The organism is Streptomyces sp. NPDC094448 (assembly GCF_044763775.1).
GTDB lineage: Bacteria > Actinomycetota > Actinomycetes > Streptomycetales > Streptomycetaceae > Streptomyces.
Map to the genome: position 1 here is coordinate 343,763 of NZ_JBIWGU010000003.1, position 46,129 is coordinate 389,891.

At 73.0% G+C, this 46,129-nt stretch carries 28 protein-coding genes (1 of these 28 only partly in view); 5 read left to right on the forward strand and 23 right to left on the reverse strand.

Annotated elements, in window-relative coordinates; all coding sequences use genetic code 11:
• From ACIQ9E_RS07665 to ACIQ9E_RS07675, 3 genes are all read right to left on the reverse strand, one after another.
• Positions 1–201: the start of a methyltransferase gene (locus ACIQ9E_RS07665; protein WP_403703513.1), read on the reverse strand. The gene continues 534 nt to the left of window position 1, outside the view; the window shows 201 of its 735 coding nt (coding positions 1–201); the start codon lies at positions 199–201; its stop codon lies off the left edge, out of view.
• Positions 198–1,430: a lycopene cyclase family protein gene (locus ACIQ9E_RS07670; protein WP_403703516.1), complete on the reverse strand. Its 1,233-nt coding sequence runs from the start codon at positions 1,428–1,430 to the stop codon at positions 198–200. The genes ACIQ9E_RS07665 and ACIQ9E_RS07670 overlap by 4 nt, the downstream gene beginning before the upstream one ends.
• A gap of 421 nt (positions 1,431–1,851) precedes the next feature.
• Entirely contained in the window at positions 1,852–2,847 is a 996-nt protein-coding gene (locus ACIQ9E_RS07675) for a MerR family transcriptional regulator (RefSeq protein ID WP_403703519.1), read from the reverse strand.
• A gap of 157 nt (positions 2,848–3,004) precedes the next feature.
• On the opposite strand from ACIQ9E_RS07675, the gene ACIQ9E_RS07680 reads away from it, so the two are divergent.
• A complete protein-coding gene (locus ACIQ9E_RS07680) occupies positions 3,005–3,610 on the forward strand; it encodes a sigma-70 family RNA polymerase sigma factor (RefSeq protein WP_403703522.1) in 606 nt (201 codons plus the stop codon).
• Between the two features lie 120 nt (positions 3,611–3,730).
• On the opposite strand, the gene ACIQ9E_RS07685 is transcribed toward ACIQ9E_RS07680, so the two are convergent.
• Both ACIQ9E_RS07685 and ACIQ9E_RS07690 read right to left on the reverse strand, forming a co-directional pair.
• Entirely contained in the window at positions 3,731–5,488 is a 1,758-nt protein-coding gene (locus ACIQ9E_RS07685) for a dihydroxyacetone kinase subunit DhaK (RefSeq protein WP_403703524.1), read from the reverse strand.
• 373 nt (positions 5,489–5,861) lie between these two features.
• Complete coding sequence (locus ACIQ9E_RS07690) at positions 5,862–6,554, reverse strand: HAD family hydrolase (RefSeq protein WP_403703526.1); 693 nt, start codon at positions 6,552–6,554, stop codon at positions 5,862–5,864.
• 438 nt (positions 6,555–6,992) lie between these two features.
• On the opposite strand from ACIQ9E_RS07690, the gene ACIQ9E_RS07695 reads away from it, so the two are divergent.
• Entirely contained in the window at positions 6,993–7,211 is a 219-nt protein-coding gene (locus tag ACIQ9E_RS07695) for a DUF5133 domain-containing protein (protein ID WP_403703529.1), read from the forward strand.
• Between the two features lie 22 nt (positions 7,212–7,233).
• Here the strand turns inward: ACIQ9E_RS07695 and ACIQ9E_RS07700 are convergent, their stop codons facing one another.
• The 12 genes from ACIQ9E_RS07700 to eccD form a co-directional block, all read right to left on the reverse strand.
• Positions 7,234–7,800, reverse strand: coding sequence for a hypothetical protein (locus ACIQ9E_RS07700; protein WP_403704052.1), 567 nt, complete (start codon positions 7,798–7,800; stop codon positions 7,234–7,236).
• A gap of 92 nt (positions 7,801–7,892) precedes the next feature.
• The gene (locus ACIQ9E_RS07705) at positions 7,893–9,431 is read right to left on the reverse strand and encodes a hypothetical protein (RefSeq protein ID WP_403703532.1); all 1,539 of its coding nucleotides are present in this window, start codon (positions 9,429–9,431) and stop codon (positions 7,893–7,895) included.
• A 75-nt stretch (positions 9,432–9,506) separates the two neighbouring features.
• Complete coding sequence (locus tag ACIQ9E_RS07710) at positions 9,507–12,095, reverse strand: hypothetical protein (protein ID WP_403703535.1); 2,589 nt, start codon at positions 12,093–12,095, stop codon at positions 9,507–9,509.
• A complete protein-coding gene (locus tag ACIQ9E_RS07715) occupies positions 12,095–21,508 on the reverse strand; it encodes a hypothetical protein (protein ID WP_403703538.1) in 9,414 nt (3,137 codons plus the stop codon). Before ACIQ9E_RS07715 ends, ACIQ9E_RS07710 begins: the two co-directional genes overlap by 1 nt.
• A 3-nt stretch (positions 21,509–21,511) precedes the next feature.
• Complete coding sequence (locus ACIQ9E_RS07720) at positions 21,512–21,829, reverse strand: hypothetical protein (protein ID WP_403703540.1); 318 nt, start codon at positions 21,827–21,829, stop codon at positions 21,512–21,514.
• The gene (locus ACIQ9E_RS07725) at positions 21,826–22,341 is read right to left on the reverse strand and encodes a YbaB/EbfC family nucleoid-associated protein (RefSeq protein WP_403703543.1); all 516 of its coding nucleotides are present in this window, start codon (positions 22,339–22,341) and stop codon (positions 21,826–21,828) included. Before ACIQ9E_RS07725 ends, ACIQ9E_RS07720 begins: the two co-directional genes overlap by 4 nt.
• An 82-nt stretch (positions 22,342–22,423) precedes the next feature.
• Positions 22,424–25,444, reverse strand: a complete 3,021-nt coding sequence (locus ACIQ9E_RS07730) for an AAWKG family protein (protein ID WP_403703546.1) — start codon at positions 25,442–25,444, stop codon at positions 22,424–22,426.
• Positions 25,445–25,475: 31 nt separating this feature from the next.
• Positions 25,476–25,979 carry a type VII secretion system-associated protein gene (locus ACIQ9E_RS07735; RefSeq protein WP_403703548.1) on the reverse strand — a complete coding sequence of 168 codons (504 nt, stop codon included), beginning with the start codon at positions 25,977–25,979 and terminating at the stop codon, positions 25,476–25,478.
• Between the two features lie 66 nt (positions 25,980–26,045).
• The gene (locus ACIQ9E_RS07740) at positions 26,046–26,369 is read right to left on the reverse strand and encodes a WXG100 family type VII secretion target (RefSeq protein ID WP_403703551.1); all 324 of its coding nucleotides are present in this window, start codon (positions 26,367–26,369) and stop codon (positions 26,046–26,048) included.
• A gap of 84 nt (positions 26,370–26,453) precedes the next feature.
• The gene (locus tag ACIQ9E_RS07745; RefSeq protein ID WP_403703554.1) at positions 26,454–26,831 is read right to left on the reverse strand and encodes a hypothetical protein; all 378 of its coding nucleotides are present in this window, start codon (positions 26,829–26,831) and stop codon (positions 26,454–26,456) included.
• Between the two features lie 200 nt (positions 26,832–27,031).
• Complete coding sequence (gene eccB / locus ACIQ9E_RS07750) at positions 27,032–28,498, reverse strand: type VII secretion protein EccB (protein ID WP_403703557.1); 1,467 nt, start codon at positions 28,496–28,498, stop codon at positions 27,032–27,034.
• 73 nt (positions 28,499–28,571) lie between these two features.
• Positions 28,572–29,978, reverse strand: a complete 1,407-nt coding sequence (gene eccD / locus ACIQ9E_RS07755; RefSeq protein ID WP_403703560.1) for a type VII secretion integral membrane protein EccD — start codon at positions 29,976–29,978, stop codon at positions 28,572–28,574.
• A 186-nt stretch (positions 29,979–30,164) separates the two neighbouring features.
• Here eccD and eccCa point away from each other — a divergent pair, with 186 nt between their 5' ends.
• Complete coding sequence (gene eccCa / locus ACIQ9E_RS07760; RefSeq protein WP_403703563.1) at positions 30,165–34,145, forward strand: type VII secretion protein EccCa; 3,981 nt, start codon at positions 30,165–30,167, stop codon at positions 34,143–34,145.
• Between the two features lie 244 nt (positions 34,146–34,389).
• On the opposite strand, the gene ACIQ9E_RS07765 is transcribed toward eccCa, so the two are convergent.
• Together ACIQ9E_RS07765 and ACIQ9E_RS07770 are read right to left on the reverse strand one after the other, a co-directional pair.
• Positions 34,390–35,604: a S8 family serine peptidase gene (locus tag ACIQ9E_RS07765; RefSeq protein WP_403703565.1), complete on the reverse strand. Its 1,215-nt coding sequence runs from the start codon at positions 35,602–35,604 to the stop codon at positions 34,390–34,392.
• A gap of 71 nt (positions 35,605–35,675) precedes the next feature.
• The gene (locus tag ACIQ9E_RS07770; RefSeq protein ID WP_403703568.1) at positions 35,676–38,990 is read right to left on the reverse strand and encodes a right-handed parallel beta-helix repeat-containing protein; all 3,315 of its coding nucleotides are present in this window, start codon (positions 38,988–38,990) and stop codon (positions 35,676–35,678) included.
• Between the two features lie 286 nt (positions 38,991–39,276).
• On the opposite strand from ACIQ9E_RS07770, the gene ACIQ9E_RS07775 reads away from it, so the two are divergent.
• Positions 39,277–40,200, forward strand: coding sequence for an oxygenase MpaB family protein (locus ACIQ9E_RS07775; RefSeq protein WP_403703571.1), 924 nt, complete (start codon positions 39,277–39,279; stop codon positions 40,198–40,200).
• Between the two features lie 159 nt (positions 40,201–40,359).
• On the opposite strand, the gene ACIQ9E_RS07780 is transcribed toward ACIQ9E_RS07775, so the two are convergent.
• The 4 genes from ACIQ9E_RS07780 to ACIQ9E_RS07795 form a co-directional block, all read right to left on the reverse strand.
• A complete protein-coding gene (locus tag ACIQ9E_RS07780; protein WP_403703574.1) occupies positions 40,360–41,616 on the reverse strand; it encodes an MAB_1171c family putative transporter in 1,257 nt (418 codons plus the stop codon).
• Between the two features lie 7 nt (positions 41,617–41,623).
• Entirely contained in the window at positions 41,624–42,253 is a 630-nt protein-coding gene (locus ACIQ9E_RS07785) for a toxin-antitoxin system, toxin component (RefSeq protein WP_403703577.1), read from the reverse strand.
• A 189-nt stretch (positions 42,254–42,442) separates the two neighbouring features.
• The gene (locus ACIQ9E_RS07790; RefSeq protein ID WP_403703579.1) at positions 42,443–43,900 is read right to left on the reverse strand and encodes an FAD-dependent oxidoreductase; all 1,458 of its coding nucleotides are present in this window, start codon (positions 43,898–43,900) and stop codon (positions 42,443–42,445) included.
• Positions 43,897–45,120 (reverse strand): MAB_1171c family putative transporter, encoded by a 1,224-nt coding sequence (locus tag ACIQ9E_RS07795; RefSeq protein WP_403703582.1) that lies wholly within the window; start codon positions 45,118–45,120, stop codon positions 43,897–43,899. Before ACIQ9E_RS07795 ends, ACIQ9E_RS07790 begins: the two co-directional genes overlap by 4 nt.
• A 456-nt stretch (positions 45,121–45,576) precedes the next feature.
• On the opposite strand from ACIQ9E_RS07795, the gene ACIQ9E_RS07800 reads away from it, so the two are divergent.
• Positions 45,577–46,005 (forward strand): cold-shock protein, encoded by a 429-nt coding sequence (locus ACIQ9E_RS07800; protein ID WP_403703585.1) that lies wholly within the window; start codon positions 45,577–45,579, stop codon positions 46,003–46,005.
• The last annotated feature ends 124 nt before the right edge of the window (positions 46,006–46,129 follow it).

The following is a 46,129-nucleotide window of genomic DNA, read 5'->3' on the forward strand; positions in this document are numbered from 1 at the left end:
TACCAGGGCTTCGGTGGAGGCGCCGGTGCCGCAGCCGAGGTCCAGCAGATGGAGACCGGCGCCGTCCCGGGGCAGCCGGAGGCGGCGCGCCGAACGCAGGAGGTCGGTGCGGTAGCCGGGGTTGAGGGCCGTGAGCCGGTCGTAGGTGTGCGCGGCGTGGTCGAAGGCGCGTGCCAGGTCGTGGTCGCGCAGGAGTGTCATCGGTGGCCTTCTCCGGTGTGCGGGGCGAAGGGTGAACGGCGGGGCAGGAAGGGCAGTTCGAGGGCGGTGCGGAGCATGGCGCGGACGGGGGTCCGCAGGCCGATGCACCACTCCTCCCGGGGCGAGGTGCCGCCGTCGAGGAAGCGCAGCAGACGCTCCGGCGGGACGCGGCGGAACAGGGTGGTGAAGAAGTCGGGGCCGTTGATCCGTCCGGTGTCCAGGGCTCGCAGCAGGACGGCGTCCATAGCGAGGGCGCGCCGCCCGTGCGGCGGGGGTACGGTCGCGCGGCCCGCGCGGAGGGAGGCGGCGACGGCCCGGCTCTGCCGCTGTACGGCGGCGAAGGTGTATCCGGTCGCCGGACGGGTCGCCCCGCCCGCGGTGCCGATCCGGAAGACGGAAGGTCCCGCCCGGTGGTCGAAGCGCGCGTCGGTCATGGGGATGGCGCCCTGCTCGGCCGATTCCACGGTGTACGCGCCGAGCGCCAGGACATCGCGGCCGTAGTGGGTCAGTGCCGCGTCGTAGCCCGCGGCGGTCAGCGGAGTGCGGGAGAACTCGGTGTATTCGACGAGGGCCCGGTCCGGTGCCAGGGGCAGTACGTAGCCGAAGGCGAGCCCGTGGCGCGGCTGGGGGACGCGGAAGTCCATCAGATCGGCGACCGCGGGGTCGAAACGTTCCGTGGCGGTGCGGACGAACCAGCCGCGGAAGTGCTGGACGAGCCGGGTCCTGGCGGGTGGCACGGGGTGTCTCGGGCGGGAGTCGAAGACGTACCGGGCACGGAGCGAGAGGGTGCGGCCGTCGGGCGTCGTGCAGCGTACCTCCGCGCCGTCGGACGTCCGGCGCACCGTGTCGGCGGTCGCGCGGACGACGCGTACGCCGGGGGAACGGGCGAGCCGGGAGTGCACGAGCCGTTCGAAGTCCGGGGAGCGGAGCATGCGGTACGTCAGCGGGGCGGGGTCCACGGTGATCGCGCGGCCGTCGGTGCCGTGCACACGGAGCCGGGACCAGGAGGCGGTGACCGCTTCGTCGAGATCGTCGAAGTCGCCGGGGCGCCGGGCCCAGTAGCACCAGGTCCGTTCGGGAGGCCGCAGCGGGCCTTCGGGGGCGTCGACGAGGGTGACGGACGGGGGGCCGGATGCGGCCAGCCGGTGGGCGAGGGCGAGTCCGGCGGCGCCCCCGCCGACGATGACCACGTCGTCCGGGGGTCCGGGGGTGCGGGGTTCCCGGCTCACCGGGTGCGCCGCCGGGCGGCGGGGCTCACAGCCGGAGCCGTACGGGGCGGACCGGGAGCCGTGCGCGGTGGTTGGGCCGCCGTGCCCGGCGGACCGGCGACGGAGGCCGCTGGGAGGGCGCAGGGTCCGCTCCCTGCGGGTGTCGATGGGGCCGGGCCGTTCTGATTCACCGTCAGCTCCTTGTGGCGGGGCGGCTCATCGGCCGTTCCTCTTCACCGTCTCTTCCGCGCGGCGGCGGCCCGTGGATGCGCTACCGGATGATTTCCGTCCGGTTCGCCGGCCGTGGGCCGGGCCCCGGCGGTACGGGGAGGGACCCGGCCCGCGGGCGGCGGAACCGTGGGGACACGGCATTCACCAGAGCACGTTCGTGCGGGCGATGCCAGGCACCACCACGTGTGCGTACCCGGGAGGCGGTGTCATCTCACCTGGACACGGCCGACCGGACCACCGCCACGGCCTCCGCAAGGCCCGGCGGGTGCGGCAGGTCCGGCATGGTCAGTCCGGCCCAGCCGGGGCCCAGTGTCAGCACCACCGGTCTGCGGCGGGCGCCCCTGACACCCCACTCGATCGCGGAGACGTGCTGTGCCAGTGGCCGGCTTGCGGTGGTACGCGACTGTGCCCAGAGCCCCACGACGGCCGGACCGGTCCTCCGTACGGCGGACACGAGGGAGTCGACGGGGAGCCCGCCGCCGAACATACGTACCGGAAGACCCTGTTCGGCCAGGGCCGCGGCCAGTACTTCGAGCGGGAGGGTGTGATTCTCGGCCGGTGCGCAGGCGAGCACCGTGGTGGCACCGGCGCGATCGGACACGGCCGGTGGCGTATGGCGCCGCAGCGCGCCGGACACATGCCAGGACAGGAAGTGTTCCACCGCCACGTACCGCTGTCCGTACCGCTCCCATCTGCGGCCGACGGCCTGCAGCGTCGGCACGATCACCTCGGTCCAGGCCGTGACCAGGCCGTGTTCCTCGATCGCGGTGTTCAGCAGCCGGTCGAGGGCTGCGGCGTCGAGGCGCAGGGCCGCCCGGGCGACTCCCTTGCACTGCCTGCGTAAGGATCCGGGCCGGGGGCCCGCTCCGGCGGCCGGGCGGTCGGGGGTCGCCGGGCGGGGGATCCGGGCGGCGCCTTCACCGGCCGGGAGCGGGCGCGGTTCCGGTCCGCCGAGGGCGAGGCGGGCGGCTTCGGCGGGCGGGAGCCCGGTCGCGGTCAGGGCGCACATGCGTTCCAGCAGCGCCAGATCCCCGGGGGTCCAGCGGCGGTGCCGGCCGCCGGTGCGGACGGCGGGGCCGAGTCCGTAGCGGCGGTCCCAGGAGCGGATCGTCGTCGGCGCGACTCCGAGGCGCCGCGCCACCTCGCCGGTCGTCAGCCCCCCACCGGTCCGTCCGGCGGCTCCGTCGCCGCCCTCGGTCACGTCCACGCTTCAGCTTACGACGCACAAACGACGCGTGTTGTGTGCGTCGGATCTCCTTGACCAGACTCCACCGGACGAAACGGCCGAGGCACGGGCGCGGTCCCGGTGCGAGGTCCGCGGCGGCTTCCGGCGCGGCAGGCGCAGACGGCAGGAGGAGAACGCCATGTCCCCCGAGACCCGATACGCGGACGCCCGGCCCCCGGCCGTGCGGGAGTTCTGCTGCGAGGACGAACTCGCCCGTGGTCTGCTCGCCGCCGACGAGTACGCCTTCGCCGCCGTCTACCGGCGTTGGGGTTCCCTCGTCCATGCCATGGCCACCCGTTCCCTCGGTGATCCGCATGAGGCCGAGGACGTGACCCAGCAGGTGTTCCTCGGTGCCTGGCGGGGACGGGAGGGCTACCGGTCGGAGCGGGGTCCGCTCGGCGGCTGGCTGGTCGGCATCACCCGCCGCAAGATCATCGACGCGCTGACGGCCCGGACGAGGCGACTGGACCTCATCGACACGGCGGCCCACCACGCCGACGGGCGGCACCGGGAAGGCACGCCGGACGACGTACTCGACCGGATGTTCGTGACGGGCGAGCTGTCCCGGCTGCCACGCGGGCAGCGCGAGGTGCTGTGCCTGGCCTTCTTCGAGGACCTGACCCAGGCTCAGATCGCGGAGCGGACCGGGCTGCCGCTGGGCACCGTGAAGAGCCACGCGCGACGCGGTCTGCTCCGGCTCCGGGAGGGAATCGAGCACGGCCGTGCCGACGAGGCCGCCGCCTGAGGCCCGCCGTCCGGGGTCCGTCCGGGGGGTCTGTCCGGGGGGGGGTCTGTCCGGGGGTGCTCGGTGCCCCTGGGCTCGGCGTCCGTGGCCCGGGTGACCGGGGCCCTGGGGACCGGGGGTTCAGGCCGGTGTCTCGTCCCGCGGTGCGGCGAAGGAATCGGCTCCCCGGGTGATGGCGTGGAGTCCGGGGAGGTCGCCGGCGAGATGGGGTTCGTGGACCCGGGCCAGGGCGGTGAGGACGAGGGCGACGGCGACCGCACCGGGGTCCGGTACGCCTGCGGAGTGCCCGCCCGTATAGCTGGCCCGGCCGCGGCGGGCGGTGAGGACGGCGGTGCCGTGGGCCCCGCCGATCGCGGCCAGCGCGGCGGTGGTCACCGCCCGCCCCGAATCGGCGGGCGCGGTGGCGGCCAGCGCCTCGGCCGCGGGGGCGAGGGCATCGACCAGGGTGCAGTCGCCGGGGCAGGCGCCGCCGATGGCGGTGATGCGGTTCAGCGCCCGGCGCAGGGCTCCGGCGAGTGCCGGCACATCGGCGGCGGAGCGGTCGGCCCCGGGGGCGAGGGCGGTGAAGAGCACGCCGAAGAGGGGGCCGCTGGAGCCGCCCACCCGGTCGCGGAAGGTTTCGGCGAGGGCGTTGGTGCCGGTGAGGCCCTGCTGGTCGGCGAGGCGGACGGCCGCGGCCACACCGCCGCAGAAGTTGTCGCCGAAGTCGCCGTCGCCGGTGGCCTGGTCGAGTTGTGTGAGGTCGGGGTGGGCGCGGAGGCAGATGCGGTGGAGTTCGTCGAGGAAGGCCCGGCTGCCCTCGGCCGGGGCGGCCGCACGTCGGGGCGGCGCGTCGACGGCGGTGGCCGCCGCGGGCGGGATCAGTGTGGTGGCTGCCGCCGCGGCGGCCCCGGGCAGCCGCAGCGGGGTGTCCGTCGGGTGGTCCCACAGGCTCGCCCAGTCCGGTTCCAGGGCGGTGAGCGTGATGCTGAATCCGGCCATGTCGAGGGCCGCGACATAGGTCCCGGCGGCCAGTGCGTGGACATGGACGCCCCGGGCGGTCAGATCCCGGTGGACCAGCGCGCTGATGGCGCGCAGCTCCAGCTCGCTGGTGCCGCCGAGGCCGGATATCACGGCTGTCACGCCCTGGGCGGTGCTCGGTACGGCGTCGAGCAGCCGGCCGAGCATCCGGGTGACGACGGAGCCGACCGGGCCGGGCCGTACGGTGTGCGCGGCCCGTTCTCCGTGGATGCCGATGCCGTAGTCGAGTTCGTCCGGGCGGAGCCGGAACGCGGGCGTCCGGCCGGCGGGCGAGGTATGGGCCCGGGCGCAGACGGCGAGGCTGCGGGAGGCCCCGGCGACCCGGCCGCCGAGTTCGGCGAGTGCGTCGAGGTCGGCGCCGCGGTCGGCCAGCGCGCCCAGGAGCTTCTCCACCACGACGGCGGCTCCGGTGCCCCGCCGCCCCGTGGGCACCGCGTCGGTGGCGAGGTCGTCGTCGACGACGACCTCGGCCACGGGGATACCGGCGGACCTGAGCTGGTCGGCGGCGAGCCCGAAGTTGATCCGGTCACCGGTGTAGTTCTTGACGATGTGCAGTACGCCGTCCCGGGGGCGGAGCGCGGCGGCGGCCCGGGAGGCGGCGGCGATCTGTGCGCTGCCGGGCGAGGTGAACACCGCCCCGGGGACGACGGCGTCCAGCCCGCCGCGGCCCAGCAGACCCGTGTGCAGGGGTTCGTGGCCCGCCCCGCCCCCGGCGACGAGGGCCACCCGTCGCCGGCGCGCGGGGCGGATGGCGAGCAGATAGAGCGGATCGGTGCAGAGGCCGATCCCGGGGTGGGTGAGCGCAAGCCCTCGGCACGCCGTCAGAACGGCCTCGTCGTCGGGGAGGAAGTAGCTCATCGTGCCTCCAAACGGATGAGGGCGACGACGGTGCGCCGCCTTCTGTCCACGCATGGGGAGAACCTCCGTTCGGCCGGGCGCGCCCGCTGCCGGTACTGCCGTCCGGCCGCCCGTCCGCGCACCGCGGGAGCACCGGGCGCCCGGGGCGGAAACCGGCGACGATGAGCACGATACCGACAGTCCGCGAAATGCGCAGACCCGTATTCATCCAACGATCAACAGAATCCGCCCGGAGTGATCACGATTGCTTCCGGCATTGCCTTCCGAACGGCGACGGGGAGCGGGGACGCGGCCGGAACGGACCGGCGGTCCGGGGCCGCAAAGCGCCGCCGAAGGCCCGCTGCCGGGACCCCCGTTGTTTCCTCGGCCGCGGTCAGCCGTTCAGCTTCTCCGACCCCCAGCCTCCCGCCCAGGCGATGAGTTCCGGATCTTCGAGCGAGGAGACCCAGCCGTCCGCCAGTTGCCGGCTCTCGGCGGAAGGCCGCTCACCGATGCCGATGACGGGAATTCCCGCACTGACAGCCGAACGAATACCGCAGAGGGAGTCCTCGAAGGCGAGGCATTCACCGGGATCGACGCCGCAGCGCGCTGCGGCCTCCGCGTAGACGTCGGGTTCCGGTTTGGGTCTGACGGCGCCGCCGGGGACGACGACATGGCGGAAGTGCCGCAGCAGACCGGCGCCCGCCAGGCAGCTCTCGACGACATCCTGGGGGCAGTTGCTGGCGACCGCCAGAGGCAGGCCCCCGGCCACGGAGGCGACGAGCGCGGGCGCTCCGGGGCAGGTGACGGGTGTGGCCGAGGCGAGGGCCCGGAAGGCCCGCAGCAGGTCGTCGGTCAGCTCGGCCGCCATCCGGGGCCGGCCCGCCATGGTCGCCATGAGCCGTCCGCACTCGGCGTAGTGGACCCCTTGGGCCAGGTCGGCGAACTTCTCGTCCGGGACCATTCCATGGTCGTCCAGCACTTGCTGCCGGGCGTCGATCCAGTGCTTTTCGCTGTCCAGCAGCGTTCCGTCGCAGTCGAACACAACGGCCCGGGGGGACCATTGCGGGCTTCTGTTTTTCAGCATACAGGCACCCTTCAAAGGGGTTCTGAATCGGATTGGACTCCCGGAACGATGGTGATCTTCAAAATCCACTTGGATTCACTCGCGCACATCGAGGGCGAGGCGTTCCGGGGCCAAGAAATGAACAAGCGGCAAGCTATTTCCCGCTACAACCACAAGTCAATAAAGGTCAAAAAAATGACACAAGAAGAAAATGGACGACACGCCCACCATGTCATGCAAGTACGATCATCGCCCCGGCTCAGGAATGAGCATTCTCCGACCGTTCGGTTCTCCTATGACCGCACCGAAGAGAAAACAATCGGTCGGCGCGTTCGCTTTTTCCACCGAAGAGTGTTCCGAAACGATTCCGGTCCGGCCCGGGTGCGGAGGCGCGGCCCGCGGGGCAGCATCGGAGGGGTGCCGGGGGGCGATCAGAGCGACCGGACCCGAGGAGGGCCCATGGTGCTGGAACCCGATCCGAACGTCGTACGGGAGTTGATCCACCGGTACGAGGCGCTCACGGCACCCGACGGGCCTCGGGAGGACCCTTCGACCCCGGTCCGGATCGAAGGGATCGTCTACACGCTCCGTGTCCTCACCGGCACCGGGGACGAATCGAAGGCCCTGAGTGCCGCGCGCGGCCTGGTCTCCGGCCCCGGCGGCGGCCGGCGCCCCTGAGCACCGGCCGCCGTCCGGGGGCTCAGCCGTGGAGGGTGACTCCGGGCAGCGGGCGGCCGGTCGCGTCGAACAAGGCGGCTCCGCAGTCGCAGCGCTCACCGGCCAGGGCCCGGTCCGCTTCGGCCGTCGGCAGTTCCCAGACCGCCATCCGGCCGCAACTCGGGCAGTCGAGGCTGATCAGGACCGTCTCGGAAGGCGAACCCCAGGGCCGCACCGGGAGGCCGTGATGTGTCAGCCCAGCCGGTTCACGGCCATCGGTCAGCGCGACCAGCAGTTCGTAGGTGTCGGTCCCGGTGTCCCACACCAGGAGCGTGCAGCCGAGCCGGGCGAGCACACCGGAGAGATGGTCGAGCTGCCGGACGGGGAAATCACCACGCCCCGGGGCCGGATCGGCCTCGGCCGCACGGTAGACGGCGGCGGTGTCGACATCCGCCGGGTCCGCTCCGAAGCTCCGTACCCGGCCGGCCACGAACGACGCCAGCTCGCCCGGGGATTCCTCACCGGTCCAGTCCATGCTGAACACGACGCTGTCGGCGTCGGCCCCTCGGGCGCGCTCGCCGGGGGTCAGAACCACCTCTTCCAGCTCCATCACGACGATCACACTATCAACGGCCCCGGCGGCGGACCGGGCCGCCGGCGCCGGGGGTGCGGCCGTTGGGCCGTACCCCCGGGCCCGTCACATCAGGACGCGGTGCAGCTGACCCGTACCGGAGCCGCCGCGGCATGGCGGTTGCCCGAATCGCTGCCCCGGTTGCCGAGCACGACGGAGATCTTTCCGCCGGAGATCCGATAGCTGCCCGCGTTCACCCATCCCCCCAGATGGGAGGTCTGGTTGAGGGAGAAGGTGCCCAGCACATTGGAGGACTTCTGGGTGAACGCCCGGTACACGGTGTAGTAGGCGGGGCTACCGCCGACATAGGTGATGTTCCTGACGTTGGGGATGTACACCTGGACCGCGCAGACGCCCTTCGTCACCTTGCCGGTCGTGAACTTCCACTGCGCCCAGCTGTCGTCGGTGCTCCGGTCCGACATCGGGACGCTGAAGTAGAAGCCGCTGCAACCGTAGCCCGTGGTGCTGCCGCGGCTGCCGCGCCAGCGGTCCTTGCCCTTGCTGTCGTATCTGCCGCCCGCGGCGAAGCCCGGTGTGTCGCAGCCCGGTCCGATGAGGTGCGAGTAAGTGACAGCGGCCGGGGCGGGCGGCTTGGCGGCCGGGCCGGACTTCGACGGTGTGTTCGTCGCCGGGGCCTTCGTGCCCGGGACGGCCGGGGGCTTCTTCGCCGGGGTGGTGGCCGGGGCCTTGGGGTTCACGGCCGCCGCCGGAGCGGCCGGGGCCTTCTTCCCGCCGGTTCCGGTGGCGGGCCCCACTGCTGTGCCGGTTCCCGCGCTTCCGGCGGCCCCGGGGAGAGGGGCGCCCGCCTCCTGGGGTCCCGGCACCGGGGCGAGGGCCGGGGAACCGCCCCCCGCGGCCCCGGACGTACCACCGGCGGCCGGGGTCACGCCGCGCCGCGCCGGACTGCCCTTGACGGAGCCGGGCGCGTCGAGCCTCTCCTCACCGGGGACCAGCCCCGGGTCCGAGCCGTCGGGGTTCATCAGGCTGCCGCGCGGTCCTTCGGCGACCGCGGGCTTCCGCTTCTCGTCGGATTCGGAGGTTTCGGAGATCAGGAACGGAACGGCGATCAGCACCAGCCCGCCGAGCGCGGCGGCGGCTATCAGCGGTTTGTTGGGCCGTCCCGGCGGAGTGCCGTCGGCGCCCGTTCCCGTACCGGAACCCGAACCGGAACCCGGTCCGGCGGCCCGGGTCGCCGTCGCGAGCCGGGCCCGTACCGCCGAAACGGCTCCGGTGCGGGACCCGGCCGCGGCCCGGGTCCCGGGCTCCGCGCCCGCCGCGGCGGCCGGAGCGGGCGCGGAGGCGGCGGCCGTTGTGCCGGAGGCCGCGGGGGCGCCGCTCACCGTCGGGACACCGGCCGCGGGTTCTCCGGCCGCAGGGGCAGCAGCCGAGCGCGCCGCGGACGAACCCGGCTCCCCGGCAGCAGGCGGTGCGGCCGCCGGGGCAGGGGCATCCGGGGTCGCGGCGACAGCGGCGGCGGCAGCGGCCGTGGCCGTGGCCGTGGGGAACAGACCCGCGGCCGGTTCCTGCGCCAGGGGCGCCACGGCCGCCGCGCGCCGTACCGAGGTGTCCGGCGTGTTTCCGCCGTCCGGGGTGGTCTCTCTGGGTGCCATGCCTGGGCTGCCTTTCTGGGGACGGGTACGGGGAAGGGTGCGGCGGAGAAACCGGGGTGCGCGGCCCCGGTTCGCTCAGGACGCCGGTGGGTCGTAGAGGTGGAACGGGCCGGTGCACCGTCCGGGCCAGGGCGGCTCCCCGGTGGCGGGCCGGCAGGCGGCGGCGTCCAGCTTCTCCAGGGCTCCGGCGGACGGCTCCCGGAACGGCCCGCCCCCGCCGGGTGTCTCCGCCAGCAGGACCCGGGCCGGTGATCCGTCGCCGTGCTCCCGGCGGGCCAGGACCGTGAAGGATGTCCCGGCGGCGAACAGGGCCCCGGCGCCGTCTCCGTCGCGGGTGAGGACGGAGGTACGCCGGGCGGTGACGGGCCGGATGGCGTAGCGGACCAGCGGATCGGGCGGCAGCGCGGCACCGCGCGCCTCCGCGTGGACGACGTCCAGCGGGGCGTCGCAGGTCAGTACGGCCCCCGGAACCACGTCGTCCGGGATGCCGGGCCGGGCTACGGCACGGATCAGGGTGCCGCGCAGCGCGGGCAGTCGGCGCAGTCCGGAGGCCAGGCAGACCGCGTAGGGGCGGAGCAGGTCCGGATCGGCGGCCAGTGCGCGGGCGCCGAACGGGTCGTCGGGGTCCGAGGAGAGGTAGAGCCGTACGGCGATGAGATCGGCGTCGGCGCCCTCCTCCCCCGAACTGCGCAGTGCGGGCAGTCTGATCAGGGCTTGGGCGACGGGGCCGCTGTGTTCCTCCCAGATGTCCGCGGCGAGTTCCCGGAAGGCGCGCCGGTCCCGTTCGCCGCTGAGTCCGGTGGGCGCGGGGCGGTGGGGGGCGGGAGCCGTGGCGGTGGTACGGGGTGCCTCCGCGGGCACCGGTCCGGCGGAGGCCGCGGCCGGGCGCGCACCGGAAGGCTGCACCCGGCCGCTCGTCGTGACACCGGCGGCCGGCCCGGCGGAGGCGGTGGGGGCGGTCGGTGGAACCGCCGGGCCGCCCGCCGGGGAACCGGAGGACCGGGCCGTGGGCTCCGCCGCGCTCACGGCCGGCGCGGTGTCAGGGACCGTACCGAGCAGCGGGACCGCGACGGCGGTCTCGGCCCGGACGGTGGCAGTCGCGGGGAGCGGGGCGGGCGAGGGGGCCGGGGTGTGACCGGTGGTGGCCACCGGGGCGGCCCTGACGGTGGGCGGCGGGCCGGGCGGAGTCCCCGTCTCGCGATGCGCCGCGGGCTCCGTCCCGGCCCGAACCGTCCCGGTCGGGGCCGGGGCCGGGGCCGCCCATGCCAGCCCCGCCCTGACGGCGAATCTCCGCAAGTGGGCGACGAGTTCCGGCGCGGCGTCGGCGGGCCCTGCGATCTCGGCGTGCGCGCGGGACGGTGCGTCGAGGTCGGCGAGGAGCGCGGCGAGTCCCTTCAGATGGGCGTCGCGCTCCCGTCCCGTCAGACAGGCGGAGTCGACGGTGACCCGCAGGGCACGCGCGTCGGTGGCGCGCCGGCCGACTTCCGGGGGCGGTTCGGAGCCGGTGCCCAGCCAGAGTCCGGAGCGTACGGCGACGGCCCGGGCCCCGGACGCCAGCAGGAGCGCCGGTTCGCCGCCGGCTCCGGCGGCGGCCCCCGGCAGCGACCAGCCGGTCGGCTCGGGCGCGGGGCGCGATCCGTCGTCCCGCGCGGGGAAGCACCTCAGGGCGGTCAGCGGCGGGGCCCAGGTGAACTCGCCCTCGGTGGAGAGCAACCGTACGGACTCCGCCGCCTCCGCCGCCGTACCGCCGCCGCTCAACGGCAGGCCGAGGGTGACCTCCAGCGCCGTACCGAGCAGATCGCAGACGTCCTCGGCCAGGGTGACCGCCTCGCGCCCGTCGGCGGGGACGAGCCGTACGGAGGAGCGGGCGTCGGCGGGCAGCCCGGCGAGCAGGGTCGCGAGATCGTCGGCCGGGACCGGCTGGGCGCGCGGTACGCCGACCAGGACGCTCACCTTCTCGGGATGGGCGGCGGCCGTGTAGGCGGGGTCGCCGGGGCGGGGCGCGGCGGCTTCCGCGGGGCTCAGCAGCAGTCCGGCGGGCACCGGCCGCGCCACGCACTCCCCCACCCGTCCGGTGGGGACCCGGGCCAGGGCGCGCTGCCAGCGGGGGGCGGGCAGCCGGATGCCGAGGGCTTCGGGCGCGGTGTCCGGTACGAAGCGCCACCAGCCGCCGCCGGGGGTGGCGGGTTCGGAGACGTACAGCAGCCCGCCGGGGGTGAGGACGGCAGCGGCGTCGGGGGCCTCCAGGGTGAGGCGCCAGGCGTCGGCGAGCCGTTGGGCGAGCGGTCCGGCCGCCCCGGCCGGGGCCGCGGAGCCGGACAGTACGAGCCGTACGGCGAGGGGCTCTTCACCGCTCAGCCGCCCGAGCAGCGCGCCGAGTTCTTCTCCGAGATTTCCGGCGGCTTCCGGCGGTACGTCCACGACGACGACGGGCCGGCGGGCGTCGGCGGGCAGTTCGCGCAGAAGGTCGCGGACGGCGGATCCGGCGACGGCGGAGGACCGCAGCAGATAGCGGTGGGAGAGGTCCTCCAGGACGGTGCGGGGGCCTTCGGCGGGGGCGGCCCCGGCCGGGGCCTCGCCGCGTCGGCCGAACCGCCGCAGCAGCCCCGGTATTCCGCCCCTTCCCTCTGGTGCGGTCCGCTCCCCTTGCCTCGGCCGGGTCATCACTTGCCTCCCTTGCCCGAGCCCGAGCCCTTCGAGCCGGTGAGGATGTCGAACGTCTGCTGGTCGAGTCCGCGACCGCCGCCTCCGGTACCCGGGCGGGGGTCCTCGGGCGTGCTGTCGGGTGCGGGCATCCGGGACGGGGCGGTGGGCCGCGCCGCCGATGTGGTGTGCACGGGGATGTTCGCCGTATCGCTGATCCGCTCGATGACGGCGAGATGGTCCGCGAGCACCCTCGACAGGGACGCGGTGTCCGCGACGGCCATCAGCCCGTCGTCGTGGACCGCGGTGAGGTCCTGCCGGGAGCGGAAGAGATGGGGGTCGCCTTCCTTTCTGCCCGGTGTGTCCAGGTACTCGTCGGGGAGGCCCAGATAGTGGAGGAGTTCATGGGTCAGCACCGCGTCGTGGTCGTTGACGTCCCAGTGGAGCTGGTCGGCGCGGCCCGGTACGGGTGTCCTGGTCAGGGTGATCGCGTCGCGGCGGTCGGGCTTGTCGAGGAACCCGGCCGTCACCATGAGCTGGTCCCCGGAGCCGGGGAGCCGGTAGCCGCGGTTGATGTGGGTGTCGAGCAGGTTCTGGACCCGCTGCTGCAGATCGGTGAGGTCGGTGGTGCTCACGTCCCGGCCGCGCTGGAACGGCAGGGTGACGAAGAAGTGCCGTGCGGTCCGTCCGCCGGGGAGCTGTTCCCGGCTGACGCGGTAGCGGATCCGGGTCTCGGATCCCCGGAGGCGGCCTGCGGGCCGGTCGTCCTGGCGCAGCTTGGGGTCGAAGCGTTCCGTGCTGACGGCTGCCGTGTCGTCGCGGCCCCGGACGGGCAGCTCCTCCCTGCCGACCCGGTTCTTCACGAAGTCCCCTTCGGCCCGGGGCGGCTTCGCGGGCCCGGTGGCGTCCGGGTCCCTCGGCGGGGGCGATGCGGCGGTGGAATCGCTGCCCTCGGGGCGGTTGCGGGTCGGCGGGAGCGGTGGCGGTGGCGGTGGCGGGCTGCTGGAGACGGTGGTGACGGACGGCGTGGGCCGGTGGAGCGGCTGCGCGGCCAGGGAGTCGGGGCGCGGGCCGCCGGCCCCGGTGCCACCGGGCCGTTCGGTATCGGCGGATTCGGGGTCGAAAAGCCGGTAGCGGATGCCGTCGTCGTCGCGTACGGCGAGTTCGACGGTCAGCTGCGATTCCCGGGCGATACGGGCGGCCCGGTCGATGGTCTGCCGTTCCGCGGCCAGCCACTCGGGGTCGTTCCGGTCGCCGTGGGGCAGGGTCATCCAGAGCTGGGGCAGGCGCCGGTCGGCGTCGAGGACGTTCTCCTGCTCCTCCCGGGCCCGGTTGAGGTGCTCGACGATCGTGGCGTCGGGCCGGGTGTCGTGGCCGTCGGGGCCGGGATCCGCGTCGGTGCCGTCCGCCCTGCGCGGCGGGGCGGAGAGGTCCCAGACCCCGTCGCCGCGGTCGGCGTCGGGCAGTACGCCGAGGCCCAGCAGGTCCAGTTCGGAGACGCGGAGGACGACGGTGCCGGTGACATGGCGGGTGCCGTCGGGTCCGGTCACGGTGGTGACGCTGTCGGCTTCGATCTCATGGGTGTGCAGCCCGGAGGTGGCCGTTCGCTGTCCGGCGGAGCCCACCTTGGTCCAGCGGCGGCCGGCCGCCGTGTCCCCGCCGCCCTGCCCCTGCGGCACCGACTGGTAGTGGAAGGGGGTGGTGCTCGCGCCGAGGGTGTGGTTCCCCTCGGCGTCGACGGTGTGGTTGACCCCGAGCGTGACGTTGGTGGTACGTGAGGTCGACGATCCTGCCGTGATGCCGAAGCCCGCCTGGCGTACCCGGTCGATGGTGACTCCGTGCGAGTCGCCGAGGAGCCTCGGGCGGAGGATCTCGGTGCTGAGGGTGGTCCGGGGGTTGCCGTCGGCGGTGTGGACGGGCGGCCCGCCGAGACCGGAGGCCTGCCGCAGTCCGTCGACGGTGATCTGTCCGGCGTGCAGCAGCTCCGTGATCCGTACGGCCGCGGTTTCCTGACTCGTACCGCTGATGAGGCCTTCCGCGTCGACCAGGGAGGGCGCGACGGCGTGGATCGCGTCGAGCAGCGGCAGGGACTGCGGTGCTCCGTAGACGGCCTCGGTGCCACTGGGCCGTACGGGGGTGGCCTCGGCGGTGGTCAGACCGGTCCTCGGGTCCTGCTCGTGGACGCCGGCCGGCAGTCGTTCGATCACCGGTCCGCCGGGGGCCGGGGCGTTGTCGTGGGCGAACCGGAGGGTGACGCCCGCGTGCACCTCGGGGACGGCGCCGCGGCGTGCACCGTCGACGGAGATCTCCGCGTTGAAGGTCCACGCCAGTCTGAACTCGGCCCCGCCGTCGGTGCGCTGCCAGATCCGGTCCTCGGCGGTGGTCGTGGTCGCGACGGTGTCGGTACGGGTGGTGGAGTGCGCGGTCCCGGGGCTGACGCCTGTCTTGTGGCTGCCGGTGGCGGCCGTCGGCACGGAGGCGCTGCCCGATCCGGAAGCGCCCCACTTCGTGGTCGTGGACCGGGCTTCGGTGATGTTGTTGGGCGCGTGCTGGCTGAAGGTCTCCAGTCCCGCGCCCGCCGCGGCGGCGCGGCCCCGCGCGTGCTCCAGGGCCGCCGGGTCCCAGCCGGTGCGGCCGGAGAGACGGACGGTGACGTCCTTGGTCGTCAGGCCGTCGGGGTAGGGGAAGGTGAAGGCGAGCGGCCGGTCGGCGCCCCGGCCGACGAGTGCGGCCATGGCCGCGGGCGAGGTGAAGTCGGCGATGCGCTGGCGCAGTCCGGGGACGTAGTGGGAGTTGCCGGGGGTGAGTGCGCCGGGTGCCTCGGTGCTGATCAGTTCCGTGAGCCGGGTACGGAGGAAGCCCCGGGGGTCCGGGGCGGTGACGGGTGCCGCCGCCGCGGGCCGGGTCGCGGGCGCGGCGGCGCCGGGCGGTTGCGGGGCGGGGAGCGGGGCGGTCAGGGGGGTGACTTCGAGGACCGTGGCCAGTCCCGCGATGCCGTGGGTACGGAAGCGGTCCGGCAGGGGAATGTCCTGGGGCCGGTCGTCGTGCCGGTCGATTCCGGCGAGTCCGGTGAGCTGGCCGCTGTGGCGGAGCTGTTCCGGGGTGGCGAGGAACTGCATCCCGCCCGGTACCGTATCGCTGCCCCTCAGCGTGACGGGAGCGGCGTGTACGGGTCCGCCCCGGTGTCCGCGGACCACCGTGACCTCGTACTCGATATCGGCGGCCATCCGGTGGTAGGTGCCGCTCTCGGAGGGGACACGGGTGTTGCTCGTCGACACGGCGGCCGTCACGGCGTGGCCGGCACCCCGGCCGTGGATGACCTTGGCACCGCCGCCGCCGGTGACGGAACGGCCGGCGGCCGGGGTTCCGGCTGCCGCTGCCTCCGCAGCCGGGCGATCGGGGCCGGACTTCAGACCGAGTCCGCCGCCGCCTTCCAGGGACGTCGTGGTGCTGGTCTGGTGGGAGGCGCTGTCGACGAACCCCAGATCGACCTCTCCGTACTGGGAGACGGTGTCGAGCCGGCGCAGGTTCGTCATCCGGGCCCTGATCTCGACGACGAGATCGGTCCCGACCGTGGCGCCCGGGACGAACAGATCGTCGATGACGTACACGCCCTTGACCATCTGGTGGGCGCGGGCGGTCAGGGCGCCGGGGGTGAGCTGGGCGTGGAGGGCCTCGGAGAGCAGGATCTCCTGGGCGGCACGGTCGTCACCGGTGGCCACCTGCCGTACCGTCGTCGCGGCGTCGACGAGTGAGGACATCAGCGAACCGGATCCGCCGTGGGCGGCCGGCTGTGTGTGCGTCGGCAGGACGCCGCCGTCGGGGAGGTCGCCGGGCTCCGTGTCCCGGTCGCCCGGGTCGTCTTCCGCGGTCGACCGCCGGATGAGGCTGTTCACCAGGTCGTTCAGCACGGTACTGCCGCGCATGATGTCGACCATGGCGTTGTCGGGCAGGAGCCCGCCCGGGTCGGTGACGGTGACGTTGCCCGCGGTGGGGGCGGGGGTGGTAGCCGATACGGTGCGCTTCTCGGGCAGGGCGACGTCGAGATGGGCGCCGGGGTCGTTGGGGGTTCCGGAGCCGTCCTGGGCGGCGGGGGTGAACATGCCGGAGTGGTAGCCGTGCAGGGTTTCGCGCCCCGCCGAGATCGTCAGATGCAGTTCGGCGGGCACCCGGAACACCTCGGTGGACTGTCTGCTCGTCCCCAGGAGCTGGGAGTAGGCGAGCCCGGAGCCCGTGGTGAGGGTATGGGCGTTCTGCCAGGTCCTCTTGATCTCGGCATTGCCGGAGAGCCGGACCGCGGAATCGCCGACGGCGCGCCCGGCGTCGAGACTGCCGCCCAGCGACCAGGACGTGGTCCGGGTGCGGGAGCTGCTTCCGGGGATGGTGATACCGCTGATGTTGGGGATGACGACGCCGGAGGCCTTCTTGAGGTGCCGGATCGGGGGTGCGTCGGTGCCGTCGGCCGGGGGCGCGGGTCTGCGCAGGTCGAGCGTGACGGCGATGCGCTCATTGGTGCCGCCGAATGCCGGCTTGTTGAAGTGGAGGGTGTAGCCGCCGTCGACCAACTCGTCGGCACCGGCCTGGAGGCCATGGGCGGAGGTGAACAGGTCCAGATCGCGCAGGTTCTCCAGCCGTGCCTTGACCAGGGCCTCGCCGCCGGGCCAGGTCACGGGCTCGGTCCGGGGCAGATATCCGTTCTCGGTGAGCCAGCGCCGGGTCTCCGCGAGGACGGCGCGGGCACCCGCTCCGCCGACCGCGATGGGGGTCGCCGAGACGCCGAGGGACTGGAGTCCGGCCACCTCGGTGGGCGGCGCCACGGTCTCCTCGGCCGTGGGGGCGGTGACGGTGTCGGGGTGCAGGGCGCGGATCCACACGTCGGTCGCCGTCATCTCGCGGTCGGCGCGCCGGGGGGTGCCGTCGGCGCCGATGAACGTGACCTGGTACGTGACCTGGGCCGGGGTGAGCACATGTCCGCCGTTGGCCCGCAGATTGCGCAGCAGGTTGTGGGTGGAGCCCGCCCCGAAGGACTGGTCCTTCTGGAGTGAGCCGCTGCCCTTGACCGCGCCGGTGACGGCGAAGTTGAAGTCCCTCAGCGCGGACGGTTCACCGGGCTGCTGGGTGTTCAGGGTGGCCCCGAACGCACCGTCGGCGCCCACCGTCCGGCCCACCTTGGCCTGGGAGTCGACCTTGGTCTGCCGGTCGAGGGCGCGTTCGAAGTTGTAGGTGTCGGTGATATGGATGTCCCGCAGACCGGGATCGCCGGTGGGTGTGATGCTCGCCGTCACCTTGAACATGCCCACGGCGTTGCCGTCCTGGTCGACCAGGAGGGGCGAGACGGTGCCCTGGGACGAGCGTTCTCCGTCGGACCCGGTGTATTGGAGGGGCAGCGCGCCGAGCTGCTGCGGGCCGCCGAAGAAGCGGCGGAACGCGTCCCGGGAGCCCGGTGAGAGCTGGTTGAACTCCCGTCCGAACTGCGCCTCGGCATGACGCAGCAGGCTGCCGGGGTCCGTCATGGAATCCATGGTCCAGAGCGGCAGCTTCTCCAGATGCGCCCGGAGGCCGGGCTCGTCGCGGCTGATGACATGGGTCGGCCCGGTGGGGTCTCCGGGAACGGTGAGGTGCTTGGGGAACCAGGCCGTGACGATTCCGGAGCCCACCGGGTCCGACCAGAGGCTCCCGTTCCGCGGCTGGAGGGGGACATCGTCGCCGGTGCCGTCGGCGGCCCCGTCGTCGGGGTCGGGGGTGCCGTCGTTCGGTGTCCGGATGCTCCAGGCGGCCTGGTAGTCGAAGGGGACGGCCGGCTCGCCGCTGCGCATCATGGTGGTGGCGACGACCGCTTGGGCGACGGTCGTGGACAGGGTGTGGCGGCCCAGGCCGATCGTGGGCGTCACGGAGAGGCTGAAGGCGGTGACACGGTTCCAGATATCGCCGAGGACCGGGACGGCCAGCGTATTGAGCTTGTTGGCCAGCGATCCGGCCCAGGCGGGCAGGGAGACGGTGCGCACCGCGCTCGTACCGCCTTGCGACGTCCTGTCGTAGCCCGAGGACAGCCGGTCCTCGTTGTTGCGCGGCGGGAAGCGGCCCGACGAGCCGTACATCTCCGATGCCCCGGGCTCCGAGAGGTGCAGGCGGACATCGAGCGGATACTCGGTGCCGTTGTGGACGACGGTGATGCGGTGGCCGTCGGGGCTCAGCAGCATCACCCGGTTGTCGTGCAGGGCCTGGGGGCTGATGAGGGTGTCGAGCTGCCGCTCGACATCGGCGCGCCGGGGGTCGTCCCGGCCGATGCCCTGGGCCTCCAGGGTGTTGAGCAGCCTCTGACGCAGTGCGTTCACAACTCCGGAGCCGGCGGTGGAGAGCTGCACCCCGCCGGGGACACCGCGGTGGTCCGTTCCGAGGTCGCGGACCGCGGGGGCGAGGTCCTCGGCCCTGTCGTCCTGCCGGAACAGCCGGCCGAACGCGTAGCCGCCACCGCCGAACGCCGCCGTGCCGTCGTTCTCCTGCCGGAACAACCGGCCCAGGCCGAAATCACCGTGCTCGAAGGGTGCCGGGTCGCCGTCGTCCTCCCGGAACAGCCGGTCCAGCCCGAAGTCGCCACGGCCGAACGCCGCCGCGCTGTCGTTCTCCTCCCGGAACAGCCGGCCGAGCCCGAAGTCACCACGGCCGAACGCCGCCGCGCTGTCGTTCTCCTCCCGGAACAGCCGGCCGAGCCCGAAGTCGCCACGGCCGAACGCCGCCGCGCTGTCGTTCTCCTCCCGGAACAGCCGGCCGAGCCCGAAGTCGCCACGGCCGAACGCCGCCGCGCTGTCGTTCTCCTCCCGGAACAGCCGGCCGAGCCCGAAGTCGCCTCCGCCGAAGGCCGGCTCGTCGTCGCCCTCCCCCACGGAGACGTCGTCGGCCTGCTGTCCGTCCGGGCCGAGCTGCTGCGGTTCCGAGTGGGCGTCGGTGTACACGGAGAACTCCGAGGCCGTGTGGAAGGAGTTCCCGTCGTCCGAGCCGATGTCCGTTGTCGTGGCGAACGGTGGCATGCTCGGACCGGGGGTGTTCTCCGGGTTCCCCGGCACGTTCTGAGGGGTGTCGTCCACCAGCGGCGGCGCCGAGCTGACGTTCAGATGGTCCCGTTCGTCATCGTCGTCGTCCGACAACATGTTCTCGTCCAGCCGCGTCTCCACCGGCACGGTTGCCGGTGCGGTGGCGGAGGACGGCTCGGGAACGGACTCGTTCCCGTTCCCTCCGGGCTTCTCCGTGGGGTCCTTCGACGGCACCGTACTCTCGGTGACCGGCTGGTTCGTCTCCTTCAGCGGGTCGTCGAACTGCTGGTCGGTGCTGCCCGCCCGAGTGGAATCGTCCATTGCCCCGGCCCGGTCCGACCCGGTCGCACTGCTCTCGGTGGAAATCCCCTCCGGTCGCTTCGCGCCCGAACCGGCATCGCCCGCGCCGGACCGCTGGGAAGCCTGATTCGACTGGTTGCCCTGGTTGCCCTGGTTGCTCTGGTGGGACGGGCTGTTGTGCTGCCCGGCCGGGGACTGGGAGGCCGCGGGGGCGGCGCTGCCGGCCACGCCCGCTCCAGCGCCGGTCGCGGTCGGGACGGGGGACGCCAGGGGCGGGCCGCTCTGCGGCTCGTCGTCCCCTTCCCGATTCCCCAGGTCGTCGGCGTCGTCGCCGTACAGAGACTCGTCGTCGGCGTCCACCGGCAGATAGCCGAGGTCGTCGTCCTCATGGGCGAAGAACTCGTCGAGGGCGAGGTCCGGCATTTCGTCGGTGAGACCGCCGGGGTTCGCCCCGGTGTCCCCGGCGGCGGCGAGCGACGCGGTGGCCCCGCTGCCGGTGGCCGCACCGTCACCTTCGGTGAGCCGGCTCGGCGGTGCCATGCCCAGGTTGCCGCGCAGCCCCATGGCCACGTTCTCGCCGCCGGTCTCCATCATGGCGCCCAGCCGGCCTTCGGCCATGCCGGAGGCGAAGGTCAGTCCGGACGTCTTGAAGGTGTGCTCGTCGGAGAAGATCAGGTTGTACATGCCCTCGGACACCGCGGCATGGGCGCCTTCGAAGAGGCCCCGGCCCGTGCCTTCGGCGATCTCCCGGAGGATGCTGCGTCCGAGGGAGTCGGCCGCGCCCTGGCTCAGCACCTTCGTCAGATCCGGGCCCAGTTCCTTCGCGATCGGCCCGAGCGCCTTCTCCAGCGCGTCCGGCAGCTCCCTCGTCCCGGTCTTCTCCAGCAGGGTCCGGGCCCAGTCGCGGCCCGCGTCGGCGGCCCCGTCGCCGTACTGGCGGCGGAAGGCCTCCCCCACGTCCTTGACGAAGTCGGCGGCGGCCTTGCCCGCGTTCGGGCCGTAGGTCCCCGGCAGGTTCTTCCGGAACGCGTCGCTGATGTCCCGGCCGAACGAAACCGGCGCCTTCGGATCCGGTTTGCCCGCATCCGGCGTTTCAGGAGACCTGGCTCCCGGTTCCGGCGCGGGCTCCGCCGGGTCCGGCTTCGGCCGGGGAGCGGGCTCCGGAGTTCCCGACTCGGTCTTCGGCTTGGCCGGTGGTCCGTCCTGGGGCGGCACCGGGGGCCCGTCCTTGGGCGGAACCACGGGGGCGTCCTTCGGCGGCGGGACCGGCGCCTCCATGTCCGGCTTGGTGTCCGGCTTGGTATCCGGCTTCTTCGGCAGCGGCCCGATGTCCACGTCCGGCTTCTTCGGCGGCGGCAGGACTCCGTCGATCCTGTTGCCGAGATTCCGCCCCGAGTCGAGCCCGAACATCTTCGCGAGCAGCTTCCCGAACCGGTTGCCCAGCGCGTTGAACGGACCGGCCAGCAGACCCTGCACCATCCCCGACAGCGCCGCGTTCTTCGTGAGATCCGTATCCCACTCGTCCCGCGTCCCCTGGTTCAGCTGAATCCACTGGATCATGGAATCCATCGCCACGCCCATACCGACGTTGATGACCTGATGCGTCAGCAGCATCACCACCAGACGGCCGAGCTTCGTCTTCAGGATCGCCCGTACGATCGCCTGCTTCTGCAGATACGCGCCGATCGACGCGCCGAAGAAGAACGCCGTCGCCGCCGCCACCGCAGCCTCGATCAGCAACGCCACCAACTGCGCGATGATCATGTACTTGGTGTACTGGAGCTGGGTCGCCGACTTCCGCGTGAAATCGGCGACCAACTTGGCCTGGTCACCGACGGCGTTGAAGTAGTCCAGGCCCTCCTGGCCCCCCAGGAAGGCCTTCATCGCCTCCTGGTACATCTTCGCGGCATCGCCGTCGAAATTCTGCTTCGTGTAGCCCAACGCATCGGCCACCATGGCCTGAAACGTCGTATTCAGCTTCCCCCGCAGATCCTCATGCACCTCGGCCAGGGCAAACAGCTTGTCCTCGTCACCGTCCGGCGGTATCTCACCCGTCAGAATGGCGAACAGCCAGGCGCACTCGGGGGGAAACTGAATCGACACGGGTCAGCCTCTCCTCGACCCGTTGATGTGGTCGATGATGCCCTCCTGGGAACCGCTCATCCGCTTTTTGTGCGCGCCCAGGGTCTTTCCGCTGTTCTTCGCGGCCTCGCCCAGGGCCTCGACGCCTTCCACCAGGGGAGCGAGTCCCTGGTAGTACTTCTTCGCGAAGGCCTCCCCGAACTCCCCGGTGCCCCAGCAGCCGCGGTAGGTGCTGATCTTGTCGATGTACTCCTCGCCCATGATCTTGAGCTTCTCGCCCACGCCTTCCAGGGACTCGCCGGCCTTCCCGACCTTCTCGGGGTCCATGTCGACGCCGCTCATCGCCCTGCTCCTTCCCGGGGGCCACCGGCGGTGCCCGTGGCGCCGCCGTCCTCGGTCTCGTCGTCGATCAGCTCGTCGAACAGGGCTCCCGCGGAGCGGGCGCCGGCCGGGGTCGCCGACACCTCGATGCCCTCCTCCCGCAGCGGAGCGAGGAGTTCGTCCCAGGACATGGGGGCGAAGCCGCCGTCGGCCCCGGCGGACAGACCGGGCACGGGACCGAAGGGCCGGTAGAGGTCGAGCAGTTGGGACGCGGCCTCCGTCCGGGCCTGGGTGATGGTCGCCATCAGGGTTCCGGCCAGCTCGGCGGGGGCCATGTTCCGGTAGCGCGAGGTGGGGAAGCGCAGGTTCTTCAGCTCGCCCTGGCCCCCCACGGTCGCCTCCACCGAGCGGTCCTTCGACGTCACGGTCACGGAGATCCGCGCCGCCTCGGCCGAAGCCTTCTCCAGTTGGGTACGGGTCTCCTCGAATTCGGCGAGGGCCTCGGCCAGTTGTTCTTCCAGGGGGTTGCTCATGCGGTATCCATCCGTGTGGCTCGTCGCTGCTCGGCGCGAGTCGTACTTTTGGGCCGGCTCGTACCGGTCCACGGCGACGGTGTCACCGGCCGATCACGCCGGCGACACCGCCCTCGTCGGTGCCCCAGACCTCTTCGTCCTCGCTGACCCAGGTCGCGCGCTCGCGCTCCTCGCCCTGGTTCCCCTGGCCGCCGCCCATACCGCCCATTCCCCCCATGGGGGGCGGCATCATCGGCATCATCCCGGAGCTGGTGGCGGGACGGCGGACCGCGGTCTCCTCCGCCACCGGGTTCGGCCGGACCCGGTTGGTGGTCGTCTCGTTGACCGCCACCGACCGTCCACTGCCACTGCCCGTCGAACCGGTTCCGGTCCCGGTCCCGGGGCCGCTGCCCGGGGGCAGGAAACTGTTGCCGATGCTGTTGGTGCTCAGGGTGGGTGGCGGGGAGCCGCCCGCACCCTGGCTGCCGCCGGTACCGCCGTTGTAGAGGTTCGGTACCCACGACGACTTCTTCCGCTCGCGGTCCAGGTAGTCGAAGCCGCCGTCACCGAACCGGCCGCCGCCGTTGGACCCGAGCCCCGACGAGCCCTTGCCGCCGGTCACGCTGACCGTGCGCCCGTCGGCGTCCGTGGTGACCGTGCGCCCGTCCGGGTAGGTGACCTTCCGGCGGCCGTCCTTGTACTCCTGGTCGACCGTGCCGTCCGGATACCGCGTGGTGGTGGAGCCGTCGACGTTGTGCTGGGTGATCGCGCCGGCCTTGCCGCCCAGCGGGTTGAGGTGCTCGGTGGTCTTCTTCCCGTCAGGGTCGGTCGTGGTGTAGGTGCCGTCGGGGCCGAGCCGGGTGGTGCTGCCGTCCTTGTAGGTGGTGACGACCGTGCCGTCCTTCTCCACCTTGGCGACCGAGCCGTCCGCGTACTCGATGGTCGAGGTGTTCTGCCCCAGGCGGGAGACCGTTTTGGTGCCGTCCGGGTCGAGGGTCGTGATGGTGCCGTCGGCGCCGATGGTCGTCCGGATGCCGTTGGCGTGAACGGTGGTGGCCGAGCCGTCCTTGTTGTACGTGGTGGTGGAACCGTCCGGATTCTTCACCGTCTCGCCCGGCGCCGGGCGGTCGACCGTCTTGTTGCCCTCGGAGTCCGTGGTCGTCAGTGTGCCGTCGGGCGCCCGCTGGACGACGGTCCCGTTCTTGTACTGCGTGACCGAGCTGCCGTCGGGCTTGAACGTGGTCTTCGTCCCGTCGGGGTAGCTGACGGACTGGCTGCCGTCCCGGTGCAGCACGGTGGTGGAACCGCCGGGGTTCACCGTCGTCACCGTGCCGTCGCGGCCGATGGTGGTGGCGGCGCCGTCCTTGTGGGTGATGGTGCGCGAGCCGTCCTGGTTGTACGAGGTGGTGGAGCCGTCGGGACCCTTGACCGTCTTCAACGGGGGCGAGCCGATGCCGGAGCCCGGCAGTCCGCCGAGTCCGGGCGACGGGTTGGGCGTCAGACCGGGCGGCAGGGCACCGGGCGGGAGCGTGCCGGGCGGGGTGGTCTCCTTGCGGCCGTCGGGGTACGTCGTCGTGTACGAGCCGTCCGGATTGCGGACGGAGACCGAACCGTCCGGGTTGCGGACGGTCACCGGGCCGGGGCCGTTCGAACCGAGACCGGGGAGCGGGGTGAGACTGTCCGGCCCGCCGGGGAGGTTCGGTCCCTTGCCGTTTCCGGTTCCGGGTCCGGGTCCGTTCAGTCCCAGTCCGGGCGGGGGCAGCAACCCGTTGTTGCCGTTGCCGAGTCCGTTCGGGCCGAGACCGGGCGGCGGACCGCCGCCGAGCTTGGACTCCAGCTCGTTCTTCTGCTTCTCCGCCTCTTCCTTCTGGCGTTCCAGCTCCCGCTGCTGCTCCTCGGCCTTTCGTTCCGACTCACGACCGGTGAACCGGGCCCGCAGATCGCTGAAGCCGATGGTGAACGGGAAGGACGAGACGGCCTCCCCGAGCGTGGCGAGCGCCCTGTTCAGCCGGACCGCCAGGGGTCCGGCGATATCGTCGAGCTGCTTCAGCCCGATGGGGCCGTCGGCGGCGCCGGTGCCGCCCACCCAGGTCTGGTACGCCTTCTGTCCGAGCGCCCGCCAGGCGTCCGGGTACCGCAGGTCCCCGAAGTCCGGATGGTGGATGGAGAAGCCCGCTTCCTTGACGCCCACGATGCTGGTGCTGGTTCCGAAGCTCTGGCCGACACCCACCACCTGCGTGCGCGCGTGGAGTCCCGCCAGGGCGATGTTGTTGGTGTTGAGATAGTGGGCCACCTGGTCGAGCCAGTAGTCGAGGTGGTGTGTGGGCAGCCAGCCCCCGTTCGGGTGCTTCATCCACCCTTCCCACGCCTTGAAGAGGTCGTCGGCCGCGGTCTTGATCTCGTTGCTCGCCTCGATGATGGTCTTTCCGGCGGCGGAAGTAGGGGTGTAGGCCGCCCCGGAGAGGACGAAGGCGCTGGCCGGCGCGTTGTCTCCGGCCCCGAAGAGGGTGAGGAAGTTCTTGTAGCCGCCGTGGATCCCGTCGATCAGCTCCCGGAAGGCGTCGGCGCTGGTACCGCGCCAGGCGGCGTCGTCCTCGCCGAGCTGCTTCATCCATCCCGCCAGTACGGCCTCCTTCTCCTCGAAGAACTTCCGTACGGCGTCGAAGGACTTGGCGGTGGCGATGAAGGAGTTCAGGTCGACGCTGTCTCCGGCCGGGACATCGGGGAAGGTCGCGGCCGTGCCCAGGGTCTTCAGCGTCTCCAGGGCCTTCCCGTAGGAGTAGTCGAACTTCCCCGCCACTCCGCCGTCACTGAAGTCGCTGCCGTCCTCCGACGACCAGGGGACCGACAGCTTGGCCTCGTAGTAGTAGTGGATATAGCCGTCGGATGACGCGTCGTCGTAGAACTGGATGGTCCGTTCCGGGCTGTACTCCGGATTCTTCGTCTGGACGTTCTGCGCCAGGTAGTAGAGCTCACGGGACTTGAGGTCCGCCGTCAGCCAGGCGCGTCCCCCGTACTTGTCGGAGTCGGGGGTTCCGCCGATCTGGCCGACGTCCTCGCGCTTTCCGCCGTCGAAACCGGTGAGCGGTCGGACGACGTCCTCCCAGAGGGCTATCTCGGCCATACGGGCGGGTCCTTCGGTGGGGAGGAGGAATTCAGACGGTGTTGGGGTTGGTGGGCTTGGTCGTCAGCCCCTGGTTGACACTCGCCCAGTCGTCGAGGAACTTCGACGACTCCACTTGGTCGAGGCTGGAGTCCTGGGCGTCCTCCATCGCCTTGATGGTGATCTGCAGATTCTGCGAGATGGCGGTGAAGAGCGTCTTCTGCTGAGCCTCGACGGCGTGCAGCGACCCGACCGACCCCGAATAGAACTTCTTCAGCGTCGCCGCGGTGAGCTTGTCCTTCTCCTTCGGCGCACCGAGCCTGCCCAGTTGCAGCGGGTTCTTGGCGAAGGCGGCACCGGGCTCTCCGGCCTGCCGGTCCAGGTCGGGCATGGAGTCGACCCGGCCGGTCCCCCCGGGATCGGACGGGTCCATGGGGTCGGTCATCAGCACGGCGAGGTCGTCGAGGAACCGGCGGACCCCGTTGACCTCGCTGTCCTTGAAGTTCTTCAGCGCCTCCACGTCCAGGTGGGAGAGGTCGACCTCTTGCGGACTCATCTGCACGCACTCCTACGGCGGGGACGGGAAAGAGAGGAACGGGGCGACGGCCCGTGGTGTCGCGCGTCAGACGCGGATCGAACCCCAGTCACTGGCCGCCTTGTTCTCGTGCCTCCGGTAGATCTCGACGATCTGCTCCAGCAGGGCACCGTGCTTGGTGAGGATGTCCGCGAGGCCGCTGGACGCGGCGTTCCAGGCCGCCTGCTTCTCGTCGTAGGTGGCGGCGTCGATGCCCTGCCAGGCGGCGCGCAGCACGTCCAGCTCCGAGTTGAGGGCGGCGACGGTGTTCTGGATGGCCTTGGTCTGCATGCGCATGTCCTCCGCCGCCATATGGACGGAGTTGTACTCGACGTGGATGACGCCGTCGTTGAGGTGACTGTTGAAGGACACGGAAGCTCCAGGTGGTCCGGTGGGGATGAGCGGGAAGGGCGGGCAGGACTGGAAGAAGGGGACGGCCGGAGGGGCGGGTCCGGGTCAGCCCTTCTTGCCCATCAGGGCGCCGTAGGCGCTGTCACCGAGCTGGGCGTGCTGGGCCTTGGCTCCGGCGATCAGCTCTTCGATCTCGCTCTGGGTACGGTTCTGGGCGAGGCCGGTGCGCTGGAGGGCGTCCATCATTTCCCGCATCCGGGCGGTGATCTGGTCGACCTGGCCGCTCCACTCGTTGAGCAGATTCTGGAAGGCGCCGCCGTCCTTGCCGCCGTACGCCCTGATCAGACCGTCCATCGTGGTGCGGACGTCCTGCTGGGAGCGCTTGATTCCGGTCTCCGCCTGCTGGAGCGCGTTATGGCCGAGCTGGTTGGAGTGCTGGCTGGAGGTCTGGATGTTCCCGGGGCCGGGAGAGGCAGTGGTCAAGGCGTGTCCTTGGGTCGGAGGAGAGGCCGTGGAGGCGGCGCGGTCAACCCGCGCCGAACGCGGCTGATGCTAGGGAGCGACAGATGACGCGGGCAATGATCGGGGGACTTTCTTGAGCTTCTCCTGATCTTCCGTCATTTCGTGCCGACGGGATCGGAACGGTGGGGCGCCCGGGAGGATGTGCAGGCGCGTCATGTGGTTTACCGGCAGGACCGATTGGCTGGAATTCGACGGTCGGCGGCGCCGGTCGCCGCGGCGACGTCCAGTTCGGGGCCGGTGGGCAGCATATCGAGCAGCCGTGACGGTACGGCCTGAACCGCTGCCCCCTTCAGGCCGAGGCGCTGGGCCGCGGTGCCCTCGCCGATCCGGTACTTCACGCCGACATCGGTGACCAGATAGGTCGTCGTGCCGCGGACGCCGCCGCCCGCGCCGAGGGCGGCGACCAGGGCCCCGCGGCCCGGGGCGACGGTGATCCCGTCCACCGGGAGACAGGCGGGGGCGATCTCGGCGCCCCTTGCAGGGGGCACCGAAGCGGGGGCGGCGGGGAGCAGGGCGAGCCGGATCCGGGGGGTGGTGCCCTCGGGTTGGATCTGGGCGCAGAGCGCGGCGCCGGGGGCGGCCCGGACGATCGGCGGGGTGGTGGTGGGCCAGTCCGCCGGGGTCGGAGCCGCGGACGCCGCCGGTGCCTGGCGCCGGGTCAGTTCGTCGGCGGTCAGGGGCAGTGCGGTGGGCCGGGCGCCGGGGTAGGCCTGGGCCGCGGTGCGGGCGTCGCCCAGGACGAGGGCGGCGGCGAGCGGGCCGAGGGGCCGCAGTCCGGCTTTCTCCAGCAGGAAGTACTGGCCGGCCGCACCGGGTGATTCGAGCCGGAACACCTGGCCGACCCGGGCGGTCGCGGTCCCCGTCCGGCCGGACTGCGTACCGCGGCCGTCGACCTCGGGTGCCACCAGATCGGCTCCGGCGGGCAGGCTGCTGAGGAAGGCGGCGGAGACCGGGACGGGTGGGGTGCCGGAGTAGCCGAGGGCCTGCAGGGCACCGTGTCCGCCGATCCGCAGACGCTGGTCGCCCCAGAGGAGATGGCGGGTGCCGTCGTCGGCGCGGACCAGCACGGCCCGTTGACGGCCGGGGGCCTCGCCGTCGGCGGCCGGGCCGAGGCGCAGGGAGGTACGGGTCTGCCGGCCGGTGCCGTCGGGTCCCGTGCGCAGGGGTTCCTCTGCGCAGACCTGCCAGGCGCCGCGTTCCAGGTCGCCGGGGCCGGGCAGGGCGTCCGGGGCTCCGGGGATACCGACGGGGGTGCCGCGCCGTTCGCCGCGCAGGGAGGCCGCGGAGACGCTGACGGTACCGGGCGTCTTCTCGGCGATCAGCCGGGCGGAGGCGTAGTTGTGCACCGGGCGGAGCACGCCGTCGAGGTACAGATAGCGGGTGCCGGTGTCCTTCTGGACGATGAGCGCGTTCGAGGTGCGCCAGGTCTTGGTGCCGGCCGGTGCGATGAGTCCGTAGAGCAGGAAGCCGAGGACGAGGACGACGGCGAGTCCGATGCCCCAGGCCAGCCCGCGGTTGGTGCGCCCGCCCGGGGTCTCGGGGGCGTCGGGGTCCTGGCGGAGCATACCGCCGGTGAGTCGGCCCATGACGAACATATGCGCCTGGACCTGGTCTTTTCTGGACTGCACTGGGTGTTCCTCCGCCCTGATCCGTGGGTTGGTGGATGGTGCGGCCGGGGGCCGCAGCGGTCATGTCCCGGGGTCAGCCCGAGACGCCGCGCAGCCGGCCGTACACGCCGAGCACCCAGAGCGACAGCGGGATCAGGGCGACCGCCGCGCAGGTGTGGAGGATGTCCCCGGCGCGGCCCCAGTGGGGCACCATCCGGCGGCCGGGCACCGTCCAGGAGGCGATGGCCGCGGCGCCCGCGAGGGCGAGGAGGGCGGCGAGCAGCACGGGCCGCCGCTCGGGGGCGAGGTCGGGTGCCGCGGTCAGGGCCATCAGCACCAGTCCGCAGAGCCCGGGGAGGATGACGGCGGGCCGCTGCCAGGCGTGGCCGATACCGCGGGAGTGGAGGAGCAGAAGCAGGCAGAGGACCGCGGCGGTGACCCGGGCGGGGGTGCCGGGGTCGTCGGCGAGGAGGGCGGTGAGGACCGCGGTGAGCAGCAGGCCGATGGCCGCGTACAGGGCGGTCATCCACTCCTCGGCCAGGCCGGTCCGGGTCACGACGTGCCCGTGGGGGTGCGGGTCGATGCCTTCCTGGAGTTCCTCGGCATTGGACGGGAGCACGGGGAGCCGCAGTCCGGAGAGCCGGAAGGAGATCCCGGGGACGAGTCCGCCGATGAGCACGGCGACGACCGCGACGGGTGCGGCGGCGGATCCGGCGCCGGTGTCGAGCGTGAGCATCAGGATGCCCCAGACCGCTCCGCCGGCGGCGGGGACGGCGAGGGAGAGCAGCAAGGGTACGTAGGCGGCGACCGCGGCGACCGCGAGGACGGCCCCGCCCGCCGCCGCGGCGGCCGCGGCGAGCATTCCGGCGCCGGTCACCAGTCCGCCGCCGGTGGTGTCACCGGCCGTCAGCAGTGCCCCGGCCAGCGCCAGATAGGGCGGTACGAAGACGCCCAGGGCGGCTCCGGCGGCGGCGTCGCCGACCGCGCGGGAGGCCGCGCCGGCGGCGAAGAGCACCAGCAGTCCGGTGGCGGCGGCGACGGCGGCGCGGGTGGTGAACGGGCCGCCGGGCAGGGCGCAGACCACCCAGCCCGCGGCGAGCAGCAGACCGGCGGTGCCCAGCAGCATCCGGCGGCCGCTGCGGGCGTTCCAGCCGTGGGGCCGTTCGCGCATGCTGCCGGCGACCCCGTCGACCAGATCGTCGAAGTGGATCGCGGGCAGCGCTTCGGTGCGGGGCCGCAGATGCAGGATGTCGCCGTCGCGCAGACCGAGCGCCTCCAGGGTGCTCTCCTCGTCGAGGGGGTCCTCGCCGAGGCGCTGGAGCACCCAGCCGCCGTGTTCGATTCCCTGCTCGGCGAGTTCCTCGCCCGCGTGGTCGAGGAGGGTCGGCAGGAGGTCCGCGAGCGGGACGTCTCCCGGGACCGCGAGGTCGAGCAGTCTCCGGGGGGTCCTGACCGTCAACCGGCACAGACCGGGGCTAGATATGCCCGAAGTTTCCGTCATGCGAATGCAGCACCTATCCGAGGGGCCGGGGTACCGAAGGGGAGGTAGCGCACACTACCGTGGGCAACACGTCAGGTCACAGGGCCCCTTGGCCCGACCGGCGGCCGCTCTCGCCGCACCGGCCCCGCCCGGAGTTCCGGGTGCGCGGCCGCGACCGGGACATGAGAACCCGAGGAGAGTTCCAGCGTGAGCACCGTGCTGTTCCGTCGGCCCGCGCGCCGCCGTGGCCCCGATATGCCCGAGGGAGAGCTGAGTCTCCAGGAGCCGCCGACCCTGCCGGAGGCGGAGCCCAACACCTCGGCGATGTGGACCTATCTGCCGATGGGCCTCACCTCGCTGGCGATGCTGATGATGTTCCTGAGACCCAATCAGGCCACGGCCTTCAGCTATATCGCCATCGGGCTGATGCTGCTCTCCTCCGTGGTCATGATCCTGGCCCAGGTGATCCGCAGCGCGAGTGAACGCAAACGCAAACTCAAGGGTGACCGGCGGGACTATCTGCGCTATCTGACGCAGATGCGCCGCAAGATCCGGGGCACCGTGGCGGAGCAGCAGAAGGCGCTCGCCTGGCGGCATCCGGAACCGGCCGCGCTCTGGGCTCTGGGCGGTACGAGCCGGCAGTGGGAGCGCCGGGCGTCCGACGAGGACTTCAGCGAGGTGCGGGTGGCGGTCGGCGAGCAGAAGCTCGCGCTCCGGCTGGCACCGCTGGCGACCCGGCCGGTGGAGGATCTGGAGCCGTTGTCCGCCCATGCGCTGCGCAGCTTCATCCGGGCCTACGGGACCGTTCCCGGGCAGCCCATCGCCCTGTATCTGCGGGCCTGGTCACGGGTGCTGGTCACGGGTGACGAGGAGCAGGCCCGGGCGCTGGTCCGCGCGATGCTGGCGCAGCTCGCCGCCTTCCACGCCCCGGAGGAGCTGAATATCGCCCTGTGCGTGTCGGACGAGCGGCGGGCCGATTGGGAGTGGCTCAAATGGCTGCCGCACGCCCAGCACGGCTACCAGCGGGACGGGGCCGGGCAGGCGCGGCTCGCGGCGGCCGACTTCCAGTCGCTGGAGGAGCTGCTGGGGGCCGATTTCACCCAGCGTTCGCCGTTCGACCCGGACACTCCGCCGGGCCGGGAGGAGCCCTTCACGGTCGTTGTGGTCGACGGCGGCTCGGTGCCCGGCGGGCACCGGGTGACGGGCGTCGGATACCGCAACACGGTCCTGGTCGACCTGGCGGGCGCGCTGGAGTGGAAATCGGGCCGGGGTACGCTGCGGCTGCGGCTCGACGAGGAGGGCCTGCACCTGGTCCGTACCGATCGCGATCGCAAAGAGCAGTCGACGTTGCTGGGTGAGCCCGATGCGCTGGGCCCGGTCGCGGCGCAGACGCTGGCCCGGCGGCTCTCCCCGTACCGCCTCGGTGGTGGTGTCATCGCGTCCGAGCCGTTCGTGACCGATACGGAACTCACCGCGCTGCTCGGCATCGGGGATCTGCGGCGGCACGAACCGGCGCGGCTGTGGCGCTTCCCGGTCGAGGGCCGGGGCCGGCTGCGGGTTCCGATCGCCGTCGGCGAGGACGGTACGCCCGTCGAGCTGGACATCAAGGAGTCCGCCCAGGGCGGTATGGGTCCGCACGGCATGCTGATCGGCGCCACCGGTTCCGGCAAGAGCGAACTGCTGCGGACGCTCGTGCTGGGGCTGGCGCTCACCCACTCCTCCGAGACGCTGAACTTCGTCCTCGTCGACTTCAAGGGCGGCGCGACCTTCCTCGGTATGGACGAACTGCCGCATACCTCGGCCGTCATCACCAACCTCGCCGACGAGGTCGCGCTCGTCGGCCGGATGCAGGACGCCCTCCACGGCGAACTCGTACGACGCCAGGAGCTGTTGCGGAAGGCGGGCAACTACGCCTCGGTCCTGGAGTACGAGCGGGCCCGCGCCTCCGGTACCCCGCTGACCCCGCTGCCGAGTCTCTTCGTCGTCGTCGACGAGTTCAGCGAACTGCTGGCCGCGCACCGCGACTTCATGGAGCTGTTCGTGATGATCGGCCGGCTCGGGCGGTCCCTCGGGGTCCATCTGCTGCTTGCCTCCCAGCGGCTGGAGGAGGGCCGGATGAGTCAGCTGGAGGGCCACCTCTCGTACCGGATCGGTCTGCGGACCTTCTCCGCCATCGAGTCCCGGGGCGTCCTCGGCGTACCCGATGCCTACCATCTGCCCTCCCAGCCGGGCAGCGGCTATCTCAAGAGCGGGGTGGAGGCGCTGACCCGGTTCCGGGCCGCCTATGTGTCCGGCGCCTACAAGGCTCCCCGGCTGGGCAGCGCGCGGCGGGCGCAGATCGCCCGTCAGGTCGTGCCCTGGGGTACCGAGTGGGTGGTGCCGCGGGTGCTGCCCGCAGCCCCCGAACCGGAGCCGGAGCCGGAGGCCGGGTCATCGGATGAGGAGAGTCTGCTGGGGCTCGCGCTGGAGAAGCTCCGGGGCAGCGGGCCGCCCGCCCATCAGGTGTGGCTGCCGCCGCTCGACGCGCCGCCCGCCCTCGACACGCTGCTCCCGCCGCTGACCCCGCACCCGGAACTCGGTCTCACCGCGGCCGACTGGCCGGACCGCGGCCGGCTGCGGGTGCCGGTCGGTCTGGTGGACCGGCCGTTCGAGCAGGTACGGGATCTCCTCATGGTCGATCTGTCCGGTGCGGGCGGCCATCTCGCCGTGGCCGGCGGCCCGCAGAGCGGCAAGAGCACCGTGCTGCGGACCCTGATCTGCTCCCTGGCGCTCACCCACTCGCCGCGCGAGACGCAGTTCTACTGCCTCGACTTCGGCGGCGGCGCCCTCTCGTCGCTGGCCGGACTGCCCCATGTCGGCGGGGTCTCCGGCCGGCTCGACCGGGAGCGCATCGCCCGTACCCTGGCGGAGGTCACCTCCCTGCTGAACCGGCGCGAGCTGTTCTTCCAGGAGCACGGCATCGACTCGATGGCCACGTTCCGCAGGCGGCGGGCCCGGGGCGAGTTCCCCGATTCTCCGTTCGGCGACGTCTTCCTCGTCGTCGACGGCTGGTCCACCGTCCGTACCGATATGCCGGACGATCTGGAGCATTTCCAGGCCATCGTGTCCCGCGGTCTGAACTACGGCGTCCACCTGGTCATCAGCACCTCCCGCTGGGTGGAGGTGCCGTCGTGGCTGCGGGACCAGATCGGCAACAAGCTGGAGCTGCGGATGGGCGATCCGATGGACTCCACCGTCGACGTCCGCAAGGCGGCCACCGTGCCCGTCAGCCCCGGGCGGGGACTGAACGGCGACAAGATGCACTTCCTGGCCGCGCTGCCGCGGATCGACGGACAGGAGCAGGCCGAGGATCTGGCGGACGCCCTCGCGGATCTCGTCGAGGCGGTCGCCGACCACTGGGACGCCCCCGCCGCGCCCCCGGTGCGGATGCTGCCCACCAGGCTGGCGGCGGCGGACCTGCCCGACGGGCCCGATCCGCTGCGCATCACCATCGGCCTCGACCAGGCCGAACTGGAGCCGGTCCGGCACGACTTCACCCAGAGCCCGCACCTCTATCTGGTGGGCGACACCGAGAGCGGCAAGACCAGCGCACTGCGGCTGATCGCCCAGCGGATCATGGCCCGGCACACCCCGGACGAGGCACGGTTCCTGGTCGCGGACTTCCGGCGGGAACTGATCGCCGCGATCCCCGAGGAGTACCGTCTCGGCCACGCCGTCTCCTCGGTTCCGCTGCGCGAGTACGTGGGCGGGGTGGCCCGCGCGATGGCCGAACGGACGCCGGGCGCCGATATCTCCCCCGCGCGGATGCGGCGGGCGGACTGGTGGGAGGGCCCCCGGCTGTTCGTCCTCGTCGACGACTACGAACTCGTCGGCTCCGGTTTCGACAGCCCCCTCGAACCGCTTCTGACGCACCTTCCCCTCGGGTACGAGGTGGGACTCCACGTGGTCGTCGCCCGCGCCGCCTCCGGCGCGGGCCGCCAGGATCCCCTCGTACGGAAGCTCCAGGAGGTCAACACCTCGGCGCTGCTGCTGTCCTGCCCGCCGTCCGAAGGCCAGGTCGTCGACGGGGTACGGTCCCGGATCCTGCCGCCGGGCCGGGCGCAGAGCGTGGTCCGGCGCAAGCCGGGGATGATGCAGCTCGCCCTGCCCGACGAGGTGGTGGAGGAGCCGGGAGGGGACGGGGAGTAGGGCCGGTCCGGGTCCGCAACACGGGGCCGTCCGCCCGCGGGGCCGGGCCTGCGGACGGGGGCGCGGCCCCAGGTGCGTGCGACCGCGAGGCGGCGGGGACCCGGCGAGGTGAGGGGGCTCTGCTCGTCCACATGGGGTACGCCCCCGGGCTACCGCGCCCGGGGCCGGAGGGCACCGGAGAGTGTGCGTGCCGGGCGCCGCGGGCCGGGGTGACCTTCCGACCGCCCGGCGGCCGGCGCACCCGTCACCGGGTCCGGCGGTCCGCCTCGTAGCGGCCGGGGCGCCAGTTGCGGGCCCGGCCGCGCGGCAGGACCGCCGCGGCGAAGGCGACCGCCAGGATCGTGCCGATCGAAGCGGCCGTCACCAGCAGGGCCGTGGACCGTGCCGCGCCGGTGCCGGTCGGCTCCGGCAGCGCGACGGGCTTCTCCGCGGCGGGGGCGGCGGCCGCCGGGCGGGCCGGTCCCGACACCGCGCCGTACGGGTCCAGGGCCGGCAGTCCGGCACCCGGATAGGCACCGGCCAGCAGCCGCTCCCGGACCTGGTCCGCCCGGAGCGCCGGATGGTAGGAGCGGACCAGGGCCGCCGCCCCCGCCGTCACCGCGGCCGCCAGGGAGGAGCCCGATGCCGTCCACTTCCCGTCGCCCACCGGTCCCGGGCCGACGAGGGCCGCCCCCGGGGCCGTGAGATCGGCCCGGGTGTAGCCGGGCGCCGCCGGATTCCGGACCCCCTGCGGACCGCTGTCCAGTACCGCCAGTGCCTCGGGCGGCGGTGCCGGGGCGGGCGGTCCCTGGCTGCCGCCGGAGCCTTCCCGCGGAGCGGCGTCCACGGCGGCGGGGACGACGACGAGGCTGTCGCTGCGGGCGGCGGCGGCCATCGCCGCCCGTACCGCCGGAAGGGAGCCGTCCAGCGGCGCGGTCACGGTGATCACATCGGCGCCTGCCTCGGCGGCCTTCCGGACCCCGGCCGCGAGCAGGGCGGGATCCGGCTCCCCCCGCTCCCCCGTGCCCCGGACCGCCAGGATCCGCGCGGCGGGCGCCACCCCGGAGAACCCCTGCCCCGGCAGGCTCGCCCCGGCGACCAGCCCGGCCTGGAACGTCCCCCGGCCCACGCAGTCGCGGCCCGCGGCGCCGAGGGCGGTGACCCGGCCCGCGAGCACGGCAGGGGCGGCGCTGACCCCGGTGCCGACCACCGCGACCGTCGTCCCCCGCCCCTGCGAAAGCTTCCACACCTGGTCGAGACCGAGGGCGCGGCGCGTCCACGGCGCGGCCGGCGTCGGCCGGCCGCGGTGGGTGGTGCAGCCGTCCTGCCCCGGGGGCAGCCGCTCCGGCATGCCCGGCAGGGTGGTCGTCCCGCTCTCGCCCCCGCCGGCCGGAGCGGTGGGGTCCGCGAACGCGGCGGGCGGTGGCAGCAGCACGGCGAGGGTGACCAGGCCGAGCAGCGCGGTGGTACGGCGGCGCAAAGGAACGGTCCTCACTTCGGGGTTCGAGGAGTCGGGGAAGCGGGCCCCGCACCGGTGACAGGGCGGCTCGGTCAGTCCCCGCAGAGGTCTTGGGGAAGCAGCAGACGCAGATCGTCGAGGGTGGGTGCGGGCACCGCACTGAGCCGCCGCGCCTGACGGGTCATCATGGTCTCCAGGGTCTGCCGGGCGAGCCGGGCGTTGCCGAAGGTGCGGCCGCGCGGGATCGACTCGAAGTGGGCGCGCAGATCGGCGGCCGTGCCGGGGGCGCATTCGTAGCCGTTGTCCACGGCGTGCTGCCGGACGATGGTGACCAGTTCGTCGGAGGAGTAGTCGGGGAATTCCACGGTCCGGGTGAAGCGGGAGGCGAGACCCGGATTGGAGTTCAGGAAGCGGTCCATCTCCTCGGTGTAGCCGGCGGCGATCACCACGACCTCGTCCCGGTGGTCCTCCATCAGCTTCAGCAGGGTGTCCACGGCTTCCTGGCCGAAGTCCGAGGAACCGGCCCCGGCGGACGCGGGGGTGAGGGTGTAGGCCTCGTCGATGAAGAGGACGCCGCCGATCGCCCGCTGGAAGACCTCCTTGGTCAGCTGGGCGGTGTGGCCGACGTACCGGCCGACCAGATCGGCCCGGGACACCTCCACCAGCTGGCCGCGCGGCAGCACTTCCAGGGAGGCGAGCAGTTCGCCGTAGAGGCGGGCGACGGTGGTCTTGCCGGTGCCGGGTGGGCCCGCGAAGACGAGGTGGTTGCTGATCCGGGGCGCCGGGAGGCCTGCCGCGGCCCGGCGGCGGGCGGTGGCGAGCAGGTTGACCAGATCGCCGACCTCGCGTTTGACGGCCGCGAGTCCGGTCAGGGCCTCCAGCCGCAGCAGGGGGTCCTGGCCGTCGTCGGCCCCGGCGCCGGAGGCGGCGGACGGTCCGACGTCCTCGGCGGTCAGCAGGGCGAGGTCCCGTTCGCCGACGTCGCCGCGGACGGCGAGGCGGGACGCCTGGCGGTCGACCATCTCCTCGAAGACCTTGCGGGCGGTGCGGCCGTTGCCGAAGGAGGCGTCCCTGGGCATGCGCTCGAAGTGGCCGCGGAGCGCGGCGCGGGCATCGCCGTCGAGTTCGTAACGGTGTGCGGAGCACATCCGGTCCACGATGGTGACGAGTTCCTCGGAGGTGTAGTCGGTGAACTCGACGCTGCGGGTGAAGCGGGAGGCGAGACCGGGATTGGAGGCGAGGAAGTCCGTCATCTCCTTGGGGTATCCGGCGGCCACCACCACGATGTCGTCGCGGTGGTCCTCCATCAGTTTGACCAGGGTGTCGATGGCCTCGCGGCCGAAGTCGGCGCCCGAACCGCCGGAGTCGGAGAGCAGGGTGTACGCCTCGTCGATGAAGAGGACGCCGCCGAGGGCCCGGTTGAAGGTCTCCGTGGTCTTGATGGCCGTGCCGCCGATGATCTGGGCGACGAGGTCGGCGCGGGAGACCTCGACGAGATGGCCGGACGGCAGCACGCCGAGGGAGGCGAGGATGGAGCCGTAGAGGCGGGCGACGGTGGTCTTGCCGGTGCCGGGCGGGCCCGCGAAGATCAGATGCCGGCTCATCGGCGGCGCGGGCATCCCGAGCCCGGCGCGGCGCTGCGCCATCCGGTTGAGGTTGATCAGGGTCAGGACCTGGTGTTTGACATCGTCGAGGCCGATCAGCGATTCCAGTTCGGCGACGGGCCCGTCCGGGGCATCGGCGGTACCGCCGGTGACGGGGGCGCCGCCGGGCAGCCGGCCGTCTCCGGCGGCTTCCGCTTCGGCGGCGCTGCCGAAGGCGTCGGGAGCGCCGTTCCCGGTGCTGGTCAGTCGTTCCACCGCGACCCGGTCACCGGCGACGGTCTGGCGCAGCCCGCTGCCCTTGTTGTCGCGGACCGCGCAGTCGACGAGGGATACGGGTCCGGGGCCTTCGATCCGGATCCCGTCGGCGCCGGCGCCGGTGGCCTCGCAGGAGTTCAGGGAGGCACGGGCCCCCTCCGCGATCCGTACGCCGTGTTCGCCGGGGTCCCGGACCGTGGCCCGGGTGGCGGTCAGTTCGCCCTGGTCGTCGACGCGGATACCGTCGGCGGGGCAGTCCTGGACGTCGAGGTCGCGGACGGCGAGGGCACCGAGGGCACCGATGTGCACCGCGGGGCCGGTACCGCCGCGGATCCGGCCCTGGCCGAGGTAGAGGCTGCCGTGGCCCGAGACATGGATCCCGGCGCCGCCGCTCCCCTCGACCAGGCACTCCTCCAGTCGGCCGCGGCCGTCCTTGAGGACCTCGATGCCGTGGCCCCCGGCGCGGGTCACCGTGGAGCGGCGCAGCAGGGGGTTGGCTCCGGCGCGGATGACGATGCCGCTGCCGCCGCTGCCGGTGACCTCCAGCCGGTCGGTCTCCGCGGCGGAGTCCTCCTCCAGCAGCACTCCGGTCGATTCGGCGTCGCGGACGACGGTGGCGGTGAGCTGCGGGGAGGAGAATCCGGCGACCCGGACGGCCGCGTCCCGGGCGGCGGTGAAGACGCAGTCCTCGACGGTGCCCCGGCTGCGCTCGGTGACGAGCAGGGCGTTTCCGGCGGTGCGTTCGGTACGGCAGCGGCGCAGGGTGGGCGCGGCTCCGCCGCCGACGACGAAGCCGTGGCCGCCGCTGTTCCGTACGGTGACGTCCTCCAGGAGCGTGGTGCCCGAGGAGTTGGCGAAGACGCCGACGGCGCAGTCGGTGACGGTGGTACGGAGGAGGGTGACGGCGCTCTGTTCCTCGGCGGCGACGCCGGGTTTGTCGGTGGCCGAGATCTCGCACGCCTCGACCCGGACCCGGGCCCGGCCGTTGGCGAGTACCCCGTTGCCGCGGGCGTCGCGCAGCTTTCCGCCGCGCAGGGAGAGCCGGCCCTCCTCGCCCGCGACCACGGCGGAGGTGCCGAGGTGTTCGACGACGCACTCCTCCAGCAGGCTCTCGGGGACTGCGGTGGTCACGACCCCGGCGCCCTGGGGGTTCTCGATACGGCACTGGCGTACCGCGAGGGCGCCGTCGCCCCGGGCGAACAGGGCGGCCCAGGAGGCCCCGTACACCTCGCAGCGGTCGAGGAGCAGCTGTCCGCGGGGGACGTCGACGACCGGCAGTTCGTTGTCGTGGCCGCGCAGCACGAGGTCGTTGACCATCGCGGAATCGCAGGAGAGGGTCAGCGCGGTACCGCGGCGGGGTGCCAGCTCGACCGTGCCGCGGCCTTCGAGCGCGGTGAGGGTGAGAGAGGTGGTGAGGGTGAGGCTCTCCTCGTACCGTCCGGGGAAGATGCTGATCACCGCGCCGGTCCGGGCGATGCGGAGGGCCGCGGAGATGGTGGAGCAGTCGCCCGTTCCGTCCGGCGCGACGGTGAGCAGCTGGCGTGACACTTTCTGACCTCCCGGGCGCCCCGACGTCGATGCTCCGTACGAGTCCGCTCACTCCCGGGGCGGGTGGAACTGTTGTGCCCATCATGCCTGTTGAAACGCCCGGAATGCCACCGCGGGCGGCGGGGGCGGGAGGATTTCCGCGGCCCGGCCGGACCGAGCGGGCCGGGTGGGGGCGGGAGGGGGCGGGCCGCCGGGGCCGCCGCTTCGGCGGCCGTGATCCCTCGTCCGTGCGGGCCGCCGGATGGGAGAATGACCGTCCAGGGAACGGCGAACAAGGGGACGTGCGGTGCGGCGCTACGACCGGCTCAGGGAACTCCGGCGGATGGACCCGGAACAGGACTGCTGGGAGATGTACCGGCTCATCGCCGTGTACGAGTTCCCCTGGGACTTCACCCGGGCCCTGGAGCTGGCCCTCTTCCGTACCTACGCCGTCCCCTCCATCGGCGCCCTGCTGCTGCGTACGGCCCAGTTCACCGAGCGGCCCCAGAAGCGGTACGACGACACCGCGCTGCTCCTCGACGCGGTCGTGGAGCACGGCTTCGCGAGCGAACAGGGGCGGACGGCGATCCGCCGGATCAACGCCATGCACCGCAGTTACGACATCGGCGACGACGATATGCGCTATGTGCTCGCCACCTTCGTCGTGGTGCCCAAACGCTGGCTGGACCGCTACGGCTGGCGCCCGCTGACCCCGCATGAGCTGCGGGCCTGTACCGCCTACTACCGGCAGCTCGGCCGGCATATGGGAATCCCGGAGATCCCGGAGACCTTCGCGGAGTTCGAGCGGTACCTCGACGACTACGAGGCCCGGCACTTCGGCTGGGACGAGGGCGGCCGGGCGGTCGCCGACGCCACGCTGGACCTGATGACGTCCTGGTATCCCGGTCCGCTGGCACCGGGCCTGCGGGCGGCCACGATCTCCCTGTTGGACGGGCCGCTGCGAGAGGCCTTCCGCTTCCCGGCGCCCTCCCCGGCGCTGCGCCGGACGGTCGAGGGGGCGCTGAAGCTGCGGGCGCGGGCGGTACGGCTGCTGCCGCCGCGCCGGACACCGCACTTCGCACGGCAGAACCGTGAGATCAAGGGCTATCCGCAGGGCTACCGGCCGGCGGAGTTGGGCACGTTCCCGGTGCCCGGGATCCGCGGCTGCCCGGTGCCGCACGGCTCCCGGCCGGCAACGCCTCCGCAGCCGCCGGTGGCACCGGACGCCTGAGGGAGACCGGTCCGGGCGAACGCGCCGGGCCGCCGGGCGGGAACACCTTCGTCCTGCGGGTCGACGGGCAGGGCTGTGCGGGTATCGGGGACGGCGGCCCGGACGCCGGCGCCGAGGCCGTGATGGGCCGCTGCACGGCGGCCGACCACCAGATCTCCGTCATCGGCCCGATCGGACGGGCGGGGGGCGGCGCACTCCGGGGTCCGCGGCGCCGCCGCCCCCGCACTCCGAACACTCCGCCCGTCCCACCGCCCTGGCCAGGGGCACGAGACCGCCGCTGCCGGGCCGTACCGCCGCCATCAGCGCCGCGGCCCCGGCCGAGACGCCCCAGTCGGGCCGGTCCGCCGTCCCGGTCTCCTCCGGTTCCGGTGCGGCCGCCCCCGTCTCCGTCTCCGTCTCCGCGACGGCCGCGCGGACCATCGCGGCAAGCCCGGCGACAGCGGCGTTCCCGGCGGACGCCCCCTCCGCTGCGGCGCGTTCGGCGGCCCGCTGCCGTACCCCGTCGTCGAGACGCGGCCCGAGCGTGAGCAGCCGGTCGTGGATCAGCGTCTCCCGGACGGTACGGCGGGTCCGCGGCGATGCCCACCAGGACGCGCCCGCCGGACCGCCGGTCTCCCCCGGTGTCGTACGGAGCAGCCGCCACAGCGGCGCCAGTCGCCGGTAGGCGGTCCAGGCGGTCGCCTGCTCCTCCAGGCGGGGACCGATCAGCGGGAGCAGGAAGCCGACCGCGGTGACGAGCGCGCCGACGGCGGCGACGGGCGGTGCGGCGCCGGTGCTCAGGCCCGACAGGTCGCGGCCGCACCAAGCGGCGACGACGGCCGTCAGCTTGGTGGCGCTGAAGGCCCAGTTGAGGACGAATCCGCAGACCAGTACGGTCAGTCCGGCCCGCAGCCAGCCGCCGACATGGCGCGCCCAGCGCAGACAGAGCACCGTGGTGACGGTCGCGGAGAGCAGATGCGCCCCGAGATAGAGGACGATCATCTCGCGGATGTACGGAGTGGTGGCGTAGTACGTGTCCAGATCGCGCAACCGCTCCTCGGGGGCCTCGCCCAGGAAGAACAGGACGGGCAGGGCGACCGTGGCCACCGCGTAGACCGCGATCCACTGCCGGGTGCGGCGGCGGACCCGGTCCGGCGGCCCGCCCCGCCAGTTGACGATCAGGACGAGGCAGGAGCAGTCGAAGACCCCCATGATCATGTAGACCAGGGGGCCGGACACATTGGGGATGCCGGTCAGTTCGTTGACGGCGGAGATGGTGGGCGGCGCGCCGAAGAAGAAGCAGAGGCCCGCGGTGCCGACGAGGGCGCACACGGAGCGGATGAGCGGATTGTTCCTCCCGCGCACCAGCGCGGGCAGTTTGGCGACGAAGACCAGGGCGAGGAAGGCCGAGGGAACGTAGTAGTCGCTGCTGCGCACGGTGCGGTCAGTCCGTCCCGCCCGGACGGCCCGCGGTGGTCTTCCCCGGTGGCCGGGGTCCGGCTAACGGAGCGTGGCCGGGGCGGCGCAGGGGCCCGCCGCCCGGCCCGGTGTGGGCGAGCGTCTCCTGGATGCGGCGCGCCAGGGGACTGTCCGGGGCGGTGCCGTCCTGCTCCGCCCAGGACCGCAGCCGGGTGGCGAGGCCGACGCCGAACTGCTCGGCCTCGGCCTCCTCCGCGGCCACGAAGCCGTTGCGCAGGGCCAGCCGCTGGACGGCGGCGGTCAGATCCGCGTCACGGACGATGACCCGCGCGGCCATGGTGGTGCGGTCGGGATGGCCCGAACAGTGCCCTGCGGCCATATGCCACACCTCGTGCCCGAAGATCACCAACTGGTGCAGCAGGCTGGTGCGTTCCTCGACGCAGATGATGTCCCGGTCGGCGGTGTCGAGGTAGAGGCCGCTGGCGGTACCGGGCGGGAAGGGGACGAGCCGGTGCAGCACGGGACGCTCGCGGAGCCCGCTGAGCCGGTCGCACAGGACGGTGAACACGGCCCCGGGCTCCGCCGGCGGCCGCTCCCGCTCCACCGCCCGTGCCAGCTCGCCCCGGAGTCTGCGCATATCGCGCCTGGTGCCCACGTGCCACTCCCCGGAAGCTCGTATCGGACGGGCCGGAGGTCCGTTCGCCCGGTGGACCTCCCGCCGCGGTGCCCGGGGCGCGATGGTCCGCATTCACTCTAGGGACGGCCGGGGGTGCTCCGCCACAGCGCGGGAAAAGTGGCCGGTATGCCCCGGTGAGCGGGCGGTTCCGCGGCCCGGGACCGGTGGCTAACGTGCGCCGGGGGCCGGGCCGACGGCCTCCCACTCCTTGGCGGTCAGGGTCGGCGCGGTGAGGCTCGGGCGGCCCGGGCCGCGGAGCGTGGCCACCACGACGTCCGGGTCGAGCCACCGGGTGGCGGGTTCGGAGAGGGTGATGACGTCGAGGAACGCCTGGGTGACGCTCATCCGGCCGGTGGCGGCCCGGGTGACCCGGTCGGCGTACGCCCCCACGAGGGTGGTCGAACGGCCGGGCCGTCTGCCCTTCGCCCCCGGGTAGAGGATGTCCTGGGAGGTCGCCATCTGCCAGGCGACGGAGACTGGTCCGGCCACCGCGCGCTGCACCCGGCAGGCGAGACCGGGCGCGGAGAGCCGTCCCGCTCGGGCCAGTTCGCGGTCCATCGCGGCCACTCCCTGGGCGGCGACGCTCATCCCCTGTCCGTACAGCGGGTTGTAGGTGGCGACGGAGTCCCCGATGGCGAGGAAACGTTCCGGCCAGTGGGTCGCGCGCTCGAAGTACCGGCGGCCGTTGACCGTGCTCCGGCTGACAGCGATGTCACCGGGGAGTGCGGTGGTACGGGAGAGGAGATCGGCGACGACGGGGTGCCGGACTCCGCGGGCGAAGACCTCGAAAAGCTCCGGGTCACGGGTGGGTTCGCCGCCGCGGGTCCCGGAGAGGGTGACCAGCCAGCGGCGGTCCTCCACGGGCACGATGGTGGCGGTCCGGCCCGGGACCGGCTCCCGCGGTACGGACTGCACATTGACGACCGGGAAGTTCTCCGCCCCGGCCGGGGCCCGGTAGAAGCGACTCGCGTAGACCAGCCCGGAGTCGACGGTCTCCTCGTCGACCGCGCCGGCGCCGATCTCCGCCAGCCAGGTCCGGGCCCGGGAGGAGGCGCCCGAAGCGTCGACGACGAGATCGGCGTCCAGATGGCGTACGACTCCCGCCGAGGTCCGGACCCGGACCCCGGTCACACCGTGGCGGGTGCCGAGCAGACCGGTCAGCTCGTGACCGTCCAGCAGCCGGATCCGCGGATGGCCGAGCACCCGGCGGCGCACCACCCAGTCCAGCAGATCACGGGTGCAGGCGATCATGTACTGCATCTCGACGGGCCAGCGCCTGAGCCAGCCCTGGGCGGTGTACGACACCAGTCCGGTGGGGAGGGGGATCCGGCGGGCCCCGGCCGCTATCCAGTCCTCGGTGATGCCCGGTATCAGCTCTTCGACGACCCGGGCGCCGCCGGAGTAGAGCACATGCACATGCCGGGCCTGGGGCAGTTCGCGGCGCGGGCGGGGGCCGTCCGGGAGTTCGCCCCGTTCCACCACGGTGACCTCGTCGGCGTGGCGGGTCAGAACCTGCGCGGCGAGCATTCCGGCCATTCCGCCGCCGATGACGACGGCGCGGCCGGGGCGGCGCGGGGCCCGGGTGCCCTCCGGGCGGACGGGTGCGGGCGAGGAGGGAGAAGTCATGACGCGGATCGGCTTTCTGGGCGGGCCGGGGGCTCCGGCGCGACGGAGAGTGCGGCGTTGACCGCGGTGGAGGTGAGGACTTTGGAGAGCAGGAGCAGCCGGCGGCGGCCGGGGCCGAGGAACTCCGCCAGGGCGTCGGCCCCGGCGGCGTCGTGGTCGCCGGGGGGCTCCGGGGCCGGATCGCCGCCGGGCCCCGGGGCCGCGGCCGCATGCCGGATCATCGCCGCGACGGCCACGGCGTTCGCGGTCTCGGGCGGAGCGGCGGCCGGGGCGGCGGCGAGGGCCCGTCGGCGGACCCCGTCGTCGAGCCGGGGGTGGAGCCGGAGCAGGGCATCGTGGATACCCGTCTCCCGGACCGTCAGCCGCATATCGGCATCGGCCCACCAGGGGATCGCGGAGTGGAACGCCGTATCGCTGCCGCCGCGGGTGCTGTTCAGGAGCTTCCAGAGCCGGCCCAGACGCAGATACGCCGTCCAGCCCCCGGCCAGCGCGCCGAGCCGGGGGCCGACGAGCGGCAGCAGGAAGCCGCAGGTGACGACGAATCCGCCGAGGGCGACGATCGGGGGTGCGACGGTGGTGCTGAGGTGGTCCCAGTTCCGGCCGGTCCAGCGGGCCACCACGGCGGACAGTTTGGTGACGGCGAACGCCAGATTGAGGCCGAATCCGGCGACGAGGACGATGAGTCCGGCCCGCAGCCAGCCGGTGACCGCCCTCGCCCAGCGCAGGCACAGCCATGTCGTCACCACGGCGGACACCAGATGGGCACCGAGATAGGTGATGATCATCTCTCGGATGTACGGAGTGGTGGCGTAGTACGTGTCCAGGTCGCGCAGCCGCTCCACCGGCGCGTCCCCGAGCGCGAACAGCACCGGGAGAGCGGTGATGACGACCGCGTACAGCGCCAGCCAGGCCCGGGAGCTGCGCCGTACCCGGTCTTCGGGGCCGCCGCGCCAGTTGACGACGAGAACCAGGCAGGCACAGCTGAAGGACCCCATGATCACGTACACCAGCGGGCCCGAGAAGTTCGGGACGCCGGTGATGCGGTTGACGGCGGTGATGGTGGGCGGCGCGGCGAAGAAGAAGCAGGTGGCGGCGGTGAAGACCAGGAAGCAGACACAGCGCACCAGGGGGTCGCGCCAGTTGTGCCGGAGGGACGGCAGTTTGGCGGCGAAGGCGATCGTCAGGGCCGCGGCGGGCAGATAGTAGTCAGTACTCCGCACGGGTCAGCACCGGCCGGGCGAAGCACCGAGGGCGGGGCTTTCCGGACCCGGCCCGGCGCACCGGGGTCCCCGAAGGCGCCGAGGGTCCCCGGATACCGTTCGTCCGTGCCGTTGGCCCACCTGCCACCACTCCCCCTGGCTCCGCCCGTCGGCCTGCGCACCGTCCGGCCGGTCGCCCCGGCCTCCCCTGACCGGTGACAACCTCCGCTTTCCGTACGGCTCTTCACATTTGACCACAGCGGCGGCGCGGCCGCCCGGAGGAGGCTACCGCCGCCCGGGACCCCGGTCGCCGCCAACGGGGCGCGGCCAGCGCGGCCCTCGGCGGTGGCGCCCACCGGCCGTCGGGCGTCCCACCCGCCACGGCGAGGGGGTGCTCCCGGAAGGTCCGGTGGCTTATGGTCTATCGCAAGGTGTTCATCCGGGCACAGGGTCCGGATCGGTTTGGGGGTTGTTGGCATGGTTGCCGGTCGTGTGGTGCGGTTCGACGGTATGCGGGGTTACGGCTTCATCGCTCCCGATCACGGTGGGGAGGACGTCTTCCTGCACGTGAACGATCTGCTGATTCCCGAGCAGTACGTGCGCTCGGGTCTGGCCGTGGAGTTCGAGATCGAAGAGGGTGACCGCGGGCTGAAGGCCTCGTCGGTGAAGTTCCTGGACGGCGCGGCGGGCCACGCCGTCCCGCCGGGTGTGGCCCCGGTGTCCGTTGCACGGCCCGTCGTGGACGGCGAGGATCCGCTCTGCGACGTATTCACTCCGGAGGAGTTCAAGAGCGAGATCACGGAGCTGCTGCTGAGGTCCGCGCCGACGCTGACCGCCGAGCAGATCCTCCAGATCCGTCAGGGGCTGCTCCAGTTCGGCAAGAACCACGGCTGGACCGAGGGCTGAGACCCCGGCCGGGGGGGGGGGGGGCGGGGGGGGGCGGCCCCCCCGGGGGGGGGGGGGGGGCGCCCCCCCCCCCCGCCCCCCCGGGGGGCGGGCCGGGGGGGGGGGGGGGGGGGGCGGGGGCCCC

Excerpts from the sequence above, each read along its gene's own strand:
- ACIQ9E_RS07680 (WP_403703522.1), top strand. The coding sequence starts at position 3,005 with ATGTCCCCCGAGACCCGATACGCGGACGCCCGGCCCCCGGCCGTGCGG.
- ACIQ9E_RS07685 (WP_403703524.1), bottom strand. The coding sequence starts at position 5,488 with ATGAGCTACTTCCTCCCCGACGACGAGGCCGTTCTGACGGCGTGCCGA.
- ACIQ9E_RS07690 (WP_403703526.1), bottom strand. The coding sequence starts at position 6,554 with ATGCTGAAAAACAGAAGCCCGCAATGGTCCCCCCGGGCCGTTGTGTTC.
- ACIQ9E_RS07695 (WP_403703529.1), top strand. The coding sequence starts at position 6,993 with ATGGTGCTGGAACCCGATCCGAACGTCGTACGGGAGTTGATCCACCGG.
- ACIQ9E_RS07700 (WP_403704052.1), bottom strand. The coding sequence starts at position 7,800 with ATGGAGCTGGAAGAGGTGGTTCTGACCCCCGGCGAGCGCGCCCGAGGG.
- ACIQ9E_RS07705 (WP_403703532.1), bottom strand. The coding sequence starts at position 9,431 with ATGGCACCCAGAGAGACCACCCCGGACGGCGGAAACACGCCGGACACC.
- ACIQ9E_RS07710 (WP_403703535.1), bottom strand. The coding sequence starts at position 12,095 with ATGACCCGGCCGAGGCAAGGGGAGCGGACCGCACCAGAGGGAAGGGGC.
- ACIQ9E_RS07720 (WP_403703540.1), bottom strand. The coding sequence starts at position 21,829 with ATGAGCGGCGTCGACATGGACCCCGAGAAGGTCGGGAAGGCCGGCGAG.
- ACIQ9E_RS07725 (WP_403703543.1), bottom strand. The coding sequence starts at position 22,341 with ATGAGCAACCCCCTGGAAGAACAACTGGCCGAGGCCCTCGCCGAATTC.
- ACIQ9E_RS07730 (WP_403703546.1), bottom strand. The coding sequence starts at position 25,444 with ATGGCCGAGATAGCCCTCTGGGAGGACGTCGTCCGACCGCTCACCGGT.
- ACIQ9E_RS07735 (WP_403703548.1), bottom strand. The coding sequence starts at position 25,979 with ATGAGTCCGCAAGAGGTCGACCTCTCCCACCTGGACGTGGAGGCGCTG.
- eccD (WP_403703560.1), bottom strand. The coding sequence starts at position 29,978 with ATGACGGAAACTTCGGGCATATCTAGCCCCGGTCTGTGCCGGTTGACG.
- ACIQ9E_RS07790 (WP_403703579.1), bottom strand. The coding sequence starts at position 43,900 with ATGACTTCTCCCTCCTCGCCCGCACCCGTCCGCCCGGAGGGCACCCGG.
- ACIQ9E_RS07800 (WP_403703585.1), top strand. The coding sequence starts at position 45,577 with ATGGTTGCCGGTCGTGTGGTGCGGTTCGACGGTATGCGGGGTTACGGC.